Raw genomic sequence first — 57,671 nt, forward strand, 5'->3', positions numbered from 1 at the left:
CGGCCGACGCCCGCCGTCGGGCGCTGTTGGAGGCGCTGCTCGCCGGGCGGGCCCCGGGCCGGCCACCGGCCGCCCCGGGCGCGCCCCGGCGGCCCGCCGGTCCGCTGCCGCTGTCCTACCCGCAGCAGGGGGTGTGGCTGCTCGACCGGATCCGGCCCGGCGGCGCGGAGTACGTCGTGCCGTTCAGCTGGCGGTTGACCGGCCCGCTGGACCTGGCGGCCCTGCGCGACGCCTGGCGGGAGGTGGTCCGGCGGCACGAGGTGCTGCGGACCCGCTACCAGGTCGTCGACGGGCGGCCGAGCCAGGTGGTCGGCCCGGCCGAGCCGGTCGAGCTGCCGGTCGTGGACCTGACCGGGTGCGTCCCGTCGAGGCGGCCCGCGCGGCTGGACGCACTGATCCGGGACGAGGCGGGCACCCCGTTCGACCTGGGTCGGGACGCGCCGCTGCGGGTCCGGCTGGTCCGGCTCGCCGAGGACGAGCACGTCATGGTGCTGGTCGCCCACCACATCGCGTTCGACGGCTGGTCGGTCGGCGTGCTGGCCCGGGAACTCGGCGCGCTCTACCCGGCGCTGGTCGCCGGCGAGCCGTCCCCCCTGCCCCCGCCGCCGATCCAGTACGCGGACTTCGCGGTGCGGCAGCGGGACCGGGCGGCCGGCCTGACCGGGCAGCTCGACCACTGGCGCGACCGGCTGGCCGGCCTCGTGCCGCTGGAGCTGCCGACCGACCGGCCCCGCCCGCCGGTGCAGGACCCCCGGGGCGCGACGCTGCCGTTCACCGTGCCGGCCGACCTCGGTCGCGCCCTCGCCTCGCTCGGGCGGCGGCACCGGGCGACGCCGTACATGGTGCTGCTGGCCGTGTTCCAGGTGCTGCTGGCCCGCTACACCGGGCAGACCGACATCGCGGTGGGCACCCCGGCCGTCGGCCGGGACCGGCTGGAGGTGCACGGCCTGGTCGGACTCTTCCTCAACACGTTGGTGCTGCGGGCCGACCTCGCGGGCGAGCCGTCCTTCGTCGAGCTGCTGGCCCGGGTCCGGGAGACGGTGCTGGACGCCCAGTCCCACCAGGACGTGCCGTTCGAGCGGATCGTCGACGCGTTGGCCCCGCAGCGCGACCTCTCCCGCAACCCGCTGTTCCAGACCATGTTCGTGATGCAGAACGCCACGGCCGCCGACTTCGCCGGGGCGGGGCTGCACGCGCGGCAGGTGCCGACGCTCTGGCACACCGCCAAGTTCGACCTGACCATGCAGGTGACCGAGGAGGCGGACGGGTCCTTCTCCGGGGTGGTCGAGTACGCGACGGCGTTGTTCGACGCCGCGACCGCGCGGCGGCTGGCCGGGCACTACCGGCGGTTGCTGGCCGCCGTCGTCGCCGACCCGGAGACCCCGGTCACCCGGCTGCCCATGCTCACCGACGCCGAGACGGCCCAGCTCGCGGCCTGGAACGACACAGGCGTCGACTACCCCCACGACACCCTGCTGCACCAGCTGATCGAGGCGCGGGCGGACGCCACCCCCGACGCCGTCGCCGTGGTCGACGACCACGTCGAGCTGAGCTACGCCCAACTCGACGCCCGGGCCAACCAGCTGGCCCACCGGCTGATCGCCCTCGGCGCCGGCCCCGAACGGATCGTCGCCGTCAGCGCGCAACGCCGCGTCGCCCTCGCCGTGGCCCTGCTCGCCGTGCTCAAGACCGGCGCCGCCTACCTTCCGCTCGATTCCACCCAACCCGTGGACCGGCTGCGCTGGATGCTCGCCGACGCGGGCGACCCCGTCACCCTGGTCGACGACCCCGACCAGCACGACTGGCACCGCGGCCCCCGGGTGCACCTCGACGACCCGACCCTCGCCGGCGAACCCGCCGGCCGCCCCGACGTCGCCACCGACGACCGCAACCCCGCCTACCTGATCTACACCTCGGGCTCGACCGGCCGCCCCAAGGGCGTCCTGATCGACCACCGCGCCATCGTCAACCGGCTCCGCTGGATGCAGGACGCCTACCGCCTCGACGACACCGACCGGATCCTGCAGAAGACCCCGTACACCTTCGACGTCAGCGTCTGGGAGTTCTTCTGGCCCCTGACCACCGGCGCCACCCTCGTCATGGCCCGCCCCGACGGGCACCGCGACCCCACCTACCTCGCCGAGACCATCGACCGGCGGCGCATCACCACCATCCACTTCGTCCCGTCCATGCTCCGCGCCTTCACCACCTACCTCGCCACCACCCGCACCGCCCTGCCCCACCTGCGACGCGTCGTCTGCTCCGGCGAGGCCCTCCCCGACGACCTGGCCGCCACCGTGCACGCCCAGCTCGACGTCGAGCTGCACAACCTCTACGGCCCCACCGAGGCCGCCGTCGACGTCACCGCCACCCCCGTGCACCCCGACCGGACCGTCACCATCGGCACCCCGATCGCCAACACGGGCGCCCACATCCGCGACCCCTGGGACAACCCCGTCCCCGTCGGGGTTCCCGGAGAACTCCTCCTCACCGGCGTCCAGCTCGCGCGCGGCTACCACCGCCGGCCCGCCCTCACCGCCGAGCGCTTCACCCCCCGCGACGGCGGCGGCCGCGCCTACCACACCGGCGACCAGGCCCGCTGGCGCCCGGACGGCGCCATCGAGTATCTCGGTCGACTCGACCACCAGGTGAAGATCCGCGGCAACCGCATCGAACTCGGCGAGATCGAAGCCACCCTCGCCGGCCACCCCACCGTCCACGCCGCCGTCGTGCACCCCCACGGACCCGGCGACGACCGGCAACTCGCCGCCTACCTCACCGCCGCCGACGGCCACACCGTCGACCCCGCCACCCTGCGCGCCCACCTCCGCGCCCGGCTGCCCGAATACATGGTCCCCACCCACTGGACCACCCTCGCCGAACTCCCCCTCACCCCCAGCGGAAAGGTCGACCGCAACGCCCTCCCCGCACCCGGCACCCGGGCCGACGACACCCACCACACCCCGCCCGGCACGCCCACCCAACACCTCGTCGTGGCCGCCTTCGGCCAGGCCCTCACCAGCCACGACCGGCCGATCGGCATCCACGACCGCTTCTTCGACATCGGCGGCGACAGCATCCGCGCCATCCGGGTCGTCGGAGGCCTCCGCAGCGAGGGGCTCGACATCACCGTCGCGGACCTCTTCCGATACCGGACGGTCGCCGAGCTCGCCGAGGCCGTCGACGCCCGGGGAGGCGGGCTGCCGACCGAGGCCACCCGAACGGTGGAGCGCTTCGCGCTGATCCGCGAGGAGGACCGGGCCCGGCTGCCCGAGGGCGTCGTCGACGCGTACCCGCTGTCGATGGTGCAGGCGGGCATGGCGTACGAGATGCTCGCCGACCCGACCGGGGACCTCTACCTGAACAGCCTCTGCTACCCGATCGAGGGCGACGCGTTCTCGCTGCCCGCCCTGCACGCCGCCGCCCAGCTGCTCGCCGCCCGGCACGAGATCCTGCGGGCCTCGATCGACCTGACCGGGTACCACGAGCCGCTCCAGCTGATCCATCCCACCGCGGAGATCCGGGTCGGCCACACCGACCTGCGGGGGGTGCCGGTCGCCGAGCAGGAGACCACGGTGGCCCGGCTGGTCGCCGAGGAGCGGCGGGACCGCTTCGACCTGGGTACGCCGTCGCTGCTGCGGCTGCACGCCTACCAGCTGGCCGACGACCGGTGGCGGCTGCTGGTCAGCTACAGCCACGCCATCCTCGACGGCTGGAGCCAGAACTCGCTGGTCCCGGAGCTGCTGGCGTACCACCGCCGGATCCGGGACGGGGAGGATCCGCGGCCCGCCCCGCCGCCGGCCGTCCGGTTCGCCGACGCGGTCGCGCTCGAGCGGCGGGCGGTGGCCGCCGGGGTCGACCGGGAGTTCTGGGCGTCGCGGGTACGGACCCACGAGCGGCTCGGCATCCCGGCGGCATGGGCGGGTGAGGGTGCCCGCTACCGGGCGGTACGGGTGCCCTTCGCCGACCTGATGCCGGGCCTGCGGGAGTTGGCCCGCGCGGCGGACGTACCGCTGAAGAGCCTGCTGTTCACCGCGCACCTGACCGTGCTCGGCATCGTGACGGGGCAGCGGCGCTTCCACAGCGGGCTGGTCTGCAACGGGCGACCCGAGCTGACCGACGGCGACCAGGTGCGGGGGATGTTCCTCAACACGGTGCCGTTCGCCGTGGAGCTGACCGGGTCGAGCTGGGCCGAGCAGGCCCGCCTGGTCTTCGCCGGGGAGGTCGCGCTCTGGCCGCACCGGCACTACCCGCTGCCGGCGATGCAGCGCGAGTGGGGCAACCAGCAGCCGCTGGTCGACGTCTTCTTCAACTACACCGACATGCACGTGCTCGACCTGGGTGGCATCGACCGGTCGGCGATCACCGACACCACCCCGAACGAGTTCGGCCTCTCGGTGTCCAGCGAACCGGGTCAGCTGATCGTCGAGGCCGGCACGGACCGGATCTCCGACTGCCACCTGGACCTGATCACCCGCAGCTACCGGCGGGTGCTGGAGGCGATGGTCGCCGACCCGGCGGGCGACCCGCGCCGGTGCCGACTGCCGGAGGGCGACCGGCGCGCCGTGCTCGCGCTCGGCGCCGGCGGTCCGCTGCCGGTCCCGGACGCGACGCTGCCCGGGCTGGTCGCCCGGCAGGTGGCGGCCACCCCCGACGCGGACGCGGTGGTCTTCGGCGACGACGTGCTCAGCTACGCCGAGCTGGACCGCCGGACCAACCGCCTCGCCCACCACCTGCGGGAGCTGGGCGTCGGGCCGGGGGCGCTGGTCGGGGTGCACCTGAACCGGAGCGCCGACCTGGTCGTGGCGTTCCTCGCGGTGCTTGCCGCCGGGGGCGCGTACCTGCCGCTGGACCCCGACTACCCGGCGCAGCGGACCGCCTTCATGCTCGCCGACGCCGGCGCGCAGGTGATGGTGACCGAGACCGAGCTGGCCGGAAGGCTGGACACCGCGGGGATCCGGACGGTGCTGCTGGACGCCGAGCGGGCGGCGATCGCCGCCCGTCCGCGGCAACGGCCGGCCGTCCGTCCGGCCGCCGACGACCTGGCCTACGTCATCTACACCTCGGGTTCGACCGGTACCCCGAAGGGGGTGATGATCAGCCACCGGGGGCTGGGCAACTTCCTCGCCGCGATGCGGCTCCGGCCGGGGCTGCCGGCGGGGGCCACCGTGGTCGCCCTGACCACCGTGTCGTTCGACCCCTCGGTGCTGGAGCTGTACCTGCCGCTGCTGGTGGGCGGCCGGGTGGTGGTGGCCGACGCGGAGCAGACCCGGGACCCCCAGCGGATGGCCGAGCTGATCCGCACCGCCGCGCCGGCGGTGCTCCAGGCCACTCCGGTGACGTACCGGATGCTGCTGGACTCCGGCTGGTCCGCGCCGGCCGGTGCGACCGTCCTCTGCGGCGGCGAGAAACTGCCGGCCGAGCTGGCGGTCCGGCTCGCCTCGACCGGGGCCACGGTGTGGGACATCTACGGGCCGACCGAGACCACGGTCTGGTCCACCACGACCCGGCTGGCCCCGGACGGCCGACCCGTCGACTTCGGCATGGCCCCGAACGCCGGGCTCTACCTCCTGGACGAGCGGCTGGAGCCGGTACCGGTCGGCGTCCCCGGTGAGATCCACATCGGCGGGGACGGGGTGGCCTGGGGCTACCGGGCCCGGCCCGCGCTGAGCGCGGAGAGGTTCGTTCCCGACCCGCACTCCGCGCTGCCGGGTGCCCGGATGTACCGCACCGGTGACCTGGCCCGCTGGCATGCCGACGGGCACCTGGAGATCCTCGGCCGGGTCGACCACCAGGTGAAGATCCGGGGGCACCGGATCGAACCGGCCGAGATCGAGGCGGCGCTGCTGGCCCACGAGCACGTCCGGGCCGCCGTGGTGCACCCGCAGCGCCTCGGCGGGCAGCAGGAACTGGTCGCGTACCTGGTCGGCGGGGAGCGGCACCCGGTACCGACCGGCGGGCAGCTCCGCGAGTTCCTGCTCCGTACGCTGCCGGACTACATGTGCCCGGCCGCCTACGTACCGCTGGACGCCCTCCCGCTCACCCCCACCGGCAAGGTCGACCGGAACGCCCTGCCGGTGCCGCGACCCGGTGCCGGCGGGCAGGAGCCCGCGCGGGTGGCGCCGCGCACCGCCGAGGAGCGGACGGTCGCGCGGGTGTGGGGCGAGGTGCTCGGCACCGGCGAGGTGGGGGTGCACGAGAACTTCTTCCAGGCCGGCGGGCACTCGCTGCTGGCGACCCGGGTCGCGGTCCGGCTGCGTACGCTGCTCCGCGTCGACGTGCCGGTCCGGGCCCTGTTCGACCACCCCACCGTCGCCCGGCTGGTCGGGGCGCTGCCCGGCTACCCGAAGCTGGACGACCGGCCGGCGGTCCCCCGGCTGACCGCCCGGAACCGGCCGGCCGACGTCGCCGCCCGCCGGGGTGCCCGGTGAGCCCGCGCCGGGGCCCCGCCGGCCACCGGATCGGCGGCGACCGGTGAGCCGGGTCGACGACCGGGTGACCGGCGAGCAGATCCCGCCGCTGCACCGCAACCGGGACTTCCTGCTGCTGTGGAGCGGGTCGGCGGTCTCCATGCTCGGCTCGACCGCGTCACTGGTGGCGTACCCGCTGCTGGTGCTGGCGCTGACGGGGTCGCCGGGCGCCGCCGGGCTGGCCGGGTTCGTGGCGCTGGTGCCGACGCTGCTGTTCCAGCTGCCGGCCGGGGCGCTGGTGGACCGGTGGGACCGCAGGCGGGTGATGATCTGGTGCGACGTGCTGCGGGCCCTGGGGGTGGGCAGCATCGTGGCGGCGATCGCCGTCGACGAGCTGCACCTGTGGCACGTGCTGGCCGTCGGCTTCGTCGAGGGGACGCTGTCGGTGGGCTACGAGCTGGCCGCCGGCGCCGCCATCCCGAACCTGGTGCACCCGAGTCAGGTGACCACCGCGCTGTCGCGCAACGAGGCCCGGGAGCGGGCCGCGGTGATGGCCGGCACCCCGCTCGGCGGCGTGCTGTTCGGGCTGGGGCGGATCTGGCCGTTCGTGCTGGACACGGTCTCCTACCTGGTCTCCCTGCTGACGCTGCTGTTCATCCGCCGCGACTTCCAGGCCGCGCCGGACGGCGCGACCGTGGCCGAGCCCGGTGCCGGGAAGCTGGCCGCGGCACTCACCCAGGGGCTGCGCTGGTTGTGGGGGCAGCCGTTCCTGCGGACGGCCACCCTCCTGGTCGCCGGCAGCAACCTGCTGTTCCGCGTCCTGTTCCTGGTCATCATCGTGGCGTTCGAGGCCGCCGGGGCGGCCCCGGCGGCCATCGGCCTGCTGCTCGGTGTGGCCGGCACCAGCGGGGTGCTCGGTTCGCTGGTGGCGACCTGGTGCGCCGGGCGGTTCTCGATGCGCGCCATCGTCATCGCGGCGAACTGGGTGTGGGCGCTGATGACCTGCGTCATCGCGCTCACCGACGACCGCTACCTGACCGGTGCCGCGTACGCCCTGATGTGGTTCGTGGGGCCGATCTGGAACGTGGCGGTCGCCGGGTACCAGATGGCCCTCACCCCCGACCACATCCAGGGCCGGGTGCTCAGCGCGGTCAGCCTGCTGGCCAACGGCGCGGTCGCGCTCGGTTCCCTGGTCGGGGGCTACCTGCTGGAGGCGCTAGGGCCGACACACGCCGCGTGGTCGATGGCCGTCTGGATGGTCCTGCTCGCCGCCGTGGCGACGCTGAGCCGCTCGGTACGTCGAGCGCGCTTTCTGCCGATTGAGCACCCAAGGAGGAGCTGAAGGTGTTGCGCACCATACTCAAATCGAAGATCCACCGCGCGGTGGTCACCCAGGCCGACCTGCACTACGTCGGCTCGTTGACCATCGACGAGGATCTGATGGACGCCGCCGACCTGATCGCCGGCGAGCAGGTGCACGTGGTGGACATCAACAACGGCGCCCGCCTGGAGACGTACGTCATCGCCGGGGAGCGCGGCAGCGGGGTCATCGGGATCAACGGGGCCGCGGCCCGACTGATCCAACCGGGGGACCTGGTCATCATCATCAGCTACGCGGCGGTGGCCGACCCGGACGCGAAGGGCTACTCGCCGCGCGTGGTGATGGTGGACGAGACCAACCGGATGCTCGGTACCACCGACGACCCGGCCGAGGCGATCCCCGGCACCGCAACCGTTTCCGGTCACACCCTGCGGGCCGCTACGGATCGCCGTAGCGGGAGCGAACATGCGGGCCGATGAGACAGACATCGGCGGGGTGCTGGGCACGATCGGCGGCTCCCCACTGGTCCGGTTGGACAAGCTCATGCCGGACGCCCCGTTCACCCTCTGGGCGAAGTTGGAGGCGCACAACCCGGGCGGCAGCATCAAGGACCGCTCGGCGTTGAGCATGCTGATCGACCGGATCCGGGCCGGCGAGCTGCGGCCCGGCCGCTCGGTGGTGGTCGAGTCCAGTTCGGGCAACCTCGGCATCGGCCTGGCCCAGGTGTGCCGCTACTTCGGAATCCGGTTCATCTGCGTGGTGGACCCCCGGACGAACGCGCAGAACATCGCGGTCATGCGCGCGTTCGACGCCGAGGTGGAGGTGGTGACCCGCACCGACCCGACCACGGGCGAGTACCTGCCGCAGCGCATCCGCCGCGTCCAGGAGCTGGTCTCCACCGTCCCGGACGCCTGGTGGCCGGACCAGTACGGCAACCCGTTGAACCCGCGCGCCCACGAGACGACCATGCGGGAGATCGTCGAGGGGGTGCCGGCCCCGCTGGACTTCCTGTTCTGCGCGACCAGTTCCTGCGGCACACTGCGCGGCTGCGCCGACTACGCGCGTCGGCACGACCTGGCGCTGACCATGGTCGCCGTGGACGCCGCGGGCAGCGCGATCTTCGGTGACTACACCCCGCGCAAGCGGCTCATCCCGGGCCACGGCGCGGGGATCCGCCCGAAGCTCTACCGGGACGGGCTGGCCGACAAGGTGGTGCACGTCAGCGACCTGGACTGCGTGAGCGGGTGCCGCCGGCTGGCCCGCCGGGAGGCCATCCTCGCCGGCGGTTCGTCCGGCGCGGTGGTGGCCGCCGTGGAGCAGCTGCGCGACCTGATCCCGGCCGGCGCGACCTGTGCGCTGATCTTCCCCGACCGGGGTGAGCGCTACCTGAGCACGATCTACGACGACGACTGGGTGAGCGGGCACTTCGGCGACGTCAGCCACCTGTGGAGGGAACGGACCATGGACGGGCCGTCATGTTGATCTTGTCCGCCGGCGAGGTCCGGCAGATCCTGGCCGAGCGGGAGGAGGCCGTCCTGGCCGCGGTCCGCCGCGCCTACGTCCTGCACGCGCGGGGACGTACCGTGCTGCCGCACTCGGTCTTCCTGCGGTTCCCGGAGGACGCCCGCAACCGGATCATCGGGCTACCCGCGTACCTGGGCGACGACACCCCCGTCGCCGGCATGAAGTGGATCTCGTCGTTCCCCGGCAACATCGACCGCGGGCTGGCGCGCGCCTCCGCCGCGATCGTCGTGAACTCGATGCGGGACGGCCACCCGGTCGCGCTGATCGAGGGCTCCACGATCTCCGCCCGGCGCACGGCCGCCAGCGCCGCCCTGGCCGCCGGCGCCCTCGCCCCGCCGGCCGACGGCGTCTCCCTGGTCGGCTGCGGCGTGATCAACTTCGAGGTGCTGCGGTTCCTCCGCGCGGCGCTGCCCGCCCTGGCCGAGGTGACCGTCCACGACCTGGACGCCGGGCGGGCCGCCGCCTTCGCCCGGCGCTGCGCGCGGTGGGACCTGAAGGTGAGCGTCGCCGGCGACGTCGAGGAGGCGCTCGGCGCCCACCCGCTGGTCTGCCTGGCCACCACGGCGGGCGTACCGCACCTGGGGCTGGCAGCATGCCGGCCCGGGGCCCTGGTGCTGCACCTGTCGCTACGGGACATCTTCCCGGCGGACATCCTCGCCGCGGTCAACGTGGTCGACGACGCCGACCACGTCTGCCGGGCGGCCACCTCGCTGCACCTCGCGGAGCAGGAGACCGGCAACCGGGACTTCATCGCCGCCGGCATCGGCGACGTCCTGGGCGGGGCCGGCTGGCGGCACGACCCGGAGCGGGTCACCGTCTACTCGCCGTTCGGCCTGGGCGTGCTCGACCTCGCCGTGGCCGAGCTGGTGCGGCGCGACGCGGAACGCGACGGCGTCGGCACCCGGCTGCCGGACTTCCTGACCACCCCACCGGAGGACCCGGATGCCGACTGAGTCGAGCGTCGCGCCGTGGAACGACACGGCCAGGAGCTACCCGGGACAGCCCACCCTGCACGAGCTGGTGCACCGGCGGGCGGCGCGCACCCCGGACGCCGTGGCGGTGGTCACCGAGCGGGAGCGGCTCAGCTACGCCGAACTGGCCGGGCGGGCCAACCAGCTCGCCGACCTGCTGCTCGCGCGGGGCATCGGGCCGGAGTCCCGGGTCGGGGTGTGCCTGCACCGGGGCGGCGACCTGGTGGTGGCACTGCTCGGCGTCCTCACCGCCGGAGCCGCCTACGTGCCGCTGGATCCGGAGTACCCGGCCCGGCGGATCGCCTTCCTGGTCGCCGACGCGGGGCTGGACACCGTGCTGGCCGAGCCGGACCTGCCGGTCCTCGCCGAGTCGGGCCGGCCCCTCGCCACCGTGTCGGTGGGCCGGGAAACCGTCGGTCGGCCGACCCGGACGCCGCGGGTCGCCGTGGACCCTGAACACCCGGCGTACGTCATCTACACCTCCGGCTCCACCGGCCGGCCCAAGGGCGTGGTGATGCCGCACCGGGGCATCGTCAACCGCATCCGCTGGGGGCTGGAGGCGCATCCGCTGGGTCCCGACGACCGGGTGCTCCAGAAGACCCCGTACAGCTTCGACGTCTCGGTGCCGGAGATCTTCGGCACCCTGGCCGCCGGCGCCCGGCTGGTGCTGGCCCGGCCGGGTGGCCACCGCGACCCGGCGTACCTGATCGACACGATCCACCGGCACGGAATCACCGCGATCCACTTCGTACCGTCGATGCTGCGGGCGTTCCTCGCCGAGGTCCGCGTCGCCCGGGCCCGCTTCCCCGCCCTGCGCCGGATCGTCTGCAGCGGCGAGGAGCTGGCCCCGGACCTGGTAGCCGAGGCCGCCGAGCTGATCGGTTGCGAACTGCTCAACCTCTACGGCCCGACCGAGGCGGCGGTGGAGGTGACCGGGTCGCGCTGCCGGGCGGGTGAGCCGGTCAGCATCGGCCACGCGGTGGCGAACACCCGCACCCACATCCTGGACGACCGCGGCCACCCGGCGGAGGTCGGCGAGCTCTGCCTGGCCGGGGTGCAGCTCGCCCGGGGCTACCTCGGCCGGCCCGGGCTGACCGCCGAGAAGTTCGTGCCCGACCCGTTCGGCCCGCCCGGCTCCCGGCTGTACCGCACGGGGGACCTGGCCCGGCGGCTGCCCGACGGGGCCGTGGACTACCTGGGCCGGGTCGACCACCAGGTCAAGATCCGGGGGCACCGGGTCGAGCTGGGCGAGATCGACGCCGCGCTGCGTACCGTGCCGGGGGTGCGGGCCGCCGCCGCCGCGGTACACGCCGGGCAGCTCGTCGGGTACGTGGTGGCCAGCGTCGTCCCCGGCGTCCGGGCGCTCCGGGCCCACCTCGCCGAACGGCTGCCCGGGTACATGGTCCCGTCGGTGTACGTGGCCGTACCGGCGCTGCCGGTGGGCCCGAGCGGCAAGCTGGACCGTTCGGCCCTGCCCGCACCCGACCGGCACCGGCTCGTCGGCGGGGAGCGGGTCGACCCGCGTACCGACGACGAGCGCCGGCTCGCCGACCTCTGGGCCGAGTTGCTCGGCAGCGGGCCGGTCGGGGTGCACGACACCTTCGTCGAGCTGGGCGGCGACTCGCTGGCGGCCACCCGGGTCTGCTCCCGGCTGCGCCGCCGGTGGGGCTGGTCGCCCTCCCCCGCCGACGTGCTCACCGCCACCGTGGCCGAACTCGCCGCGTGGGGCACCCGGGGCGGCCCGGCGACCGGCGAGGGTGCCGGACCCGGCGGGACCTCGCCGCCCGGCGTCGCGCACCACGTCACCGCCGGGCCGGCCGACGGGTCGCTCAACGCCGCCCAGCACCGGATCTGGTTCGCCGACCAGCTCGATCCGGGGTCGACCGCCTACACGCTGACCGAGTCCTACCGGCTGCGCGGGGCGGTCGACGTCGACGCGCTGCGCGCGGCCCTGGCGGACACGGTGCGTCGGCACCCGGCTCTGCGGACCACCTTCCAGGCCCGGCGCGGCGTGCCCCACGCGCAGGTCGGGCCGGACCCCCGGGTGCCGGTCGAGGTGCGCGACGTGGCCGACGCCGCCGAGGCGCGGGCGGCCGTCGCACGGCTCGCCGCCGTGCCGTTCGCGCTCGCCGAGGGGCCGCTGCTGCGGGTCGCGCTGCTGCGGCTGGCCCCGGAGGAGCACGTCCTGGCCGCCACCATCCACCACATCGTCGCGGACGACTGGTCGATGGACGTGCTGTGGCGGGATCTCGGCCAGGCGTACGCGCGGCGCCGCCAGGGCCACGCGGAGGCCGTCGAGCCGCTGCCGCCGGCCCCGCTCCCGCCGACCGACCCGGCCGACCTCGCCTACTGGCGCCGGCACCTCGCCGGTGCGCCGGCCACCCTGGACCTCCCGACCGACCTGCCCCGGCCGGCGCGGCTGCCGCAGAGCGGGGCCACCGTCCGGTTCGGCCTGTCGACGGAGACCACCGCCGCGGTACGGACGCTGGCCCGGGCCACCGGCTCGACCCCGTTCATGGTGCTGCTCGCCGCGTTCACCGTGCTGATCGGGGAACTCACCGGCCGCGACGACCTGGTGATCGGCACGTTCGCCGGCAACCGCGACACGGAGGAGGCCGCGAACGGCATCGGGATGTTCGCCAACACCCTCGCCCTGCGGGTGCCCTGCCCGGCCGGGGCGGCCTTCACCGAGCTGCTGTTCCAGGTGCGTGAGGTGGCGCTGGCCGGGTACCGGCACCAGGGCTTCCCCTTCGACCGGCTGGTGACGGCGCTGCGTCCGAAGCGCGACCTGAGCCGCAACCCGGTCGTCCAGGTCGCCTGCCAGCTCCTCGGCGACCTGACCGACCGGCTCCGGTTGCCCGGGGTCAGCGCCGAGCCGTTCTCGCACGGCCAGGGCGGCTCCCCCTTCGACCTGCTGCTCACCGTGCGGGAGGAGGGGACGCGGCTGGCCGGGTGTCTCCAGTACCACGGCGAACTGTTCACCGCCGACCGGGCGGCTTCGTTGGCCGACGGCTTCACCAGCATCCTGACCGCGGCGGTGCACCGTCCCGAACGGGCGGTCGGGCGGCTGGCCCGGCAGTGGGTGTAGACCGGGGTGGGAAATGCGGGGGCGCCGGTCGGCAATCTGGGTGCGGCGGCCCGATGAGCGAGCGGCGAGCCGTTCCTAGCCTGGGCCGGTGACCCACACGCCCACAAGGCCAGGAGGCGACCATGAGCAACGAGTCGAAGCCCGTACTCACCGCCCAGCAGCTCCGGGTGCTCAGACTCGTCGCCGAGGGGTACGACAACGCGGGCATCGCGCGGGAGCTGCGCTGCTCACCACACAGCGTGAAGAACATGATCTACGACCTCATGGCCCGGTTGCAGGTCTCCAACCGGGTCCACGCGGCCGCGTACGCCATCCGGCGAGGGCTCATCTGACTCAGATCAGCCCCTCGCGCAGGGCACACGCCACGGCGTGCGCCCGGTTGCGCACCTGCCACCGGTGCGTGATCGTGTGCACGATGCCGGTCACGGTACGCACCGAGTAGGCCAGCGAACGGGCGATCTCCTGGGTCTCGTACCCGTCGGCGAGCATCAGCAGCACCGCCCGCTCGCGCTTGGTGAGCTGCCGGGCCGCCGGCCCTTCCGGCGCCCGGTCGGCGACCCGGGTCAGCGGATCCCCCAGCAGGCCCGACGGCACCGTGAAGCTGCCGTCGGCCGTCGCCCGGACCGCCGGACCCAGCCGGTCCGGGCACACCTCGGAACGGCGCAGCAGGCCGCCGGCGCCCGCCTCCACGGCCTCGACCACGTCCGACTCCCGCAACGTCTCGGCCACCAGCAGCACCCGCCGGCCGGCGCGTGACAGCGAGCGCAGCAGGAGCAGCACCGCGTCGCCGACCCCGTCGGTGACCATCAGCACCACGTCGGGGCGGTCGACCACCACGGTCAGCTCCGGGCATGCCCGCGCCATGTCGTCGACACCGACCCGTACCGCCGGGTCGGCGGCGATGACCTGCACACGTGTCCGCTCGTCCATCCACATCACTCCAGGCACTCGTCGCCGACAGACGCCAAGGAGAATGTCACCGCGGCCCGGCGACCGGCACGGGAAACGGCCCCCATATTCCTCATCGGTCGGCAACCCGACCCCGCACACCGGCGCCGGCCAGGAAGGTGTGCGTCCGGCCGGGAGCCGCCCGCGCGGGACGCCGTGGGTCAGGCCGACCGCCCTCGGGATCCCGCCGTCGCCCGCCGGGCGATCCGCTCCCGTTCCGTCGCCTCCCGGTCCGCCGCGTCCCGCTCCGCGGCCGCCCGGGCGTCGTAGGCCTCGCGGGCGGCCGCGATCTCGTTCTGGTGCGTCTCCGTCCAGGTCACCAGGGTGCGGATCGTCTCGTGCAGGGTCGCCCCGAGGGGGGTGAGCGCGTAGTCGACCCGGGGCGGCACCGTCGGGAACACGGTGCGGCTCACCAGGCCGTCGCGTTCGAGGTGGCGCAGCGTACGCGCGAGCATCCGCTGACTGACCCCGTCGATCTGCCGGCGCAGCTCGGTGAAGCGGAGGCTCCGCTGGTCGAGGAGCGCGATCACCAGCAGGGACCACTTGTCGGCCACGCGGTCCAGGATCTGGCGGACCTCGCAGTCCTCCCTGGTGTCCCACTGGAACACGTCGTAGTTGGCGTCGGTATCCCCGCAGTTACCGAGGGACCGCGAAGTTCCGTCTTCCATGGCCACTGATGGTGCCTGACGATGCACCTGGTTACAAGAAGGAACCGGCGTGCACGAGGAGAACCGACGGCAGCCGGCGAGGAAGAGGGGTCGATGGATCATGGCTACGTCGAGCGGGCGTACGGACAGCCGGGCCTGGAGCGTCCTGCTCGTGCTGTGCGGGGCGATCTTCCTGGAGGGGATCGACGTCGCGATGCTGAACGTGGCGCTGCCGGCGATCCGGGCTGACCTCGGGCTGTCGACCGGGACGCTCAGCGGCGTGGTGAGCGCGTACGTCCTCGGCTACGGCGGCTTCATGCTGCTGGGCGGGCGGGCGGCGGACCTGCTCGGCCGCCGCCGGATGTTCCTGCTGGGGCTCGTCGTCTTCCTGGCCTTCTCCGGCCTCGGCGGGCTCGCCACCGAGGGCTGGATGCTGCTGGTGGCGCGCTTCGTCACCGGCGTCGCCGCCGCGTTCATGACGCCCGCCGGGCTGGCCCTGGCCACCAACGCCTTTCCCGAGGGGCCGCAACGCACCAGGGCGCTCGGGGTGTACGCCGGCATCGGCTCGGGCGGCTTCTCGCTGGGCCTGGTCGCCGGCGGCCTGCTGACCTCCGTCGGTTGGCGCTGGGTGTTCTTCGCCCCGGTCCTGCTCGCCACGGTCATCCTCGTGGCCGCCGTCGTCCTGCTCCGGGGCACGGCCGACGAGGTCCGGCCCACCGGCGGGTTCGACATCGCCGGCGCGCTGAGCATCACGGGCGCCATGCTGCTGCTCGCCTACGGCGTGGTACGCCTGGAGAACGCCGGCCAGGGGCCGGGCACCACCCTGGGGGTGTTCGCCGCCGGCCTGCTCCTCCTGGCGGCCTTCGTCGTGATCGAGCGGCGGTCGGCCGACCCGCTGGTGCGGTTGGGCATCCTCCGCTCCGGGCCGCTCGTACGCACCAACGTCGGCGCGCTGCTGTTCCTGGGCTCCTTCGCCGGCTTCCAGTTCATGATCACGATCTACCTCCAGGAGCTGCGGGGCTGGAGCCCGCTCCAGACCGGCCTGGCGATGCTCGTCGTCGCGATGGACATGATCCTGTCCCCCACGCTGACGCCCCGGCTGGTCGACCGGTTCGGCAACGTGCGGGTCCTGCTCGGCGGCGTGCTGGCGGCCGTCCTCGCGTACGCGCTGTTCCTGCCGCTCACGGCCGACTGGACGTACGCGGCGATGCTGCCCGGCATGCTCCTGCTCGGCCTGGCGTTCTCGCTCGCCTACGGGCCCCTCACCATGGCCGCCACCGACGGCGTCGACGAGCGCGAGCACGGCCTCGCCGGGGGCCTGCTGTACACGTCGATGCAGTTCGGCACGGCACTCGGCATCTCGGCGGTGACCGCGGTCAGCGTCGCGGCGGCCGACGGCGCACCGGGGCACGGGCTCGGCCTGTCGGCGATCCGTCACGGGCTCGTCGTCCCGGTGGTGTTCTCGGTCGTCGCCGTGCTCGTCACCGCCCTCGGCCTGCGCCGGGGTGCCGCCGCCACCGCGACACCCGAGCCCGCGACCGCCACCACCGCGGCCTGAGCAGGCGGGGCGGCCATGTGCGTCGGGGTCGTCGGGCCACGCGACGGAGGAGCGGCCCGACGCGCACCCCGGCGACGTGGGCGCACCGCTACAGGGCGATCCAGTAACGGCGCACCGGCGCGTGCGCGGTCCCGTCGATCCCCGCCAGGACGCCGCCGGCGCGTTCGATCATGCGCGCCGACGCGACGTTCTCCGCGAGGCACACGATCAGGACGCGGTCCAGGCCCAGGGCGCGCGCCTCGCCGAGCATCTCGCCCAGGGCCCAGCTCGCCAGCCCCCGGCGGCGCGCGGAGGGGCGTACGCCGTAGCCGAGGTGACCGGTCTCGTCGTCGGACCTGTGCCGCAGGGCGATCGCGCCGAGCACTCGGGCGTCCTCCACGATCCAGCGGGGTGAGCCGTGCTTCTCCTCCGGACAGGGGTCCCCGGCGGGGTGGTCCAGCCGGACCCGCTCGTGCACCCAGCTGGCGAAGCCGGCCGGCGAATCCACGTCGTCGTCGCCCGTCAGGCCGAAGCCGTCCTCGTGGAGGCCGGGGCCCCAGTCGTCGCGGCACTCCAGGAACGCGGCGTGCAGCCGGACGGTCGGCGGGATCAACTCAGGCATGCCGCGACGGTAGCCGGCTACGGGGTGATCAGGGTCCACGCGCTGATCGCGCCCAGCACCATCAGGGCGGGCACCACCAGCAGCAGTTCGGCCGCCGAGCCGGTGCGGAAGCGCAGCGGGGCCCACATGCCCAGCGCCGCCCACCGGCAGCCACGGATCCGGATCGGCCACAGCAGCGGCACCCGGGAGAAGGTCAGCGCGTCGCCCAACGAGTGCACCAGGCAGCCCAGCCCCAACGGCAGGCCCACCCACCACCATCCGGCTACCGGGCCGGGCAGCGCCGCGGCCATCAACCCGACCAGCAGCCCGGCCGCCGCCGCCCCGTACGCCCCACGGGTGCGTCTGCGTAGCGCCCCGCGGGTCGCCAACGCCGCGGCCAGCCCCGCGACCACCGCCGCCGCGACGTCCCCGCCGATCCAGCAGAGCAGCGAGACCACCAGCCCAGTGGTCACCGCGAACACCAGGGTGTGCGTGACCGCCCGGTGGCCGCCCCGGCCCGCGCAGCACGCACAGGACGCCGACCGCAGCGCGGCCGCTCCCGCCGCCGCGCCCCGGGCGACGAGTCGGGTCAGCGGACCCAACGACCGGGCGACCACCGAGCCGGGATGGTCGACGTCCGGCAGCAGCGCCCCTCCGGCGGTGACCGCCGCACCGACCAGCACCGTGCCCACCGCGGGCCGCGCCCCCCACCCCGCCGCCAGCGCACAGCCCCCCAGCCACACCACCACTCCGGACAACGCGTGAGACCGCCCCATCACGCCGCGCCACCACCCTCCACCCGCGACACGAAACGTGAGGAGAGCATCGCAGAGAGCGCCGGCGGCGGCACGACGTGCGCTACCTCGTGAAGTAGGCGGCGCTCTCCGGGTCCGCCGGGTAGTAGGACTCGATCGCGATCTCCTCGACCGCGATGTCCATCGGCGTGCCGAACGTGGTGACGGTCGAGAAGAGCCGTAGCTCCCGTCCGTCGACCCGGAGGATCATCGGGATCACCACGTCGGCGTCGACCCGCTGGCCCACGGCCTCCCCGGGCCCGGGATCCAGCAGCTCTTCGTAGAGTGCGGTGAGCTCCGCGTCGGCAGCGGTGGCGAGCTGGCGCGAGATCCGACTGCGGAACACCGCACGCACGTCGGCCAGGTTGACGACCATGGGAGCGAGTCCGCGCGGATCCAGGCCCAGCCGGACCAGGTTCACCGGTGGCCGCAACAGGTCGGGAGCGACTCGCGCGAAGAACGGGTCGACCGCGCGGTTGGTCATCACGATGTTCCACCGTCGGTCGAAGACCAGCGCCGGATACGGCTCGTGCGCCCGGAGCACCCGGCGGACCGCGTCGAGGGCAGCCGACAGGGCGGGGTCGTCGAGCGGACGCTCCGTGTACCGGGGCGCGAAGCCGGCGGCGAGCAGGAGTCGATTGCGATCACGCAGCGGCACGTGCAACTGGTCGGCAAGCCGGAGGATCATTTCCACGCTCGGCTTGGACCTGCCGGTCTCGACCAGGCTGACGTGACGAGCCGAGACGTCCGCGGCGATCGACAGGTCGAGTTGACTGAGCCCTCGGCGCTGCCGCCACTGCCGCAGGAGTTCCCCGACGGTGTACACGATCATGAGCGTACCCATCGTCGCGCCGAGCGCCATGAAGTGCGAGTTCATCGACATCCCCACCGGGCCGGGGAAACACTTGGGCCATGACAACCGAGAACAGGAGCCTCGTCCTGCGTGCGCTGGCGGGGCTGGTCGAGACGGGCGACGTCGACACGCTCGCCTCGTTCCTCGACGACGACTTCGTCCACCACCGACCGGGTTCGCCAACCTCGACCAAGGCGGAATGGCTCGCCGCCGTCCGCGCCGCGCTCGGCCCGACGGCCGGCATGCAGGTCGAAGTCCTTCACCTGCTGGCCGACGGCGACCACGTCGTGGTGCACTCGCGACGCCGGCTTCCCGACGCGGGGCCCGAGATCGTGGTCGTCGACGTCCTGCGGATCGCCGACGGGCTGATCGCCGAGGTGTGGGAGGTCATCGAACCGACGGCCCACGCCGCCGCCAACACGGCGTGGTGGCAGCCCGCTCGTCGTTGACCGGGGCGGGCAGCCCAGGGACGAGCCCGCGGCGAGTCGGGTTTCCGACTGCCCGCGCTCACAGGTCGAGCAACGAGCCTTCTCATATGGCTGTTGAGCTGCGGAAACTGGTAGACATGCGATAGATGGTTCTCTATGACGTGAAGACTTGTCGCATGTCGCCCGTCGCCACAGCGGTGGGAACCACCGGGTCCTCGCGCGGCCAGCACGGGCTGGTCACCTCCCCCGTTCCATTCCGTGGCTCACCTCGCCTCTCCACGAGAAAGCAGCCCGCCATGTCCTCAGCGCAAGACAACCAGCCGCACTCAGCCGCCGCCACCGGCCCGACCGGTCCCCGTTCGAAGAACGCCGCGATCGCGGGGCTCCCCTCGGCTCCGACCATCCTCGCGGTCACCGCCGACACCGTGACGGCGGTGTTGAGCTGGGCACCCGGCGCGGACGGCGGCTCGCCGATCCTCGGCTACGAGGTCACCCCCTACGTGCAGGGCGTACGTCAGGCCAGTCAGACCTTCGGTCCGGCCAGCACGCAGACCATCGCCGGGCTCACCTCGACCGTCACCTACCAGTTCGCGGTGGCCGCCCGTACGGCCGAGGGGACCGGGCCCGAGTCGAGCCTCTCGCAGGAGGTCACCGCGAACGTGTCGCCGACGCTGCTGTTCAACGCGCCCACCTCGGCCACCGTCGGCATCGCCTACGCCGCCACCCTCAACATCACGCACGGCGCGCCGCCCTTCCTCTGGTCGCTGGATTCCGGTGAGCTTCCGCCGGGGCTGACCCTGAACCCGGTGACCAACGGCATCTCCGGCGTGCCGACCACGGCCGGCGTCTACCCGGTGGTGATCCGGGTGGTCGACGCCGCGGGCCAGTCCGGAACCCGCCTGATCGTCCTGACCGTCAACCAGACGCCGGTCCTGGTCTTCCCCACCCCACCGCTGGGCGAGGTCACCGGCCCCTACGCCGAGCAGCTCACCGTCATCGGTGGTACCGCACCGTTCGTCTGGTCCCTCGCCGCCGGCACGTTGCCACCCGGCCTGGCCCTCACCCCGGCGAGCGGCCTGATCTCCGGCCGCCCCACCGCGGCCGGCGCCTACCTCGCCACCATCAAGGTGACCGACGCCAACGGGCTCAGCGCCACCAAGCCGATCCGGCTGGTTATCCAGCCGGCCAGCGAGGTCACCCTGACCGCCTCCACCGCGGCGACCACCTTCGGCAAGTCGGTGCACTTCGACGTCGCCGTCGGGCCGGGCACCGCCGAGGGGACCGTGTCGCTCATCGACGAGCTGCCGAACGGGGTGGAGACCCCGCTCGGCACCTTCCCGCTGGAGCTCAACGCCGCCTCCTTCGACCTGCAGATGCCCGCGTTCGGGCTCAACCGGTTCCGGGTCCAGTACGACGGCACCAACCCGAACGCCGAGGCGGTGTCGAACACCGTCACCGTCGAGGTGTCCGCCGCACCCGGGCAGCTGCTGATCGAGCAGTTCGCCCAGTCGGGCGTCGACGGCCTCACCGACCAGTACGTCTCCCTCGTCAACACCACCGAGCTCGACCTGCCGGTCGCCGGATTCCGGATCGAGGCCCCCGACGGAATCTCCCTGCTGATCCCCGGCACCGTACGCCCGGTGCCGCCACGTCGCGGCTTCCTGGTGGCCGCTCCCGCCTACTCCTTGTCGAACATCAAACCGGACCTGATCGTGTCGGACCTGGGCCAGGGCGGCCTGCGGCTGCTCGCCCCGGACAGCGCGAACACCGTCACCGACGCCGCCGGCACCACGCCCGACTTCGCCGAGGGCACCCCGCTGCCCGCGTTCAGCAGCCCGCCCTTCGTGCACCACGCGTGGAACCGACTGAAGGTCGGCGGCAAGCCACTGGACACCACGAACAACGCCGCGGACTTCCGGCTGGTCTCCACCGTGCGCGGCCCCATCAACGGGGTGCCCTCCGCGCTCGGCTCACCGTCGCCGCAGAACAGCCTCGGCACCTACCAGCAGAACCCCGCCATGCAGTCGACCCTGCTCGACCCCGACGTGTCCCAGTCGGTCGCACCGAACCGGGTCCGAACGCCCGGCACACTGGTGATCAGGCGGACCATCACCAACCGGTCGGGCGCCCCCATCACCCAGGCCCGGGTCCGCATCACCAGCCTCAGCCAGCTCAACGGCGCACCCCTGCCCGGCGGCACCTCGCCGGCCACGCACTCCCACCTGCGGCTGGTCAACCCGGCCGTGCCGACCAGCTCGATCAAGGTCAACAACGGGCGGACCCTGCTCGTCCGGAACCTGGCGATGGACCTACCGGCCACCACTCCGCCCGGGGGCGGGCTGGCCACCACCCTGACCATCCCACTCGACCTGGGCGGCCTGGCCCCCGGCGCCTCCGTACACATCGCGCTGACCTTCGCCGTCGACACCCCCGGCCCCTTCTGGCTGGCCTACGACATCGACGCCCTCGGCGGCAGCCCGATGCCCGCCGCGAGGTTCGCCGCCACCACACCCAGACAGCGGGCCTCGACCGCCCGGCGACCGGGCGACACGCCCACGGCCAGCGTCGTCAGCGGCACCCTCCGCTGACCCGTACCGGCCCGCGGCGCGGCTGGCGTGCCAGCACGGACCGGGTGGACGCGCTACGGGCGCCCTGCCCGGTTCCGCACCGGCCCGCGCCGGCACCCGGCCTCGGAGCACCGGCAGCGTCCGGCACCGGGCCACGACCGGGAGCGTCCGGCCCGGCTCCGGTCCGCAGCGGGTCCGGTGCGGGCGCCGCCGCCCTGGCGACGGCGACGCCCCGTCCCGGTCTCAGCAGGGGCCGAGGTCGCGCCACTGCGCGGTGAGCCCCGGCTCGGAGCCGAGCGTCCACCAGTTCGCCTGCCAGAGCCGGCCGTTGTGCCGCACCCGCTGGCCGCCGAGGTACACCGTGCCCCGGTCCCAGTTCGGCGCGCCCGCGCAGTTCGCCGGCGGCGGCGACGAGGGAGGCGGGGACGACGGCGGGGGCGAGGACGGCACGCCGGTGGGCGTCGGCGAGGAGGTGCCCGGCGGCGGCGTGGGGCAGGCGCCGCCCGCGCCGACCGTGTCGGTGTGCGTGGTGCCGGCGGAGCGGTGACCCGCCACCCGCGTCGCCACCTCGGCCGGCGTCAGCACCTGCCGGTCGACGAAGTACAGCCAGTCGACCTGCTGGTGGTAGGTGCTGCGCCCGCCGGTGTGAGTGACCAGGTCGATGAACCACAGGTTGAAGTTGATCGACATCGGCGTCTCCGGGTAGTACCGGTCGCCGTGGTCGGCCACCTGCCGGCCGTCCACGTAGTACTTCACCCGGCCCTGCGAGACGGTGAACACGAGGTCGTGCCAGCCGTCGAAGCTGCTGCGCTGCGCGGTGTGGGTGTTGTCGGCCACCCAGGGCTCGTTCTGGTAGGTCTCCCAGGTGGTCTGGTAGAAGATCGGACCCTGTTCGCCCCACCCTCCGTTGGGTAGGTACTCGAAGTCGATCTCGCCGTAGTTCGGGTCCATCGGACGGTCCAGCGGGGTGATCGTGAAGAACGTCTCGACGAGACGGTCGCCGTCGTTGCCGACGACCGGCGCGTCGGCGAAGCGCACCCGGGCCGCGTACGTGCCCTCGAAGAACGCCCGCCGCTGGAACAGTTCGGCATGGCTGGTGCCGGCGGCGGTGCCGTCGGTGGAGGCGGCGAGCTGGAGCACCTTCTGCCCGCCGGAGGTCGGGAACGAGATGTTGGACGCCGGCCACGACGCGCCCGGCACGCCGGGGCCGCCGGCGTTGGTGCGCACCGTCCAGTTGCGGGCCGGCAGCGCGGGGTCGGCCGACGACGCGTACGCGAAGTCGTCGAACAGCACGCCGCAGGTCTCGGCCGCGGCGGCGGCGCTGCCGCCCGGGCCGAACGCGGCGATCGCGGCGACGGTGGCCAGCGCCGCCGACGCTGCGGCGAAGGCCGTACGGGATCTCCGTGACATGGGGGTTCTCCTCACGGTGGGAGGGAAAGGGGTACGCGCGGGACGGGCGACGACGACCGCCCGCGCGGCGGAGCCGAACGGAAGGGCCTACCTGATCGCCCCCGCGGTGAGGCCGGTGCGGATCTGCCGTTGGAAGAGCACGTACGCGGCGAGCACCGGCAGCATCGCGATGGTGAGGCCGGCGAAGAGGCCGCTCCAGTCGCTGCGGTAGCCCTGGCTGACCGACAGCGCGGCCAGGCCCTGCGCGAGCACGTACCGGTCGGGGTCGGGGTTGAGCACCAGCGGGAGCAGGTACTGGTTCCACAGCCCCAGGAAGTTGAAGATCGCGATGCTGATCAGGCCGGGCCTGGCCAGCGGCAGCATCACCCGGACGAGGACGCCCCAGTGCGAACAGCCGTCGAGGAACGCCGCCTCGGCGAGGGCGGTCGGCAGCGAGCGGAAGAACGCGTGCAGGAAGAAGACGGTGAACGGCAACGCGTACGCGGTGTAGACGAGGATCAGGCCCGGGTAGGTGCCGAGCAGGCCGAGCTGCTCGACGACGAAGAAGAGCGGCACCAGGGCCAGGAACACCGGGAAGAGCAGCCCGGAGACGAACGTGTAGTAGACGATCCGGTTACCGCGGAACTGGTAGCGGGCCAGGGCGTAGGCGACGGTCGAGCCCAGCCCCATGGTGAGGACGAGCGCCGCCCCGACCACGATCGCGCTGTTGCCGACGTACCGGCCGATGGAGGCCTGCTCCCAGGCCCGCGACCAGTTGTCGAAGCGCGGCTGCTCCGGCAGCGTCCACGGGCTGGTGAGGATCTCGCGGTCGGTCTTGAGGGAGCTGACGACCGCCCAGAGCAGGGGCAACGTGACGATCGCCGCCCACGCCACGAGGAAGACGTGCGGGCCCCAGGTGCCGCCGCGGCGTCGGCGCCGCGACGGCGGCGCGGGTGGCGCGTCGACGGGGCGTTCGGCGATGGTGGTCACGTGTACTCCACCCGCTCCCGGCGTCCGGCCCGCATCGCCACGACGGCGACGGCGAGCGTGAGGAAGAACAGCGCGACGCCCATCGCCGCGGCGTAGCCGAACCGCCCGTACGTGAAGGCGTTGCGGTACAGCCCGAGACCCATCACCTCGGTCGCTCCGTCCGGCCCGCCCGGGCCGACGGTCATGATCTGCACGACCGCGAAGCCGTCCAGGGCGAGCACGCCGAGGTAGACGAACGCGACCTGGACGTTGTCCCAGAGCAGCGGCACGACGACGCGCCACAGGACGGCGAGGCGCCCGGCGCCGTCGAGCACCGCCGCCTCCAGCACCTCGCGCGGGATCGACTCCATCGCGGCGCCGAAGAGCACCATGTAGAAGCCGACCGACGACCAGACCAGCACCGCCATGACCGCCCAGAGGGCGACGGCCGGGTCACCGAGCCAGCTGCGGGCCAGCGCGTCGAGCCCGACCCCGCGCAGAAAGCCGTTGAGCAGCCCGTCGTTGGGGCCGTAGACGAACTGCCAGAGCACCGCGACGATCGGCAGCGAGAGCACCTGCGGCAGGAAGTACGCCACCTTGTACAGCTCGCCGCCCCGGACGGCGGACGGCCCGGCGGTCCCGCCACGCCCGCCGAACGAGACCAGCCCGGCCAGCAGCAGCCCGAGGACGACGGTGACCGCCGGCACGACGAGGAGCATCAGCCCGTTGTTGCGCAACGCGGCGTGGAACAGCGGATCGTCGGCCAGCCGGCGGAAGTTCTCCAGCCCGACGAAGCCCACCTCCCCGGAGACGCCGGTCCAGTCGGTGAGGGCCAGGTAGAACGCCTGCGCGTACGGCGAGAGCACGAACACCGCGTACAGGGCGAGGGCGGGCAGGATCGCGCCGGCGAGGAACCGGTTCCGGCCGGACCGGACGGTCGTCATCGCTACCGCTCGTACTTCGTGACGGCGCGGTCGGCCGCGACGGCGTCCGCCGCCTTCTGGATCCGGTCGGCCCACTGGGCGGGCGTGACGCGCCGGGTGGCCAGCTCGCCCGTGGCGTCGTCGACCGCCTTGGCCAGCGGCGCGTACCAGGTGCGGAAGCGGTAGGCGAACGTGTGCGAGGCGGCCGCGTCGACGGCGGCCTTCACCGAGCCGAGCCCGCTGGAGAGGGTGAGGCCGTCGGTCGCCCCGGACACCGTGGGCAGGGTGGAGTTCAGCTCGGCGAACCGCCGGGCGGCCGGCTTCGAGAACAGGACGCGCAGGAAGTCCAGACCACCGCGCGGATTCTTCGCCCTGGCCGGCACGACGAACGACTCGCTGCTGGCCGCCTGCAGCCCGCTCACCGGCATCCGATCGCCGCCGCCGAGGGACGGTACCGGGGCCATCACCATGTCGAAGCCGTCGGGGGCCACGCCCTTCTGCTCGGCCTCCAGCCACGATCCACACGGGATGATCGCGGCGCGCCCCCGGCACCAGGCGGCCTGGGCCTCGGTGTGCGACAACGCCTCCGAGCCGGACAGGAGGTAGCCGCGCCCGGCCAGCTCGGCGATGGCGGTGGCCGCGTCGAGCAGCGCCGGCTGCCGCCACGCGTCGGGCTCGAGGTTGTCGACCGCCTTGACGAGATCGGTCCCGCCGGCCTTGGCCGCCATGGCCAGCAGCGGGTCGTTCAGGTACTCCGGGTACTTGCCCTGGTACGTCCACGGCGCGGCGCCGCTCTTCTTGATCTCGGCGCAGAGCGCCAGCATCGCGTCCCAGGTGGTCGGGAAGGTCCAGCCGTTGCGCTCGAAGAGCGGCCGGGAGTACCACAGCCCCCAGACGGTGTAGGTGAAGTTGAGCGTGCGCGGTACGCCGTCGAACGTGCCGTCGTCGACGACCCCCGGCAGCAGCGTGTCGCGTACCTTCTTGCCGCCGCCGTCGAGCGCCGGGGCGTCGAGCAGCTCACTCAGGTCGGTGAGCTTGCCGGCGGCGACGAGCGTGGCCAGGTCGAGCCGTCCGGCGCCGGTGTTGTCGACGACGTCCGGCGGGGTGTCGGCGACGAACCGCGGCTGGAGCGCCTCACCCACCTTCTGGATGCCCTTGTGGTCGACCGTCGCACCCGGGTGCCGCTCCTGGTAGAGCTTCTCGGCGTGGACGGCGTACTCGTCGCCGTAACCGCCCTTGAAGATGACGACCTCGAGCGGTGTCGCGTCGGGCACGCCGAGCGGGTTGTCGGCGCTCTTCGCGCCCTGGGCGGCCGGGGCGCCGTCGCCGCCGCCGCCGGCGGTGACACAGCCGGTCAGGGGCACCGCGGCGGCGGCCGCGGTCGCGCGCAGCACGGCGCGCCGGGTGGTCGGGTGGCGTCGCTGCGGAGAAGAGGGGTTCATGACTGGGCTCGCCTTCTCTAGGCGGCGCGCCGGATGCGCCCGGCGTACCGCGCCTCCAACTCCTGGTTGTGCCGGTCTCCGCCGGGAACGTTCGCCGACAGGTAGACCGGGGGCGTCTCACCGGCGGCGACTAGCCGGGCCACCACCTCGCACACGACCTGCTGGGCCAGCAGGGCGCCGGTGACGGACGAGATCGCGCCGACCGCTCCCCCGCCGTCGATCGGCAGGGCGGCGTCGCCGAACGGGGCGCCGTTGTCGAGCACCACGTCGGCGAGGTCGGCCAGCCGCCGGCCGCTCGGGTGCCGGGGCGGGACGGCGTTCGTGTGGGCGAGGGAGGTGATCGCCACCAGGCCGTGGCCGTGTTCGCGTACCAGGCGCGCCAGCTCCACCACCACGCCGTTGACGCCCGAGTTCGAGGCGATCACGAAGACGTCGTCGGGCTTGACGGGGGCCAGCTCGTAGAGACGGTGGGCGACCGTCGGGTCGCGCTCGAGGAGCGGGTCGTCGAGCGACGCCCGCTCGGCCCCGCCGTACAGGACGATGTCGCGCAGCGCGATGCGGTTGGTCGGCACGAGGCCGCCGGCCCTTCCGGCGATCTCCATGGCCAGGGCCTCGGAGTGGCCGCTGCCGAACGCCTGCACCACGCCGCCGGCGCGCAACCCGGCCGTCAGCAGGTCGGCGGCGCGACGCACGGCGTCCTGCTGGGTGGCGGCCACGTGCGCGATCGCGGCGTTGACCGCGGTGAGGTACTCCTGGGCGCCGATCATCGTTCCTCCGGTCGGTGGCGCCGCCGTGGCCGGCGGCTCTCGTCGGGCAGGCGGTGGGCGGCGACCGCACGGGCGGTCACCTCGAAGGCCGCGGTGGTACGGCGGTACGTGCGCTGCGCCACCGCGACGTAGATCAGGTCGAGCACGAGCAACTGGGAGTGCAGCGCCGACAGCGCGGCGAGCCTGAACGTCGTCTCCTGCACGGCGGTCGTCATCACGACGTCGGCCACCTCGGCCAGCGGCGAGCGGGGGAACGAGGTGACGGCGACGGTCAGCGCGCCGTGGTCGGCCGCCTCGGAGAGCACCTCGATGACCTCGCGGGTGCGGCCGCTGTGCGACAGCCCGATCGCCACGTCGCCCGGCTCCAGCAGCGCGGCGTTGGTGAGCGCGGTGTGCGGGTCGGGGCGGTGCCAGCACGGCACCCGGATCCGTTCGAGGCGGAACGCCATCTCACGGGCCGCGTTGCCGGAGCTGCCCAGGCCGAACAGCTCGACCCGGCGCGCCTCGGCCACGGCAGCCGCCACCCGGTCGACGGCGGCGAGGTCGACCTGGCCGGCCGTGTCCTGGATCGCCCGCCCGTCGGCCGAGGCGACGACGTCCAGCAGATGGCCGAGCGGGTCGTCGGGGCCGATCTCGCGGTCGATGTCGGTGTCCCAGCGGGCCTGCGCCGCCCGGCCGGTCTCGGTGGCGACGGCCACCCGCAGCTCGGCGTAGCCCCGGTAGCCGAAGGTGCGGCAGAAGCGGGTGACCGTGGCCGTCGAGGTGCCGGCCCGCTCGGCCAGGTCGACGATCGTGGACCGGGCCGTCTCCTCGGGGTCTCCGAGCAGCCGCTCGCCGACCCGTTGGAGAGCCTCGGGCAGGGTCGGCAGCTCGGTGCGGACGCGGCCCAGCAACCCGGTCCCGACCATCGGCATTCCTTTCACAGAACTCTTGTGGTGAGCAAAATTATGATTGAACGTTGACTGATGTCAATACTTTGCACATCGACAGCCCTCGTTCTCGGTGCCGACTGCGGCGGCTCGGCGACCCGGGTGGTCGTGGCGACGCCCGACGGGCGGGTCGTCGGCCGCGGCCGGGCCGGCGCCGGCAACCCGGCCACCCAGCCGCCGGCCGAGGCCGCTTGCACCCTGGTCGCGGCGGCACGGGAGGCCCTCGCCGGGCATGATCCGGCGCGGGTCGCGGGGGCGGCGGTGGGGCTGGCCGGACGGGCGGCCCTGGACCGCCCGGCGGTGGCGGCGATCTACCTGGACGCCTGGCGGGCGACCGGGCTGACGTGCCCGCTGCGGACGGTGGGCGACGCGGTGGTGGCCTTCGCGGCCGGCACGCCGGCGCCGTCGGGCACGGTGTTGATCGCCGGGACCGGGGCCGTCGCGGTGCGGATCGTCGAGCGGTCGGTGGGCCGTACCGCCGACGGACTGGGCTGGCTGCTGGGCGACGAGGGCGGTGGCTTCTGGCTCGGCCTCGAAGCGGCCCGGCTGACCGCCCGGACGCTGGCCGCCGGCGGCCGCGGGGGCGGGCCCCTGGTCGACGCCGTGTCCACCGCCGTGCTCGACGCCGCCGTCCCACCCGCCCACACCGGTCCCCCATCCGTCCCCCGCGCCACCGGGCAGGCCGCCGAGGCGCCCGCGGAACCGACCGGCGCGGCCGGCGACGGCTTCGTCACCGCGTTCTACGCGCTGCCCCGCGACCGGGTGGCGGGGCTGGCCCCGCTCGTGCTCGACGCCGCCCGCGTCGGCGACCGGGACGCGCACCGCCTGATCGGGGCGGCCGCCGGCCGGCTCGCCGCCACCGTGCGTGCCGTCGCGCCCGGCCGCGGGCCCCTCGTCCTGGCCGGTGGCCTGCTCACCGGCCCGCCGGAGGTCCGCGCCGCGCTCCTGGCCCGCCTCGGACGCCGCCCGGTGACGGTCGCCGGCGACCCGGCCGGCGCGGCGGCCTGGCTCGCCGCCCGCGACCTCGCGCCCGCCGCCGCCGAACACCGCGCGTTCGTCACGCCGTCGCCGCGACGGCTGGGCCCGGCGCCCGGAACGCCGGCGCGGCGGGCGCCCTGAGGCGACATGGCGCTCCCGGTCGGGGCGCCGCCGCCACGGCGGCCGGCACCGGACGGCTCACGAAGCCCTGGGCATCCGGCGCGCGCCCGTACGGTGCTGCGGGAGCGGCCGGTCGGACGGCCCGTTGTCGCAGCGGACCGTCGGTTCCTGGTCGGTACTGTCGGCCTCGAACTCCTCGGGCCGCACCACCGGGTCGTGGTGCCGGAAACCTTACTGTCGGGCTTCGAGGCTGGCGCCGTACCGGCACGATGGCATCGTGACCGATCCTCAGCGCATCGCCGTCAATCTGGTCGTGGACGCCGCCCACGCGGCGGTCCGTCGAATCGCCCCCGAGGAGCTTCCGGTCTTCGACGAGGTGGCCGCCGGCTGGCGACGGCAGCTGTCGACGGGAGGCGTGAGCTGGTCCGTCCCGCAGGGCGGGGTCGGCTTCGGCATCGACGTCACCCTGGTCACCGAACTCGTGCTCCAGGTGGTGGCCGCCGCCGTGGGCGAGGTGTTGGTCCTCGGCGCCACCACCGTCCGGGCCGGCCTGCTGCGTCGCCGCCGCGAACTGCCCGCCCCGCCCGACACCCGGGCGGGGCTGGATCCCGAACAGGCGCGCCGGCTGCGTGAGGCGTGCCACCGGCACGCGCTGGCGCTGGGCCTGGACGCCGGCCGGGCGGAACTGCTCGCCGACGCGGCCGTCGGCGCGATGGTCGAGCCACCCGACGCATGACCGGGCCCGGCGCCGGCGAGGCCCACCGCGACGGCGGTACGGCCGCGGACGGCACGACCGGCGGCGATCGTGGCGGCGACGACGGCGGCCCCGGTGCGGGCCCACGCCCCGCTCCGGACCGGCTCGGCTGGCTCTACGCACTCGTGCTGGCGTCCCTGGTCAGCGTCGGGATCAGCGCGGGTGGCCTCTACTTCCTCGCCGACCGCTCGCTCTCCCGGCCCTGGGCGACCGCCGTCGACGTCTGCACCCGGGCCCACCCGGTGGAGGCGGCGCAGCGGTCGCCCGCCCGCGACCGCTGCCTGGCCGGGCAGTTCGGCCGGCGTGGAGTGGCCATGCTCGCCGGAGCGGGGATCGCGCTGGGCGCGACGGCGGCGCTCGTCCTGGTCCTGCCGCTGGCCGACCGGCGACGGCTCCGCCGCCGGCTCACCGTGCCGGGCGCGCAGGAACGCTTCGTCGAGCTCTGCGACCGCACCGGGTTGGCCGGGCGACGTCGACCGAGGTTGGTCGTCGCCGCCCCGCCCGTACGGCAGGCGTACACCACCGGTGGTGTGCTCGGCCGGCCGACGGTGGTGCTCCCGGCGGCCGTCGCGGTGGCCCACGCCGACCCGGCGCGGTTCGACCCCGTGGTGGCGCACGAACTCGCGCACGTCCTCGCCCGGGACGTGGCCTGGGCGTCGGCCGTCCGTGCCCTGATCTGGCTGCCGGTGCCGGCGGTGCTCGCCGCCGGCCTGCTCGAGGTGGCCTTCTTCGGGCCGAACGCCACCTACCTGACGGCGCTCGGCCGGGCGACGGTCGTCACGGTGCTGACCGCCCTGCTGGCGGCCGGGCTGCTGCGGCGGCGCGAGCGGGAAGCCGACCGGTACGCCGCCGGCCACGGCCACGGCGAGCACCTGGCCGCGCTGCTCCGCGCCGGGACCGCTCGTCGCCCGCGGCGTCGGCCGCTCGCCCGGCATCCGGATCCGGCGGCCCGGGCGGCGGCGCTCGGCCGGCCGGTCGACCCGCCGGGCGGCGTGACCCACGGGCTGGCGGTCGGCGCGGTCGCGATGCTGGCGATGGGCGCCGCCGACGCCCTCGTACGGGACCTCTTCCTCACCGCGCAGGCGGCCGTCGGCCCGCCCGTCGCGGTCTGCGTCGGCGCCGTCCTGCTGAGCCTCGGACTGCTGCCCGCGCTGCTCCGCCGGGCCGCCGCCGGCGTGGGCGGCTGGTGGCGACCCGTTCTCGGCGCGGCCATCGGCTTCGCGGTGACGGCGTTCGTCGCCACCGCACTACCGGTTCCGGGAAGCTCGGGCGTCTCTGCCCGGCCGGACGTCTCCGTCGCGCTGTTCGTCGCCGCGCTCGCGGGGCCACTCGCCGCGTCGGTGGCCGGCCTCTGCGTGCTGCTGGCCCGACTGGTGGTCGCCCGCCGGACCGCTTCGGTCGGCTGGCGTTCGGCCACGTACCTGGTGGCGGCGTCCGCCGGTGTCGCGGTCCTCTGGCCGTTGCCGGCGGTGGCGTCCGTGCCGACCGACGGCCACGCGGCCCGCGACTGGCTGGTCTTCGCGCTGCCCCGCAGCGGTTGGCCGCTGCTCGCGCTGCTGGTACCGGTGCTGGTCGGCCTGCTGCTGCGCGGGGCCGCAGAGGGGCACCGACGCCCATTGCGCCGGTGGGACCGGGGGGTCGTGGCGGCGGTCCTGACCGCCGTGCTGGTCGGTGCGGGAGCCGCCGTGTGGCGGACCGAGCTGTTCCCGCCGGGCACCCTGGCCGAGGCGGGCCGGCAGGCCCAACAGCGCTGGCTGCTCTGCGCGCTCACCGGCTGGGCGGTCCTGGTGGTACTCGCGCTCGGCCGTCGTGCAGGTGTCGGCCGGGCGCTGACCGCGGGCTGGGCGGCCGGCACGGCGGCGGCGCTGTTGCAGTACGCGCACGCCCTGGTGACGGGACGGGCGGACGGGTGGGACACCGTCGGGGCGCACCTGCTGGCCCCGCTGGCCTGGCTCGGCCACCTCGTCGCGTTCACCCTGCCGTTCCTGGTGTCCCGGCCGACCGCGCCCGCGGCGACCCCGTCGTCCCCGGCAAGCACCCGGGCACCCGTGGCGGCGGTCGCGGTGCTGGCGGCACTGCTCGCGGGGGTGGTGCTGGGGCCGGGGATCCCCGGGGCGTACGCCCCGCTTCCGGTGGCCGGTCCCACCGCAGCGGCGGCGCCCTCCGTGGCTCCGGTGGAGTCGCCGACGCCCGGCGCCACCCCGGCGCCCTCGCGCCCCGTCGCGGGGCGGCCCGACCCCGGTCGGCTGCTCAGCCGCGCGGAGGCCCGCCGGGCGGCCGGCGCGGTGCGGGCGGTGCTGCCGCCGGGCTGGCGGGTTCCGCCGGACCGGAGTGCCGGCGGCGACTCCCGGATCGACCCGTCGGCCTGCCGGCCACTGGCCGAGGACTCCTACCTGGACCGGCTCGGCGGAGTCGAACGGGTCCGGGAGCGGGCCCGCTACGCCACGGTGCCCGGCCTCACCGCCACCGCGTCGGCCGAACTGGTGATCGAGGTCAGGTCCCACGCCGAACCGGTGCCCGCGTCGGTGCTCGCCGAGGCGGAGTCGGCGCGGCGGGCCTGTCCCCGCTTCACCGCGCGGGGCACGGACGGCTCGGCGGTACGGTTCGCGGTCGACGCCCAGCCGCCACCCGGGCTCGGTGAGCAGGCCTGGCGGGTGGACTACCGGCTCGCTCTGGGCAGCGGGCAGACCCGGATCACCGGACGGTCGGCCTTCGTGATCGTCCGGGTGGGACACAACCTCGTGACCGTCCACGCCACCGCCGTGACGGAGCCACTGGACGAGCGGCTGCTCGGCGCGGCGGTCGAAGCCGCGGTGGTGGGACTGACCGGCTGACCGGCGCGGGTCCCGGCCGGCCGACCCGCACGGCATCGGTCGGGTGCGGGACGGGGACGGTGATCCCGCCCGATCGCGGCGCGGCGATACCGGGCCGGGCGCGGGCGCCCAGCGGACCAGCCCGCGCCGCCCGCACCCCCAGGCGGCCCAGACCGCGCCGCCGACGGTCGTCGCTCCGGCAGGGCCCCCGGACGGACGCGGATCCCGCGGCCGCGTACCGCCTCGGGACCGGGCGACCCTCGCGAACCGGACCGTTGACGAACGGGTCACCCATCTGAAACATTGACGGGCATCTCCCGAAAGAAGTAGGCATGGGAGCGCAAGAAGGCGATCACCGCCCCGGAATTTCCCGACTTCCTCGCCCGCATCCCGACCGTCGCGGTCCGCGCCGCGTGCTCCACCGTCGATCTCACAGAACAGGGACGCCATGAAACGAAGGAAACTCGGCCGACGGCTGCTCAGCGGTCTCCTCGCGGCCGGCCTGATCGGCCTGACGGCCATCTCGCCCACCCCGGCGCTCGCGGCCGGGGGGCCCAACCTGTCGGTCGGCAAGGCGGCCTCGGCCAGCGGATCCAACGGCGGTTACGTCGCGGCCAACGTCAACGACGGCAACCAGCAGACGTACTGGGAGAGCCCGTCGAACGCGTTCCCGCAGTGGGTCCAGATCGATCTCGGCAGCAGCGTCACCATCGACCAGGTGAAGCTGAAGCTGCCCGCCTCGACCGCCTGGGCCACCCGCACCCAGACCATCGCCGTGCAGGGCAGCACCGACGGGAGCAGCTTCAGCACGCTCTCCGGGTCGGCCGGACGGGTGTTCGACCCGGCGTCGGCCAACACCGTCACCATCGGCTTCGCCGCCGCGGCCGTCCGCCACGTACGGCTGAGCGTCACCGGCAACACCGGCTGGCCCGCCGCCCAGATCGCCGAGTTCGAGATCTACGGCGTGGACGGCCCGGGCGGCGGCGACCCCGGCGTCCCCGGCGGCACGAACCTGGCCGCCGGCAGGCCGATCGAGGCGTCCTCGTCGATCTTCACCTTCGTCGCCGCCAACGCCAACGACAGCAGCCCCACCTCCTACTGGGAGTCCGCCGGATTCCCGGCGACCCTTACGGTGAAGCTCGGCGCCGACGCCGACGTCACGGCGGTCGTGGTCAAGCTCAACCCGGACCCGGTCTGGGGCGCCCGCACGCAGAACCTCCAGATCCTGGGCCGCGCGCAGACGGCCACCGGCTTCACCGCGCTGAACGCCCCGGCCAACTACTCCTTCGACCCGGCGAGCAACCAGAACACCGTGACGATTCCGGTCACGGGCCGGGTGGCGGACGTACAGCTGAGGTTCCTCAGCAACACCGGCGCGCCCGGCGGTCAGGTCGCCGACCTCCAGGTACGGGGGGCCTGGGCCCCGAACCCCGACCTCGTCGTGACGACGACGACCTGGAGCCCCGCGACGCCGAGCGAGGCCACCCCCGTCACCCTGTCGGCCACGGTCAGGAACACGGGTAACGCGGCCGCCGGCGCGACCAAGGTGGACTTCCGGCTCGGCGGCACCGTGGTGGGCAGCGCCTCCGTCGCCGCGCTCGCCGCCGGCGCCTCGACCACCGTCTCGGCGAACATCGGCACGCAGGCGATGGGCAGCCACACCGTTACCGCGGTGGTTGACCCCGCCAACACCGTCGCCGAACGGAACAACGACAACAACAGCTTCACCTCGGCCACCCAACTGGTCGTCACCCAGGCTCCCGGCCCCGACCTCCAGGTCGTCGGCGTCACCTCCAACCCGTCCAACCCGGCCGTCGGAGCGGCCGTCACGTTCGCCGTCGCGGTCAGGAACCGCGGCATCACCGGCGCCCCCGCCAACTCCGTGACCCGACTGACGGTGGGCGGCACCACGCTGAGCGCCGACACGGCCGCGGTGGCCGCCGGCGCGACGGTCAACGTGGCCGTCGGGGGGAGCTGGACCGCCACCGCCGGCGGAGCCACCATCACCGCCACCGCCGACGCCACCAACGTCGTCGCCGAGACCAACGAGTCCAACAACTCGTTCTCGCAGGCCGTCGTGGTCGGGCGCGGAGCGGCCACGCCGTGGGTCGAGTACGAGGCCGAGGCCGCCCGCTACCAGGGCACCCTGCTCGAAGCCGACCCCCTGCGCACGTTCGGGCACACGAACTTCGCCACCGAGTCCTCCGGGCGCAGGTCGGTGCGGTTGAACAGCACCGGGCAGTTCGTCGAGTTCACCTCGACCAACCCGTCGAACTCCATCGTCGTGCGCAACTCCATCCCCGACGCCCCGGGCGGCGGCGGCATCAACGCCAGCATCAGCCTCTACATCAACGACGTCTTCGCCCAGAAGCTGACACTCTCGTCGCGGAACAGCTGGCTGTACGGCACCACCGACGACACCGAGTCGCTGTCAAACACGCCGCAGGCCGATGCCCGACGGCTCTTCGACGAGTCACACGCCCTGCTGTCGCGGTCCTGGCCGGCAGGGACCAGGTTCAAGTTGCAGCGGGACGCGACCGACACCGCGTCGTTCTACATCATCGACCTCATCGACCTGGAGCAGGTGGCACCGCCGGCCACCAAGCCGGCCGAGTGCACCTCGATCACGGCCTACGGCGCGGTCCCCGACGACGGGATCGACGACACCGCCGCCATCCAGCGGGCGGTGACCGACGATCAGAACGGCGTGATCAGCTGCGTCTGGATCCCCGCCGGGAAGTGGCGGCAGGAGCAGAAGATCCTCTCGCCGGACCCGAACCGCGGGCAGTACAACCAGCGGGGGATCCGGAACGTCACGGTCCGCGGAGCGGGCATGTGGCACTCACAGCTCTACACCCAGACCGAGCCGCAGAACGTGGTGGGCAACATCAACCACCCGCACGAGGGCAACGTCGGTTTCGACATCGACGACAACACCAGGATCTCCGACCTCGCCATCTTCGGCATGACGACCAACCGCGCGAACCGGGGACACGGGCTGAACGGGCGGTTCGGCAGGAACACGAAGATCAGCAACGTGTGGATCGAGCACGTCAACGTCGGCGCCTGGGTCGGGCGGGACTACTCCGACACCCCCGCCTACTGGAACCCCGGCGACGGGCTCGAGTTCACCGGCATGCGGATTCGCGACACGTACGCCGACGGCATCAACTTCTCCAACGGCACGCGCAACTCGCGGGTGTTCAACTCGTCGTTCCGCACCACCGGGGACGACGCCCTGGCCGTCTGGGCGAACCCCCGGGTGAAGGACGCCAGCGTGGACGTCGCGCACGACAACCGCTTCCTGAACAACACCATCCAGCTGCCCTGGCGGGCCAACGGCATCGCGATCTACGGCGGCTACGGCAACACGATCGAGAACAACCTGATCTACGACACGATGAACTACCCCGGCATCATGCTGGCGACCGACCACAGTCCGCTGCCCTTCTCCGGCACCACCCTGATCGCCAACAACGCCCTGCACCGCTGCGGCGGCGTCTTCTGGAACGAGGACCAGGAGTTCGGCGCGATCACGTTGTTCCCGGCGACGACGGACATCACCGGCGTCACGATCCGTGACACGGAGATCCACGACTCGACCTACGACGGCATCCAGTTCAAGAACGGCGGAGGCAACATGCCGAACGTCGCGATCACCAATGTGAGGATCGACAGGTCGAACAACGGCGCGGGCATCCTCGCCATGAGCGGCGCTCGCGGCAACGCCGTCCTGACCAACGTCACCATCACCAACTCGGCCGACGGCAACATCGTGAAGGAACCCGGCTCCACCTTCTCGATCACCGGCGGCTGACCCCGTCCGGCAACCCCCGCGCGAGGTGTCCCCGGCCGCGGCCGGGGACACCTCGCGCCGCGCTGGCGGGGCCGATCCAGCACCCGCGCTGGCCGGTCCGCCCGCCGCCGGCGCGCCGATCTCACGGAATGCGCGTACGGTGAGGGTGCCGCCCGGGAGTCCGGCGGCTACCAGGCCGTCGCCGCCCTCGATCTCCCCTTAGCGGATCATGATTCGCCCCCGAGCCGGCGGCGCCGCTCTCCGAACCGTCCGTGGACGCGCTCGACGCTCCGCGGAACATGTGCCATGAGCAACACGAAGGAATGTGAGCGCGATGGTCGACATCGCCAACGGTCGCGAGACCCCTGCCCCGGTCACTGCCCTGGCCACCGCCGAACGGCCGGTGCCGGGCACCGGGCATCGACCCGGCACCGGCGAGCGCGGCGCCGCCGGCACCACCGCGCGGGCGGACGCCACGTTCACGCTCACCGGGCGCACGGCCGCCGCGGCGCGGTACCTGCTCGCCGGCATCCGCCTCGCCCTCGGCTGGGTGTTCCTGTGGGCGTTCCTCGACAAGCTGTACGGCCTGGGCCACGGCACCGCCTCCGGCGGCGCCTGGGTGAACGGCGGCAGCCCCACCGCCGGCTTCCTCGGCAAGGCCACCGCCGGCCCGTTCACCGGCTTCTACCAGTCGATCGCCGGCAGCGTCGTCGCCGACGTGCTGTTCATGGCGGCCCTGCTCGGCATCGGCGCCGCGCTGCTCCTCGGCATCGGCATGCGGGTCGCCGCCGCCGCCGGCGCGCTGCTCACCGTGCTGATGTGGACCGCGGTCCTGCCGCCGGCCAGCAATCCGTTCATGGACGACCACCTCATCTACGCCGCCGTCCTGATCGTCCTGGCCCTGCTGGGCGCGGGGAACACCTGGGGACTCGGCCACACGTGGGCGGCGACACCGCTGGTGCGCCGCAACCCCTGGCTGACCTAGGAACAGCGGCGGGCGCGATCTGCCGCTGGCCGGCAGGTCGCGCCCCCGGTCAACCGCTCGGCACCGATCGGCGGCCGCGGCCGTGCCCGTCCCAGGTGCCGGCCCGATCGCCGGCGCGGACAGCTCAGCGCCGGGCGCCGCCCGGTCGGCCCCGACCGGCCCCGGAGGCCCGGTGCCCGATGCGCGGAGCCCGTAGCACCGCGGCGTTGCCCCCACCGGGGCGGAAGTCACGTGCCGCGCCGGCAACCATCTCGTCGGGGTCGCGGCCGAGCGCCTGCCGGATGTGCGGCGGGACCAGCTCTGACGTCGCCATCGCCAACCGCACCTGCACGGAGCGGTCGTCGACGAGTCGGCGCAGATCCGCCTCGTCCAGCTCGACCGAGACCACCAGCGCGGCGCGCACGTCCACCACGGGATCCTGGGCGAGCGCGCTGCGCTGGGCCGGGGTGGTGCGCGGGTTGCGGGCGAGCCCCTTGCGTACGCGCGCGGTGCGATCGGCCAGCAGTGCGGTGATCACGCCAGGGTCGTGGGTGTGGGTGGCGAGCCGTTCCCGTACCTCGGGTGAGACGTCGTCGACCAGCCGCGCGGCCAGCTCGGGCTCCAGCTCGCGGGTCTCCGCGAGGAGGCCGCGGAGCTCCTTGTCGGGAGCCTGCGCCATCACCCGGCGGACCGACTCGGTGCAGGCCGGATTGCCGGCGACCGCCCAGCGGACCCACCGGTCGGCGTCCTTGACGAGTAGCAGGAGATTGGCGGCCGAGGTCGAGGGGTTCCGCGCCACCGCCTCCCGGACGGAACGATCGCGGTCCCGGGTCAGCGGGCGCAGTGCCTGCGCGGGCGCGTCGGTGCGGGACGCGACCGCCCTACGGACCACGGCCGACGGATCGGACGCCAGGTCGATGAGGGTCATCTGTGACGTCGTGGGGTCCTGCGCGACGGCGAGCCGCGCGTCGACGCTGCCGCCCGTCGCATCGTCCGCGGCGGCACCTGACCCGTTGTGACGGTCGGGCCCGTCGACGTCCTGCTGTTTCCCCATGGCGCCATCATGTCACGGGCCCGAGCGGGGCACGGCGAGCCCTGACCAGCGCCCCGACGGTGACCCGGCGTCACTCCCGCTCGACCGGGCCGGGTCGGCGGCCCAGGGGTGATCGACAACCACCTGGGCCGCCGGGGCTTCCCGTGCCGCGGCGACGGCCACCTGCCCGTCGCCACCTGGACGGCGGTGCCGTGGCAACCGCTACCGCGGCCGGGCGCCTCAGTTCCTGGTGCGGCTGGCCCGGCCCACGCCGCTCCGCCGCCCGGCGCCGGTCAGTTCTTGACCTTCGCGTGGTCGTAGAGGTCGGCGACGTCCTCGTCGAAGTACGGGCCGTACATGTTGCCGGAGAACTTGTACGAGGCCACCGAGTGCACGTGCCCGTAGCCCAGCGAGTTGTTCCAGGCCCGCAGGAAGGGCCCGCCGCTGGTGCCCTCGTTGAGCGGGCAGTCGACGAGCTTGACCCGCTGGCTCCCGGCGGCCTTCGTCGTGCTCTGGCAGTAGTGCTGCCACCTGCCGTCGAAGGGCGCGGCGCCGGGGTAGCCGAGCAGGGTGGTGGCGACGGCGCGGGGGTAGTTGAAGCTGATGCCCTCCCCGCCGGTGACGTCCACCAGCCGCTTGCCGTTGCGCGGCCAGATGGTGACGAAGCCGTAGTCCCACCACAGGATGTCGTGGTTCACCCAGCCCTTGGTGGAGGTCATGCTCCGGGCGTTCCACAGCCCCCAGGACGACGGGCCGTCGGCGTAGTTCGGGGCGAAGACCCAGTTGGTGTACCAGTTGCCGGAGCCGTCGCCGGGGTGCAGGCAGTGCCCGGCCGTGGAGACCAGGTTCGCCTTGGCCGTGTTGATCGCACTGGCGGAGCAGAAGTGGTCGTCACCGTCGACGTCGGTGAAGAAGACCCGCCCGACAGCGGGTGAGGCGTTGACGGACCGGATCCCCGCCCCGGCGGAGAGGTTCCGGGCCGAGAGCGAAGAACCGGCGACCGCCGTGCCCGTGCCACGCGGACCGATCGGCTCCGCGCCCGAGCGCGGCTCACCGACCCGACCCGGCCGGTCCGCGGCCTCCCCGGCCAACTCCTCCTCCCCCACCGGCGGTTCGAGCGGCGTCGCGGCTCGCATCCGCTCCGGCGTCCAGTACGCGTCGGTGAGGAGCTGCGCGGTTGCCGCGTCCCGCACCGGCCGGCCGTGGAACGTCGCCTCCGCCTCGGCAGGGGTTCCGTTCGGCGTGGTCACGCTGGCCTGTGCCGGCGTGCCGACCAGGGCGAGCCCGCAGAACATGGCGGTGACCGCCGGGATGATGCCGTGACGCCTTCGCACCCGATCCTCCTTCTGAGCCGGCCCGGGTGGCCATCCGCCACGGGCCCGGCACAGGTGACGCTAGGGGCTGTCACGTCGGCGAGCACCGCTCTGTCGGCATTGGTGCACAGACCCGAATCTGCTTGCGCCTTCTCGCCCTCGCCTGCCTCGCCGCCGCTGCCGCCGCGCTGGCCGTCGACGCGGCCCACGCCGGCACCGCCGACGGGACGGACCCGGCACGCGGACCGCCACGTCCGGCCACCGGGCAGCGGGCAGCCACCGGGGCGTCAGGTGTTGACCGGACGGCGGGCGACCAGGCGTACGTGGGTGACCGGCCAGTCCAACGGCTCGCCCGCCGGGGTACTGAGGGCGGCCACCGGGGCGAGCCGGTTGGTGACGATCCAGTCGTTGCGGGACGTTCCGCTCGCGGCGTCGATCTCGAAGCCGACGTCGGTCAGCAGCGACTTCCAGTCTGCGTACTCCAGGCCACAGAACTGCTCCTGCGTCTCCGACAGCCAGTTGTCGGTGTAGTCCTTGCGGGTGAGGAAGTCCATCGCCGCGCCGAGGGTCAGCTCGACCACGCCGTCCGCCCCGTCCACCGGGCGGTACGCGAACGGGAACCGGTAGTCGACCGCGAACTGGTCCAGCCGGGCCCGGGTCGACAGGGCGCCGACGTACGCCGCCGCCTCGCCGGGCGGCACGGCCGCCAGGTCGGTACGCGGCCGGGGCGGGTTGACGCCGTCCGTCGTGGCCAGCCGCAGGTGCACCGTCCGGTCCTGGCCGTCCGGCCCGCACACGTCACTGTTGATCCACACCCCGCCGGGCACGGTGTGCTCGTAGAGGGCCCGCACGAACCGGCGCAGCGAGGCCATCCGCTCGCCGTACGACCAGATCTCGTGGGTCAGCGCGAAGGTCATCGTGGTGTCCACGGAGCGCGGCGCGAACACCGCCCCGCCGAGGACGTTGCGCCGGTAGAAGAAGACGTTCGGGTTGGTGAAGACGCCCTGCGCCTTCTTGTGTACGCACTCCTCGAACAGGTGCCGGGCCACCTCCACGCCGATCAGGTCGCTCTCCCGCAGGGCCGGCTCCCGGTCGGCCAGCTCCAGGACGGCGCCCGCGCCGCAGCCGACGTCGACGATCCGCCCCGGCCGCACGTGCTCGCGCACCGCGTCCCACTTGCGCTGCGCGGCGTCGCTGAACGCCTCCGCGTACGTCCGGTAGTCGCGGGTGGCGGTCAGCCCGCCCTCGTCGCCGACCACCGGGTCGTTCACCACCGAGCGGACCAGGTCGTCGAGCCGGTAACGGCGGTACACGTCGACGGTCGCCGGGTGGGTGAGGTCACGCCACGACGGGTCGTCGTCGGCCAGCCGCAGCAGGACGTCCCACGGCCGCACCGGTGCCGGCCGCACGTCGGCCTCCACCCCGGCGATCCGGAAGCCGAGCCGCTCGTACATCGCGGCGACCTCCGGCGTGGAGCAGGCGACCACCGTGTCCGCCGGGGTCAGCTCCAACCCGGTGGACGCCGCGACGGTCTTGAGGGTCACCTCGGCGAACCTGTCGGTCGGCGCGGTGTCGAAGACCGGCACCACCACCGACCGGAGCCCGGCGAGCACGCTGAACCGTTCGATCGCCGCCTCCCGCCGGTGGTACGGGACCGGGTTGCGCCGGGTGTTCTCGTGGTTGGCCGAGGTGACCGCCCAGACCACGGTCACCCCGCCGGCGTCCTCGCCTCCGGTCGCGTCGTCGCGGTCGGTGCCGTCTCCGTCGCCCTGCGCGGCGAGCTGGCGCAGGTACCCGGCCTGGAACCGGGTCAGCAGGTGATGGCGGCCGGGAAAGAGCAGGTAGCGGGGCATGGCACGTTCCTAGCCGATGCGCGGCGGGCGGTGCGCGGCAGGGGGTGCCCGTCGACCGGCCGAGGGCCAGGAGCCCGGCGGAACGCCCGAACCGCACCCGCACCGGGCATTTACCTTTCTCGAACACGATCTGACTAGGGTCGGTCCACATGACTGAGCGGGAAGCGGTGGCGCATCTGCTGCGCCGGGCGACGTTCGGGCCGACCGCCGACGAGGTGGACGCCGCCGAGCGGGCCGGTACGGCGGCCACTCTCGACCGGCTGCTGGCGCCACCCGGCACCGACCGGGGCGGGACGGCCACCCCGTTGCCGGACCTCGGCCCGGAGCCGGCCGCGGGGCTGACCCGGGACTCCACCCGGGAGCAGCGCCAGCAGGCCAACCAGCAGCGCCGGGAGCAGACCCTGCGGCTGATCCGCTGGTGGCTGGACCGGATGGTCAGCACCGGTGACCAACTCGACGAGAAGCTGCTCTTCTTCTGGCACGGGCACTGGGCCACCAGCGAGCGGAAGGTCAAGTCGGCTCGCCTGATGCTGCGCCACCTGGAGACGCTGCGCCGCCACGGGCGGGGTCCGTTGCCGCCACTGGTCGACGCGATGGTCCGGGATCCGGCGCTGATCCTCTGGCTCGACGGCCAGCGGAACACCCGCAAGGCACCCAACGAGAACCTGTCCCGGGAGCTGATGGAGCTGTTCACCCTCGGCCACGGCAACGGCAACGGCTACACCGAAGCGGACGTGAAGGAGGGCGCGCGGGCGCTCACCGGCTGGGTGGTGGACCGCGGCACCGGGGTGGCGCGGCTCGAACCGCGTCGACACGACTCCGGCCCGAAGACCATCCTCGGTCAGCGCGCCGACTTCGACGCCACGTCGTACGCGGCCCTGCTGGCGCGGCGGCCGGAGACGGCGCGGTTCGTGGCCGCCCGGCTCTGGTTCCGGCTCGCCGGGACAGCGGAGCCACCGGCCGACCTGGCCGGCCCCGACACGGTGACCACGTTACGCCGGATCTTCACCGCACCGGCCTTCACGCTGACCCGGGACACCCTGGTCAAGCAGCCGGTCGAGTGGCTGGTCGGCGCGCTGCGGCAGCTCGGCGTGCGACCCGCGGAGCTGCCCGAGGCGGCCCAGCGGCAGCTGCTCGCGGGCCTGAGCGCGATGGACCAGGTGCCGCTGCGCCCGCCGAGCGTCGGCGGCTGGCCGGCGGGCACCGCCTGGCTGACCACCTCGTCGGTGCAGGCCAGACTGCGCCTGGCCGACGCGGTTGCCGGCGCGGCGGCCCGAGCGGTGCTGGCCCGGTTGACGGCCGCGCCGCCCGCCGGTCGGCCGGACGCGCTGGCCCGGCTGTTGGTGGTCGACGCATGGAGCGACCGCACCCGGGCGGCGCTGACCCCGCTGGCCGACCAGCCGCGCAAGCTCATCGTGGCCGGTCTGGTCAGCCCCGAGTACACGGTCTGCTGACCGGGAGGAGACGAGACCATGGACACCCTGACCCGACGGCGGTTCCTGGTGGCCAGCGGGGTGGTCGGCGCGGGCGCCCTGGCGGCCGGCGCCACCGCGTACGGCCTGAGCGACCTGCTCGCCACCTCGGGCGAGCGTGACCCGCGGGCACGCACCCTGGTGCTGGTCACTCTCTACGGCGGCAACGACGGCCTGAACACCGTCATCCCGTACGCCGACCCCGCCTACCGCGACGCCCGCCCCGAGCTGGCGTACACCGGCGAGGAGGTAAGGCGGCTCGACGACGAGGTCGGGCTCAACCCGGCGCTGGCCGGGCTGCACCGGCTGCACGGCGAGGGACGGCTGGCGGTGGTCCGGGGCGTCGGCTACCCGAAGCCGGACCGCAGTCACTTCCGCTCGATGGACATCTGGCAGACCGCCCAGCCGGAGCGGCCCGGCAACACCGGATGGCTCGGGCGTTGGCTCGACCGGGCCGGAGGCGATCCCCGCCTCGCGGTCTCCTTCGAACCGGCGTTGCCACCGCTGCTGGCCGGGGAGCGCAGTGCGGGAGCGGCGGTGCCGGTGGCCGAACGAAAGGCCTCCCGGGCGCTGTCGGAGGCCACGCTGGCCGGGTTCGCCGCCGCCTCGCCGGAGGACTCGCCGGCCCGCGCCCGCGCGGCGGCGTGCTTCGCCGACCTGCGCAGCGTCGACGAGCTGATCCGCGAGGTACGCGACACCGAGGCGGCAGCCGACCAGGAGCCGGACGGCGAGGCCGCCCCGGCCACCGCGACCGGCGGCGCGCGTACCCCGCTCGACGCCCAACTGGACCTGGTCGCCCAGTGCGTCGAGGCGGAGGTCTCGACCCGGGTCTTCTCGGTCTCCCTGGGCGGCTTCGACACCCACGCCGACGAGAAGCAGTTGCAGGAGGTCCTGCTCGGGCAGGTGGACCGGGCGGTGAGCGGTTTCGTGGACCGGATGGCGCGGAGCGAGGCGGGCCGGAAGGTGGTGCTCATCGTCTACTCGGAGTTCGGCCGCCGGGTGCGGGCGAACGCCTCGGACGGCACCGACCACGGCACCGCCTCGAACGTGCTGCTGCTCGGCTCCGGCGTGCGGGGCGGGCTGTACGGGGAACCGCCGAGCCTCACCGAACTCGACGACGGCGACCTCAGATTCACCACGGACTTCCGGGACGTCTACGCCACGCTGGTCGAGCGGGTGCTCGACACCGACCCGGGCGAGGTGCTCGGCGGCTGGCGCGGCCGGCTCGACGGCGTTCTCTGAGCCTGGGCGACCTCGCCGGCGACGAGCCGTCCACCCCGACGCGCTCCTGTCGCCCGGGCCCCTGCCGGCGCGGGCGTGGCGGGGCTCGCCGCTCGGCCACACGGTGCTGGAGCGCCGCGTCCGTGATCCGTACCATCAGTCCAGCGGGAGCGGGACCACCGACCACCGGCATGCGGGCTCATGCCGGTCGACCGGCGTGCGACCGTCTCCGCGAGAACCTCGCCCAGCGGTCCGCGCGCGCCCATCCGTACCGGAAGGACACCCCATGCGCGCTCCCTGGACGCGCCGTCACCGCCTCCTGCCCGGGCTGTTGGCCCTGGCCTGCCTCGCCACCGTCGCCGTGGCCGCCGCCGCGCCGCTGTCCACCCCGCCCGCCCGCGCCGCCGACCCCGTCCTCGTGCTCGACGCCACCTTCGAGGACGGCACCACCCAGGGCTTCCGCCCCCGGGCCGGGGAGACCGTCGCGGTCAGCACCGCCGTCGCCCACGGCGGCACCCACAGCCTGCTCGCCTCCGGCCGCACCGCGAGTTGGCAGGGCCCCGCCCTCGACCTGCTCGACGAGATGGTCAAGGGAACCCGCTACACGCTGACGGTGTGGGTGCGGCTCGCCGCCGGCCAGTCGCCCGGCCAGGTCCGGCTCAGCGTGCAACGCGACTCCGGCGGCACCTCCGCCTACGACCAGGTGGTGGGTGACACCGCGGTCACCGCCGACGCCTGGGTCCGGCTCAGTGGCACGTACGTGCTCGCGCACGACGTGGACGGGCTGTCGGCGTACGTGGAGACCGTCAGCGGCACCGCCGACCTGCACATCGACGACTTCACCATGGCCTACCAGCCGACCAGGCCGGTGCAGACCGACATCCCCGCCCTGCGTGAGGTGCTGGTCGCCGACTTCCCGATCGGGGCGGCGATCGGCAACCGGCAGATCATCGGCGACCAGGCGGTCCTGCTGCGCCGGCACTTCGACACGGTGACCCCCGGCAACGCACTCAAGTGGGACGCGACCCAGCCGACCGAGGGCACCTTCCGGTGGGCCGACGCCGACACGCAGGTCGGCTTCGCCACCGACAACGGCCTGGCGGTACGCGGACACACCCTCGTCTGGCACCAGCAGACGCCGGCCTGGGTCTTCACCGACACCGACGGCACCCCGCTGACCTCCGACCCGGCCGACAAGGCCCTGCTGCTGTCCCGCCTGGAGGCGCACATCCGCGCGGTCGTCGGCCGGTACGGCGACGCGATCGGAGTGTGGGACGTCGCCAACGAGGTGATCGACGAGAACCAGTCCGACGGGCTGCGGCGCAGCCGCTGGTACGAGATCAGCGGACTGGACTACCTGCGGACCGCGTTCCGGGTGGCCCGGGAGGTCGCGCCGACGGCCGAGCTCTACATCAACGACTACAACACCAACGTGCCGGCCAAGCGCGACAAGCTGCGTGACCTGGTGGGTCGACTGCGCGCCGAAGGGGTGCCGATCGACGGCGTCGGGCACCAGATGCACGTCAACGTCCAATGGCCGTCGGTCGCCGAGACCGAGGCGATGCTCCAGGCGTTCATCCCGCTCGGGGTGGAGCAGCAGGTCACCGAGATGGACGTCAGCATCTACGTCGACAGCGGCGAGTCCTTCCCCACCCCGCCGGCCGACCGGTTGCTGACCCAGGCGTACCGGTACCGGGACCTCTTCGCCCTCTACCGCCGTTACGCCGACGAGCTGACCTCGGTGACCCTGTGGGGGCTGGCGGACGACGACACCTGGCTGGACACCTTCCCGGTGGCCCGCAAGGACGCGCCGCTGCTGTTCGACACGGAACTCCAGGCCAAGTCGGCGTACTGGGGGATCGTCGACCCGAGCCGGATCAACCCGACTCCGACGCCGACCGTCTCCCCGACCGTCTCGCCAACCGTCTCGCCGACGCCCACGCCGACCACGGGGCCGGAGACCTGCCGGGCGACGTACACGGTCACCAACCAGTGGCCGGGCGGCTTCCAGGCGAGTCTCAGGATCACCAACACCGGGCCGCGGGCGCACGACGGCTGGACGGTGCGCTGGCGGTTCGCGGACGGGCAGCTGATCCGCCAGCTCTGGAACGGCACGAGCCGGCAGGACGGCGCGGACGTGACGGTCACCCCCACGTCCTGGAACTCCGCCCTGCCCGCCGGCGGGACGGTCGAGTTCGGTTTCCTCGCCGGCTGGTCCACCAGCAACAACCGCCCGGTCGGCTCCACCCTCGACGGGCTGGCCTGCGCGACCGGTTGATCCACCGCTCCGTCGTACCGTCGACTGGGCCTGCCCGCCGTGTGTCGGTGACCAGCCGCGCGCCCTCGCCGAGGGTGACCGCTTCCGACCGGAAGGGCCGCTTGCCGCACGAGGCCCCAGCGAGGAGACGGTGGGAGGTGGCCGGGCCGGCCCGGCCCGGCCACTTCCGTCTCCGTCTCCGGTTCCCGATGCGATGGCTGTTTGCCGTCGGCGCGAGGTGGAGGTCAGGGGGCGGCGGTCACGACCGGATGGGCCGGCCAGCCGAGCATGCCTTCAGGCGTGGAGGTTGTTTGCCAGCATGGCCGGATCACTGACGAAGGCGTGGGCCACCTCGGTCAGTTTCCGGTTGTGGCGGCGGGCGTAACCGCGGATGACGGCGAACGCCTCGTCCACGTCGACACCTGCGGCCTGCGCGACCGCGCCCTTGGCCTGTTCGATGACGACGCGGCTGTTCAGCGCGCCCTGTAGTTGCTCGGTGAGGAGCTCACCGCGTCGGATTGCGCGCTCCTGCAGCAGCCCGATCGCCGCGACATCCGCCAGAGCCTGCACCACCGGTACGTCGGTGTCCTCGAAGTCGCCACCCTTGGTGCCACCGAAGACATTCAACGCTCCGATCACCTGCGTGCGCAGCCGCATCGGGAACGCGTGCACCGACTGGAACCCGGCGGCGGTGGCACGCGGTGCGAATCGGGGCCACCGGTCATGGGCTTCGCCCAGGTTGACGTTGATGACGGGCACGGCGGTCTGAAAGGCCTCCAGGCACGGGCCCTCGTGATTCTGCAGCTGGAACAGCTCCACCAGTTTGACGTTCTCGTTGGAGCCCGCCATGAACTCGAGCCGGCCGTGTTGATCGGCCAGGACGAGCCCGACGGCAGCCGCACTGACCAGGTCGGCCGCCCGCTCGGTCAGCATGTGCAGGAAATCGATCAGGTCGAAGTCGTCCACCAGGGTGTCGGCGACCTCGACGAAGATCTTCGCCATCCGTTCGGCGGAAACGATGGTCATGCTTGCCTCCCGGCTCGTCCGGCCCTTGTCCACGCAGTCACAGAAACCTGGCGTTACGGCTCGGCGCGGTCAAACCGCAGCCGGCGCGCGACGACATCCCGGGTCACCTCGCTGAGACGGCGGTCCTCGGCGTACGCGTAGGCCCGGATCCGCACCATCGCCTCACCGAGGGTGACCCCGAGCTGCACCATGACCATCCCCTGGGCCTGGAACAACTCCGCACGGTACCCGGCCGCATCGTCGTCGATGTCGGCGACACCACGGCCTCCCGCCTGCTCCTGCCGGTCGAGCAGAGCGGTGACGGTGACGTCGGCGAAGGTGAGGGCGTCGGTGAGTTCCGAGTTGGTCAGCGGGCCGGTACGGTCGCGGAACAGGTCCAGGACGCCCAGGCGGGCAGCGCCGATCTGCAGCGGGAAGGCGAACACCGCGCGGAGGCCGTCCTCGTGGGCGGCGGGGGCGTAGAACGGCCAACGACCGCCCGCGCGGGCCACGAGATCGCCGAGATCGGAGATCAACACCGGGCGGCGGCTCGCGAAGGCGTCGATGCAGGGTCCTTCACCGAACATGAACTGCAGTTCCTCGATACGTTCGCTGACCGGGTCGGTCGCGGCGGCGGCCCCCAGGACCCCGTCCCGGGTCATCACGCTGATGCCCGCGCCGGACGCTGCCAGCTCCTGCGCTGCGGCACCACACACCCGCCGCAGCAGGCCGTCGTTGCCGCCGGATCCGCCGGGGTGCCGCAGGATGAGGTCCTTGATGACCGCGGTGCGGTCATCCATCGCTCGCACCGACGTCACGACTCGCGCCGGCGCACCGGCACGATGGACAGGAAAGCAGGAATTGTGGTCGCGGCACGGCTGGCACCTTCCTGAGGTGCCGCCGAAGGATGGGCAGCAGGGCTCGCGGATCCGGTGGGTCGAGCCTAGCCGCGAAGCCATCGCGTCGCACGGAGAGCACGCGTCGCCGGCTGGCTGAGCAGTCGCGCGACCAGGCGTAACGCGGTAGCATCCTGGACACGGTCCCTTCTGAACCGTTGCCCCAGCCCCCGGCATTCGTCGAACCGTGCCGAGGTGAGGCTATGGCCCAGTTGTCCGGCGAACACTTCGTCCTCACCGTCCTGACTGCCCCAGGCGCCCCCGTCGCCCTGGTCCGCCTCGCCGGGGAGATCGATCTGGAGGCCGGTCCGGCGCTGTCAGACGTGGCTGACCGCCTGTCCGCCATCGCGCCGAGCGAGATCGTCGTTGACGTGGCTGCTGTCACCTTCGCCTGCTCCACCCTGCCCAACTTCCTCGCCCGGGTGCACCTCACCCTCCCGGACGACACCGCGCTGATCGTCTGCCGTCCGACGACCAGCACACGACGGGTGCTGGACATGACGGCCATGGGGCACATCGCGACGCTGCGCGACGACCTGCCGACATCCGGTCCGTGGATCCCGACCCAGGGTGCGGGACAGTTCGAGCCCGCGGCCGCAGCCCCGAAGCTCGACGTGCGCCGGCCTCGTTCCGCCCACACCTAGCCCCGCCCGGCGATCACGGCCGCACGAGGTCCTGCCGCCCGGCGGCTGATCACCGACCTGCGGTGTCCATCCGGAGGTCGAGCGTCCTTTCCGCCGCGGTCGCATCGGCTGGCCCACCTCCCGGTGGCCGCTCCGGGCCCACCGCAGATGTCCGGCTCGATCCGCTGCGTCGCTGCGGCGGTCTCGCGGTCGTCACCATGAGGAGTTTCGATGCCAGTACCACCTTCTGACGCCACGGACCCGGTCACCACCTGGGCTGACACTGCCCGGCGCCGGGCGCGGAACCGCCTCGCCGCAGCCCGGCGGGGGTGGGAGCCGCCGCCATTCACCGCCGGCCCGCAACTGGGGGACACGTCCGCGCCGGTCATGGTCGTGGAGCAGCCACCCACGGTCGACGACGGTCTACCCCGAGGGGTACGCACGGCCGGGGCGTGGGCATGGCGGATCATCCTGTTCATCGCGGCGGCATACCTGCTCGTCCGCCTTGTCGGCCTGCTGCGCGTGGTGGTGATTCCCGTCGCTGTCGCACTGCTACTGGCGGCGTTGTTCGAGCCGATGGCCGCGGCCCTGCGCCGCAGGGGCATGAACCGGACCCTGGCCGCCGTGCTGGTCCTCGTCACCGGCCTGACAGTGGTCTTCGGCGCCCTCACCCTCATCGTGCGGACCTTCATCTCGCAACTCGACGATCTGGGCACGCAGGTCGGCGAGGGCGTCGACCAGATTCAGACCTGGCTGGCGCAGGGCCCGCTGAAGCTGTCCCAGACCCAACTCGACGACGCCGTCGACCGCCTCCAGGCGTCGGTCACCGACAACCAGGCCGCCCTCACCTCCGGCGCGCTGAGCACCGCCGCCACCATCGGCGAGGTCGCCGCCGGGTTCTTCCTCGTCCTGTTCACCCTGTTCTTCTACCTTCGCGACGGCGGCCAGATCTGGGCCTTCCTCTGCCGACTCCTCCCCCGCGCCGCCCGCATCCCTACCGCTCGGGCCGGGCACTACTCCTGGCACACCCTGGTCTCCTACGTGCGGGCCACCGTTCTGGTGGCGCTCGTCGATGCCGTGGGCATCGGCATCGGCCTCGCGGTGCTGGGCATCCCCCTCGCGCTGCCGCTGGCCGCGCTGGTGTTCCTCGGCGGCTTCATCCCGGTGGTCGGCGCCACCGTCACCGGAGTCGTCGCCGTTCTCGTCGCGCTCGTCACCGAGGGACCAGTCAGCGCGCTGATCATCCTCGGTGTCGTCATCGCCGTTCAGCAGGTCGAAGGGCACCTGCTCCAGCCATTGATCATGGGTCGAGCGGTCGCCCTGCACCCACTCGCGGTGATCCTCGCGATCGCCACCGGGGTCCTCGTCGCGGGCGTCGTCGGTGGCCTGGTGGCCGTCCCACTGCTCGCCGTGCTCAACACCGCCATCCGCTACCTGGCCCAACACCCCGAGGGCGAGCCCACAGCGGACCGCACACCGCCGGGCACCCGACCCACTGATCCCTTGCGGGCTGCGACGGAAGAGGCGGCCGAGCAGGCCGAGCAGCGCAGCGATCCCGCCGCGCCACCAGCGGCGGCCACCTCCATCCGCCAGGCCGACGAGGCGCGCGAGCCGGCTCGCGCCGGGCCTGTGGGCGTCGCGGACGTACCGACCGAGGCAACCGCTGGAGATTCCGGGGCGGCGTCGGGCCTCGCCGGGCCGGAGCTGTCCGGTTGCACGCCCACCAATCGACAGATCTAATTGCCTGATGCGCTTACTACCGGCGAAGGACCTTCCGATGACCGTGCGGCTACGACGGACGCTGATCGCCGCGGCGACGGCGGGAATGATGGCGCTGATCCCGGCGGTGCTCGCGCCGACGTCCGCGCACGCGTGGGGTTACGGCGTCAACCGGGTACAGACCGCCGCCGAGGACGGCCATGCCCAGACCGGGATGGGTCCGGGCTGGGTGTTGCTCAGCTACAAGGCCAACGGGCCGATGGTGGGCTACCTGTTCGCCCGCGACTTCGTCTTCGCCGACGGCACGGTCAAGACCAGCTTCGACCACATGGACATCCGGGACACCGGCGACGGCTCCGCCGGCAACTCCGAGGGGATCACCCGGTGGCCGTGGGGACACGCCGCGGGCAGCTTCGACGGCTGCGCGTACGCCTACGGCACGAGCAAGTTCGCCATCGAGCGGACCGGTTTCATGACCAACTCCTGTGCCAACGGCCCGTCCGTCGTGGGCTCCAGCAAGGCCGACGGCTCGCCCGACTCCCTGCGGTGGTGGCACTCGGAGGCGGTCTTCTGCACCGCCTCGGGCACCGACCCGCTGTGCAGCCCGTACGGGGTCTGGAGCGAGAACAAGGGCGGCGGCCTGAAGGTCACCCGCAGCACGACGCCCTGCCCGGTCTACGGCAACATCGGCGCCGCCGCCGCGTACGGCTCCAGCAACGCGACACCGACCCATCTGCTGGGCACGGTGCCGGCGGGGGCACAGGTCGACGTCCGCTACGTCACCAAGAGCCGCCAGTACGTCATGGCGAAGTGGAACGGACAGCGCCTCGCCGGAGGGATCGCCTGGGGGTTCTTCCCCCGCGGATGCCTGAACTGATCGCGGCCCCTGCGCCGGCACGCCCACGCGGTGCCGTGTCCCAGCACCGGCCCGCGCGCGTCGCCGCCGTGTCGGCCGTGGTGGGACAGCAGGACGACCACGTCGAGACCGGCCCGCGTCCGCGCGACCAGCCGCGGTCGGCGGCGGGACGGCGGCCGCCTCGGGTGGTCGGAGCGGACCGCCACCCTGCCCTGCCGAGGACGGGCCGGAGCGGTGCGCGTCAGACGCGCGGCCGCACCGGCGGTGGTGCGACCGCCACGGCCGGCAGGTCCGGGGCGGCACGGAACGGTCGCCGGACGCCGATCGCCGCACACGCCGCGGAGGCCACCCCGGCGACCGCGCAGAGGATCCAGAGGCCGGAGTCGATCCGGTTCCAGGCGAGCACGCCCGCGGCCGGGCCGAGGGCGAGCCCGAGACCGTACATCGTCTGCGCGATGCCGATGTACCGGCCCTTGACCGGTGCCGGCGCGGTGGCGGCGTGGGCGAACATCGTCGGTCCGCTGACCATGACTCCGGCGACGAGGGCGAGGGTGCAGATCAGAACGAGCGCGAGCGACCCACCGGCCAGGCCGTAGCCGGCGATCCCGGCGGCGAAGAGCAGCGTGCCCAGCCCGCCCGCGACGCTCGGACGCCAGCGCCGCACCACGCTGGTGACCTTCAGCTCGCACGTGATCAGGACCACCGAGGCCAGCGTGAGGGCGGCGCTGTAGACGACCGCGGGGTGACCGGCCGCGGAGAGGCTCAGCGGCAGCACGGCGGTGAACTGCGCGTAGATCATCGAGCTGAGCAGCATCGCCGCCAGGTAGACGACGAACCGGGTGTCGCGGGCCATCGCCCGGTATCCGGCCGCCGGCGCGGGCGCGGCACCGGACGACGCCGCCCGACGAGCGGCCCGCCCGTCGCCGGGCAGGAGCGTGATCGCCAGGACGGAGTACGCCAGGGCGGTCATGGCGTCGATCCAGAAGAGCAGGTTCCAGTTGACCATGATCGCTCCGGCGGCGAGTAGCGGACTCACCGCCGCTCCCGCGTTCATCGCGATGCGCATCATCGAGAAGGCCATCACCCGGTGCTGTTCGGGCATCAGGTCGCTGAGCATCGCCGCGGCCGCCGGCCGGTACGCGAGCGTGGCCGCCCCGGCCAGAGCGGTGACCGCCAGCAGCGCCGGGTAGCGCTCGGGCGTGCTCAGCCAGGGCATGGCCCCGATCAGAAGCGCGGAGCCGGCCATCGTCGCGGCGATGGTGGCGCGGGTGCCGACGCGGTGGGTCAGCTCCCCGCCGAGCAGGGTGCCGGCGACCGCACCGAGGCCGAAGGCGCTGAGGCAGACGCCTGCCTGGGCGACGGAGAGGCCGCGGTGCACCAGGTAGAGCACGAGGAAGAGCTGGACGAACGCGCCGAGCTGGTTGACGAGGACGCCCACCAACAGGTGTCTGACCGGCCGGGGGGTGGCCCGGATGGACGCGATCACCCCCGGCGCGTGCGTGGGTGCTGCCGTGCCGGACATGCGGGCCTCCTGTCACCGTGCCTGCGGGATGGGCGGGATGGGCGGGATGGTGGTGCGCCTCAGCGGGCCGCCTCCTCGATGGCGGAGGTACCGGCGCCGGCGCGCGGGGCGAATCGCTCCCACTCCTCGTGCAGCCGGATACGCCCGTCGGCGAGAACCTCCGGCCGGCTGGTGCTCCGGCCGGAGATGACGTCGCCACCACGCAGCACCATGCTGTAGGAGAAGGCGATCGTGCCGTCCTCGGCGCACCGGCCGACGAGCGAACCGCGGCGCACCTCGCCACCGGCGAAGTCCGCCCAGACCAGGTCGCCCTGCTGGTGGTAGGTCGCCGTCGTCGCGAGGTCGTCGGTCACCTCCTCGGGCCTGCGGAAGCGTCGGCCGTCGTAGCTGATGGGTGGGTCCGTGGTCATGCGTTCCTCCTTCGGGTGCCGTGCCGCCGGTCCGGCCCGCGGTCGCGCCGGGCCGGTGTCGGTGTCGGTGTCGGTGTCAGGAACCGATGCCCTGGTCGAACCGGAACAGGCTGTCCGGGTCGTAGCGGCGCTTCACGTCGAGCAGCCGGGCATAGTTGCCGCCGTAGTAGGCCGTACGCCAGTCGTGCAGGTCGGGGTCGGTGAAGTTCTGGTACGCGGCGTGCGGCAGGTGCGCGCCGGTCGCCGAGTACAGCTCCGCCAGCCACTGGTGGTGGGCGGCGACCAGTTCCCGCGGATCCCGCGCGGTCCACGAGGTGTCCATGCAGACGAGGAAGAGCGCGTCCCGGTGGACGAACGCCGTCCCGGTGGCCGGCACGTGGTTGATCGCGCCGCCCCACGAGAAGAGCCCCACCCCGGCGCCGTCCGGGTTGCGGCTGCCGGGCCAGTCGCGCAGCCGGGACAGCAGGATCCCCAGCACCTCCGGCGACAGGGGCTCGGTCGACACCCGGGTGCGTGCGGCGAACCGGTCGGCCGAGGTGTCGTGCCGCAGGTACTCGTTCCCCTCCCAGTAGTCCAGCTCGGCGATGTGGCGTCGTACGGGTGTCGCCACGGCCAGGGCCGGCTCCAGGATCTGCCGCAGCTGGTCGGCCGGTCCCAGGAACAGGCCCACGGCGGAGACCCGGAGGTTGTCCCGGACCTGGCCCCGGTCCAGCCCACCCGTGTCCAGCCCGAGCCGGGCGGAGAAGCCGTCCGGGGCCCGCTGCACGATCTGCTGAAGAACGGTGAGCAACTCGACCGGGTCGGTCGACGACCAGACCAGGCCGAACACCGAGACGTCCGGGACCTCCCGCGCCTGGAAGGTGAAGGAGGTGTTGATCCCGAAGTTGCCGCCGCCGCCGCCCCGGCATGCCCAGAACAGATCGGCGTTCTCCGTCGCGTTACAGGTCAGCACCGCGCCCTCGGCGGTGACGACGGTGGTCTCGACGAGGGCGTCGCAGGTCAGCCCGAAGGCCCGGGAGACCGCGGCCACCCCGCCGCCCAGGGTGAGCCCGCCGATGCCGACCGTCGGGCTGTTGCCGGCCGGGAAGGCCACCTGGTGGCGCCGCAGCGCCGGGTACAGCTCCGCCATGGTCGTGCCGCCACCGACCGTCACCAGGCCGGTGGACTCGTCGACGCGCACCCCGTTCAGCGCGGCCAGGTCGATCACGAGGCCCTCGTTGACCGAGTAGCCCGCGTAGCTGTGGCCGGTGGAGCGCGCGACGACGGGCAGGTCCGTGTCCGCCGCCCAGCGGAGGCAGCGTTGGACGTCCCGCACCGTCCGCACCGACGCCACGCCGGCCGGGCGGACGTCCGGGTAGCGCTTGTTGAACAGTTTTCGCTTGGCGTCGTACGGGGCCTGGTCCGGCAGCCAGAGCCGGCCGGTCAGCTCGTCGGCCAGGCCACGCCAGCTGCTGTCGGCGATCGGGGCGGTCCGGGCGCGAGCGGCCGTCACCGGTCCCGCTCCTCTGCGCCGGCCAGCGCGGCGGCCCGCTCGACCAGGCGGGCGAACTCTCGGGCATGGCTGACGTGCGCCGCGTGACCGGCGCCGGCGATGGTGGTGAACTCGCCGTGCGGGACGAGCGCGGCGAGGCGGTGGGCGACCTCGCGGTGGGCGGGCAGGGATCGCGTGCCGGCGGCGATCACCACCGGGACCGACAGTTCCGCGGGGTCGAAGGCCACCTCGTCCTGGCTCGGGTCGCCCATCTCCACCAGGAGCGCCGGCCCTTCCGCCTGGAGCCTGGCCCGCGACTCGCGGCTCAACCGAACCCATCCCGCCTCGCCGAGGATGTGCCGCAGCACCTTCTCCACGGCGCCGGACGCGTCGTCGTCGCCGGTGCTGTCGGGCTCGGTCTCCGGCCGCCACCAGGGCAGCCAGCGGACCGGCGGTTCGAACGCCACGACGGCGGCCGGCAGATCCGGCCGCTGGGCCGCCGCGCAGAGCGCGACGAGCCCGCCGTAGGAATGACCGGCGACGACGGCACCGGGAGCCCGGGTCAGGATCTCGCAGAGATCCTCGACGTGGTGCCGCAGGGTGGTGTGCTCGTCGCCGAGTTCCCGCGAGGTGGCCCAGCCACGCCGGTCCCAGCCGACGACGCGCCAGTCGGGCAGGTGGCGGGCGACGGTGCGGAAGTTCGCGGCCCTGTCGAGGGTCCCGTGCACCAGCACCGCCGTGCCGGTGGTGTCGGCGTGGGCCGGCTCGTGCAGCGTCACCAGGGATGGCCGCACCGCGACAGGGCTCATGTCAGTGCTCCGTTCTCGTGCCGACTGATCAGCTGGGTGGCGATGCCCTCCGGCGTCGGTTTGATCAAAAGGTCCTCCACGTCGAGCAGCAGTCCCGCCTCGGCCTCCAGCGCCGCCAGCAGTTCGGCGCTGGCCAGCGAGTCGCCGCCGAGGGAGTAGAAGTCCGAGTCGGCCCTGACCCGGTGTTGCGGAACCTGCAGGCTGGTCGCGAAGATCCGGGCGATCCGCCAGGTGAGCAGGGTGACGCGGACGAAGGTGTGACGGTCCGTCGGCGGCGCGCCGGTGGTCGAGGGCGCCAGCGGCGGGACCGCGCCGGTGGTCGAGGGCGCCACCGGCGGGACCGCTGGCGGCACCGGCACGGCCGGCGCGGGCGACGACGTCGGGAGCGCCGACGGGGGCGGTCCGGGCGTAGCGGCCGTGGCGCCCCGGGCACCGGTCGGTTCGCGGCTCGTCTTGCCGGTCAGCGCTCGGGGCAGCTCGTCGACGAACTCGAGTCTCGACGGGACCATCGCGCTGTGCAGTCGGCTGGCGAGGTGGGCGGTGATCTGTTCCTGCCGGCCGTGCGCGGTGTCCGGCCCACCGGCCGGGGCGTCCGGCACGACCAGCGCGTGGAGCTGCCCGTCGCGCTCCACGACGCTGCAATGCAGGACGCCGGGAGCGTCCTGCAGCACCCGCTCGACCTCGTCCAGCTCGACCCGCTGACCCCTGATCTTCGCCTGCCGGTCACGCCGGCCGAGGTACTCCAGCAGCCCGTCGGGACGCCACCGGCAGACGTCACCGGTGTGGTAGACCAGCCGCCCCGGGCGGGTGTCGAAGGGATCCGGACGGAAGCGCTGCTCCATCAGCTCCGGCTGGCCGAGATAGCGGCCCACACCGGTCCCGCCGATGCACAGCTCACCGGGGTGCCCGACCGGCACCGGCCGGGACTGCTCGTCGAGGACGTACACCCGCTTGTTCGGCACCGGCCGGCCGATCGGCGGCTCCTCCTCGGCCGGGTCGCACTCGTGCCAGGTCGCCCACACCGCCGTCTCCGCCGGGCCGTAGAGGTTGAGGAACCGCCGACCCGGCGCGGCCCAGCGGCGCGGGACCGCGGCCGGCAGCCGTTCCCCGGCCGCGGCCGCGATCCGCAGGTCCGGTAGGGAATCCGGGGCCAGCGCCGCCCAGACCGACGGGGTGAGGGTCGCCACGGTCACCCGGTACGTGCGCATCGTGCGCAGCAGTGGCGGCCCGACGGTCAGTTCCGTCAGCGGCACGGTCACCAGGACCGCCCCGCAGAGCGCGGCCAGGGTCAGGTCGAAGACGCAGCCGTCGAAGTTGGGTGACAGGAACTGCAGGACCCGGTCCGACGGGCGGATGCCGAACACCCGCCGCTGAGCCAGGTGCAGGTTGACCACGGCCTCGTGGGAGATCGCGATGGCCTTGGGCTTTCCGGTCGTTCCGCTGGTGAAGACGACGTACGCGGTGTTGCCGGGGGCGACGCCGGTCACCGGGGCGGTCGGGGCCCGCCCGGTGCCCGGCACGACGAGCGGGTCGGCCGGCAGCCGCAACGCCGCCAGCCGGTCCACGGTCGCGGCATCGGTGAGCACGATCCCGACGGCCGCCTCCCGGAGCATGACCCGCAGCCGCTCCGGCGGGCAGGTGCGTTCGGCGAGCAGGAAGGCACCGCCCGCCTTGGCGA

42 protein-coding genes (1 of these 42 running past the window's edge) are annotated in these 57,671 nt (G+C 73.7%); 21 read left to right on the forward strand and 21 right to left on the reverse strand.

Features of this window, described 5'->3' with window-relative positions; all coding sequences use genetic code 11:
* The first annotated feature begins 26 nt into the window (after positions 1–26).
* The 7 genes from V6V16_RS03595 to V6V16_RS03625 all read left to right on the forward strand — a co-directional run bounded on the left by V6V16_RS03595 (position 27) and on the right by V6V16_RS03625 (position 13,646).
* A complete protein-coding gene (locus tag V6V16_RS03595; RefSeq protein ID WP_334559427.1) occupies positions 27–6,431 on the forward strand; it encodes an amino acid adenylation domain-containing protein in 6,405 nt (2,134 codons plus the stop codon).
* A 43-nt stretch (positions 6,432–6,474) separates the two neighbouring features.
* Positions 6,475–7,752: an MFS transporter gene (locus V6V16_RS03600; protein WP_334559428.1), complete on the forward strand. Its 1,278-nt coding sequence runs from the start codon at positions 6,475–6,477 to the stop codon at positions 7,750–7,752.
* A gap of 2 nt (positions 7,753–7,754) precedes the next feature.
* A complete protein-coding gene (gene panD / locus V6V16_RS03605; RefSeq protein WP_334559430.1) occupies positions 7,755–8,210 on the forward strand; it encodes an aspartate 1-decarboxylase in 456 nt (151 codons plus the stop codon).
* On the forward strand, positions 8,197–9,213 hold the full coding sequence (gene sbnA / locus V6V16_RS03610; protein ID WP_334559432.1) for a 2,3-diaminopropionate biosynthesis protein SbnA: 1,017 nt from the start codon (positions 8,197–8,199) through the stop codon (positions 9,211–9,213). Before panD ends, sbnA begins: the two co-directional genes overlap by 14 nt.
* Positions 9,207–10,208 (forward strand): 2,3-diaminopropionate biosynthesis protein SbnB, encoded by a 1,002-nt coding sequence (sbnB, locus tag V6V16_RS03615; protein WP_334559433.1) that lies wholly within the window; start codon positions 9,207–9,209, stop codon positions 10,206–10,208. Before sbnA ends, sbnB begins: the two co-directional genes overlap by 7 nt.
* A complete protein-coding gene (locus V6V16_RS03620) occupies positions 10,198–13,314 on the forward strand; it encodes an amino acid adenylation domain-containing protein (RefSeq protein WP_334559435.1) in 3,117 nt (1,038 codons plus the stop codon). The genes sbnB and V6V16_RS03620 overlap by 11 nt, the downstream gene beginning before the upstream one ends.
* Positions 13,315–13,436: 122 nt before the next feature.
* Positions 13,437–13,646: a response regulator transcription factor gene (locus V6V16_RS03625; protein ID WP_334559436.1), complete on the forward strand. Its 210-nt coding sequence runs from the start codon at positions 13,437–13,439 to the stop codon at positions 13,644–13,646.
* Between the two features lies 1 nt (position 13,647).
* Here the strand turns inward: V6V16_RS03625 and V6V16_RS03630 are convergent, their stop codons facing one another.
* A complete protein-coding gene (locus tag V6V16_RS03630) occupies positions 13,648–14,244 on the reverse strand; it encodes a response regulator transcription factor (RefSeq protein WP_334559438.1) in 597 nt (198 codons plus the stop codon).
* Positions 14,245–14,423: 179 nt separating this feature from the next.
* On the reverse strand, positions 14,424–14,930 hold the full coding sequence (locus tag V6V16_RS03635) for a winged helix-turn-helix transcriptional regulator (RefSeq protein WP_334559440.1): 507 nt from the start codon (positions 14,928–14,930) through the stop codon (positions 14,424–14,426).
* Between the two features lie 100 nt (positions 14,931–15,030).
* Between V6V16_RS03635 and V6V16_RS03640 the strand changes: the two genes are divergently transcribed.
* The gene (locus V6V16_RS03640; RefSeq protein ID WP_334559441.1) at positions 15,031–16,467 is read left to right on the forward strand and encodes an MFS transporter; all 1,437 of its coding nucleotides are present in this window, start codon (positions 15,031–15,033) and stop codon (positions 16,465–16,467) included.
* Positions 16,468–16,555: 88 nt separating this feature from the next.
* Here the strand turns inward: V6V16_RS03640 and V6V16_RS03645 are convergent, their stop codons facing one another.
* From V6V16_RS03645 to V6V16_RS03655, 3 genes are all read right to left on the reverse strand, one after another.
* Entirely contained in the window at positions 16,556–17,068 is a 513-nt protein-coding gene (locus tag V6V16_RS03645; RefSeq protein WP_334559443.1) for a GNAT family N-acetyltransferase, read from the reverse strand.
* A gap of 17 nt (positions 17,069–17,085) precedes the next feature.
* Complete coding sequence (locus tag V6V16_RS03650; RefSeq protein WP_334559644.1) at positions 17,086–17,823, reverse strand: metal-dependent hydrolase; 738 nt, start codon at positions 17,821–17,823, stop codon at positions 17,086–17,088.
* 82 nt (positions 17,824–17,905) lie between these two features.
* Positions 17,906–18,718, reverse strand: coding sequence for a helix-turn-helix domain-containing protein (locus V6V16_RS03655; RefSeq protein WP_334559445.1), 813 nt, complete (start codon positions 18,716–18,718; stop codon positions 17,906–17,908).
* Positions 18,719–18,753: 35 nt separating this feature from the next.
* On the opposite strand from V6V16_RS03655, the gene V6V16_RS03660 reads away from it, so the two are divergent.
* Together V6V16_RS03660 and V6V16_RS03665 are read left to right on the forward strand one after the other, a co-directional pair.
* Complete coding sequence (locus tag V6V16_RS03660) at positions 18,754–19,143, forward strand: nuclear transport factor 2 family protein (protein WP_334559447.1); 390 nt, start codon at positions 18,754–18,756, stop codon at positions 19,141–19,143.
* Positions 19,144–19,418: 275 nt separating this feature from the next.
* Entirely contained in the window at positions 19,419–21,710 is a 2,292-nt protein-coding gene (locus V6V16_RS03665; RefSeq protein WP_334559448.1) for a putative Ig domain-containing protein, read from the forward strand.
* A gap of 222 nt (positions 21,711–21,932) precedes the next feature.
* Here the strand turns inward: V6V16_RS03665 and V6V16_RS03670 are convergent, their stop codons facing one another.
* The 6 genes from V6V16_RS03670 to V6V16_RS03695 all read right to left on the reverse strand — a co-directional run bounded on the left by V6V16_RS03670 (position 21,933) and on the right by V6V16_RS03695 (position 28,087).
* Positions 21,933–23,099, reverse strand: a complete 1,167-nt coding sequence (locus V6V16_RS03670; RefSeq protein WP_334559449.1) for a carbohydrate-binding protein — start codon at positions 23,097–23,099, stop codon at positions 21,933–21,935.
* Between the two features lie 87 nt (positions 23,100–23,186).
* Positions 23,187–24,068 carry a carbohydrate ABC transporter permease gene (locus V6V16_RS03675; protein WP_334559450.1) on the reverse strand — a complete coding sequence of 294 codons (882 nt, stop codon included), beginning with the start codon at positions 24,066–24,068 and terminating at the stop codon, positions 23,187–23,189.
* Positions 24,065–24,991, reverse strand: coding sequence for a carbohydrate ABC transporter permease (locus V6V16_RS03680; protein WP_334559452.1), 927 nt, complete (start codon positions 24,989–24,991; stop codon positions 24,065–24,067). Before V6V16_RS03680 ends, V6V16_RS03675 begins: the two co-directional genes overlap by 4 nt.
* Positions 24,992–24,993: 2 nt before the next feature.
* Positions 24,994–26,412 (reverse strand): N-acetylglucosamine/diacetylchitobiose ABC transporter substrate-binding protein, encoded by a 1,419-nt coding sequence (gene ngcE, locus V6V16_RS03685; RefSeq protein ID WP_334559454.1) that lies wholly within the window; start codon positions 26,410–26,412, stop codon positions 24,994–24,996.
* A gap of 17 nt (positions 26,413–26,429) precedes the next feature.
* Positions 26,430–27,179, reverse strand: a complete 750-nt coding sequence (locus V6V16_RS03690) for an SIS domain-containing protein (protein ID WP_334559456.1) — start codon at positions 27,177–27,179, stop codon at positions 26,430–26,432.
* The gene (locus V6V16_RS03695) at positions 27,176–28,087 is read right to left on the reverse strand and encodes a MurR/RpiR family transcriptional regulator (RefSeq protein WP_334559458.1); all 912 of its coding nucleotides are present in this window, start codon (positions 28,085–28,087) and stop codon (positions 27,176–27,178) included. Before V6V16_RS03695 ends, V6V16_RS03690 begins: the two co-directional genes overlap by 4 nt.
* 57 nt (positions 28,088–28,144) lie before the next feature.
* On the opposite strand from V6V16_RS03695, the gene V6V16_RS03700 reads away from it, so the two are divergent.
* From V6V16_RS03700 to V6V16_RS03720, 5 genes are all read left to right on the forward strand, one after another.
* A complete protein-coding gene (locus tag V6V16_RS03700; RefSeq protein ID WP_334559460.1) occupies positions 28,145–29,227 on the forward strand; it encodes an N-acetylglucosamine kinase in 1,083 nt (360 codons plus the stop codon).
* Between the two features lie 256 nt (positions 29,228–29,483).
* On the forward strand, positions 29,484–29,942 hold the full coding sequence (locus tag V6V16_RS03705; RefSeq protein ID WP_334559462.1) for a hypothetical protein: 459 nt from the start codon (positions 29,484–29,486) through the stop codon (positions 29,940–29,942).
* Complete coding sequence (locus V6V16_RS03710) at positions 29,939–32,794, forward strand: M48 family metalloprotease (RefSeq protein WP_334559464.1); 2,856 nt, start codon at positions 29,939–29,941, stop codon at positions 32,792–32,794. Before V6V16_RS03705 ends, V6V16_RS03710 begins: the two co-directional genes overlap by 4 nt.
* Before the next feature lie 427 nt (positions 32,795–33,221).
* Positions 33,222–36,590 (forward strand): CARDB domain-containing protein, encoded by a 3,369-nt coding sequence (locus V6V16_RS03715; protein WP_334559466.1) that lies wholly within the window; start codon positions 33,222–33,224, stop codon positions 36,588–36,590.
* A gap of 313 nt (positions 36,591–36,903) precedes the next feature.
* Positions 36,904–37,554: a hypothetical protein gene (locus tag V6V16_RS03720; RefSeq protein WP_334559646.1), complete on the forward strand. Its 651-nt coding sequence runs from the start codon at positions 36,904–36,906 to the stop codon at positions 37,552–37,554.
* A gap of 124 nt (positions 37,555–37,678) precedes the next feature.
* Here the strand turns inward: V6V16_RS03720 and V6V16_RS03725 are convergent, their stop codons facing one another.
* The 3 genes from V6V16_RS03725 to V6V16_RS03735 all read right to left on the reverse strand — a co-directional run bounded on the left by V6V16_RS03725 (position 37,679) and on the right by V6V16_RS03735 (position 41,732).
* Entirely contained in the window at positions 37,679–38,587 is a 909-nt protein-coding gene (locus V6V16_RS03725; RefSeq protein WP_334559468.1) for a hypothetical protein, read from the reverse strand.
* Positions 38,588–38,859: 272 nt separating this feature from the next.
* A complete protein-coding gene (locus V6V16_RS03730) occupies positions 38,860–39,900 on the reverse strand; it encodes a trypsin-like serine peptidase (protein ID WP_334559469.1) in 1,041 nt (346 codons plus the stop codon).
* 266 nt (positions 39,901–40,166) lie between these two features.
* A complete protein-coding gene (locus V6V16_RS03735; protein ID WP_334559470.1) occupies positions 40,167–41,732 on the reverse strand; it encodes a class I SAM-dependent methyltransferase in 1,566 nt (521 codons plus the stop codon).
* Between the two features lie 149 nt (positions 41,733–41,881).
* On the opposite strand from V6V16_RS03735, the gene V6V16_RS03740 reads away from it, so the two are divergent.
* The 3 genes from V6V16_RS03740 (at position 41,882) to V6V16_RS03750 (ending at position 46,703) form a co-directional block, all read left to right on the forward strand.
* The gene (locus V6V16_RS03740; protein WP_334559472.1) at positions 41,882–43,186 is read left to right on the forward strand and encodes a DUF1800 domain-containing protein; all 1,305 of its coding nucleotides are present in this window, start codon (positions 41,882–41,884) and stop codon (positions 43,184–43,186) included.
* Positions 43,187–43,204: 18 nt separating this feature from the next.
* A complete protein-coding gene (locus V6V16_RS03745; RefSeq protein ID WP_334559473.1) occupies positions 43,205–44,446 on the forward strand; it encodes a DUF1501 domain-containing protein in 1,242 nt (413 codons plus the stop codon).
* 265 nt (positions 44,447–44,711) lie between these two features.
* Complete coding sequence (locus tag V6V16_RS03750) at positions 44,712–46,703, forward strand: endo-1,4-beta-xylanase (protein ID WP_334559475.1); 1,992 nt, start codon at positions 44,712–44,714, stop codon at positions 46,701–46,703.
* A 273-nt stretch (positions 46,704–46,976) separates the two neighbouring features.
* Here V6V16_RS03750 and V6V16_RS03755 read toward each other — a convergent pair whose 3' ends face one another.
* Both V6V16_RS03755 and V6V16_RS03760 read right to left on the reverse strand, forming a co-directional pair.
* Positions 46,977–47,708 carry a GAF and ANTAR domain-containing protein gene (locus tag V6V16_RS03755; protein ID WP_334559476.1) on the reverse strand — a complete coding sequence of 244 codons (732 nt, stop codon included), beginning with the start codon at positions 47,706–47,708 and terminating at the stop codon, positions 46,977–46,979.
* A gap of 53 nt (positions 47,709–47,761) precedes the next feature.
* Positions 47,762–48,646: a GAF and ANTAR domain-containing protein gene (locus V6V16_RS03760; RefSeq protein ID WP_334559477.1), complete on the reverse strand. Its 885-nt coding sequence runs from the start codon at positions 48,644–48,646 to the stop codon at positions 47,762–47,764.
* A gap of 140 nt (positions 48,647–48,786) precedes the next feature.
* Between V6V16_RS03760 and V6V16_RS03765 the strand changes: the two genes are divergently transcribed.
* The 3 genes from V6V16_RS03765 to V6V16_RS03775 all read left to right on the forward strand — a co-directional run bounded on the left by V6V16_RS03765 (position 48,787) and on the right by V6V16_RS03775 (position 51,802).
* Positions 48,787–49,227: an STAS domain-containing protein gene (locus V6V16_RS03765; RefSeq protein ID WP_334559478.1), complete on the forward strand. Its 441-nt coding sequence runs from the start codon at positions 48,787–48,789 to the stop codon at positions 49,225–49,227.
* 366 nt (positions 49,228–49,593) lie between these two features.
* Positions 49,594–50,946: an AI-2E family transporter gene (locus V6V16_RS03770; protein ID WP_334559479.1), complete on the forward strand. Its 1,353-nt coding sequence runs from the start codon at positions 49,594–49,596 to the stop codon at positions 50,944–50,946.
* Between the two features lie 37 nt (positions 50,947–50,983).
* Positions 50,984–51,802 (forward strand): hypothetical protein, encoded by an 819-nt coding sequence (locus V6V16_RS03775; protein WP_334559481.1) that lies wholly within the window; start codon positions 50,984–50,986, stop codon positions 51,800–51,802.
* A gap of 220 nt (positions 51,803–52,022) precedes the next feature.
* Here V6V16_RS03775 and V6V16_RS03780 read toward each other — a convergent pair whose 3' ends face one another.
* The 5 genes from V6V16_RS03780 to V6V16_RS03800 form a co-directional block, all read right to left on the reverse strand.
* Entirely contained in the window at positions 52,023–53,303 is a 1,281-nt protein-coding gene (locus V6V16_RS03780) for an MFS transporter (RefSeq protein ID WP_334559482.1), read from the reverse strand.
* Between the two features lie 59 nt (positions 53,304–53,362).
* Positions 53,363–53,713, reverse strand: a complete 351-nt coding sequence (locus V6V16_RS03785) for a hypothetical protein (protein ID WP_334559484.1) — start codon at positions 53,711–53,713, stop codon at positions 53,363–53,365.
* 76 nt (positions 53,714–53,789) lie between these two features.
* Positions 53,790–55,205, reverse strand: a complete 1,416-nt coding sequence (locus V6V16_RS03790; protein ID WP_334559486.1) for an FAD-binding oxidoreductase — start codon at positions 55,203–55,205, stop codon at positions 53,790–53,792.
* A complete protein-coding gene (locus tag V6V16_RS03795) occupies positions 55,202–55,993 on the reverse strand; it encodes an alpha/beta fold hydrolase (RefSeq protein WP_334559488.1) in 792 nt (263 codons plus the stop codon). The genes V6V16_RS03790 and V6V16_RS03795 overlap by 4 nt, the downstream gene beginning before the upstream one ends.
* Positions 55,990–57,671 carry the 3' portion of an amino acid adenylation domain-containing protein gene (locus V6V16_RS03800; protein ID WP_334559489.1) on the reverse strand. 1,672 nt of this gene lie beyond the right edge of the window, so only the last 1,682 of its 3,354 coding nucleotides appear in the window; its start codon lies off the right edge, out of view; its stop codon occupies positions 55,990–55,992. The genes V6V16_RS03795 and V6V16_RS03800 overlap by 4 nt, the downstream gene beginning before the upstream one ends.

This window comes from Micromonospora sp. CPCC 205561 (assembly GCF_036906775.1).
In the GTDB taxonomy this organism is placed as follows: Bacteria; Actinomycetota; Actinomycetes; order Mycobacteriales; family Micromonosporaceae; genus Micromonospora.

Bases quoted from the DNA above. Each gene is read 5' to 3' on its own strand.
- V6V16_RS03780 (WP_334559482.1), bottom strand. From the start codon at position 53,303: ATGTCCGGCACGGCAGCACCCACGCACGCGCCGGGGGTGATCGCGTCC.
- V6V16_RS03635 (WP_334559440.1), bottom strand. From the start codon at position 14,930: ATGGAAGACGGAACTTCGCGGTCCCTCGGTAACTGCGGGGATACCGAC.
- V6V16_RS03785 (WP_334559484.1), bottom strand. From the start codon at position 53,713: ATGACCACGGACCCACCCATCAGCTACGACGGCCGACGCTTCCGCAGG.
- V6V16_RS03775 (WP_334559481.1), top strand. From the start codon at position 50,984: ATGACCGTGCGGCTACGACGGACGCTGATCGCCGCGGCGACGGCGGGA.
- V6V16_RS03665 (WP_334559448.1), top strand. From the start codon at position 19,419: ATGTCCTCAGCGCAAGACAACCAGCCGCACTCAGCCGCCGCCACCGGC.
- V6V16_RS03755 (WP_334559476.1), bottom strand. From the start codon at position 47,708: ATGACCATCGTTTCCGCCGAACGGATGGCGAAGATCTTCGTCGAGGTC.
- V6V16_RS03655 (WP_334559445.1), bottom strand. From the start codon at position 18,718: ATGAACTCGCACTTCATGGCGCTCGGCGCGACGATGGGTACGCTCATG.
- V6V16_RS03695 (WP_334559458.1), bottom strand. From the start codon at position 28,087: ATGGTCGGGACCGGGTTGCTGGGCCGCGTCCGCACCGAGCTGCCGACC.
- V6V16_RS03715 (WP_334559466.1), top strand. From the start codon at position 33,222: ATGAAACGAAGGAAACTCGGCCGACGGCTGCTCAGCGGTCTCCTCGCG.
- V6V16_RS03750 (WP_334559475.1), top strand. From the start codon at position 44,712: ATGCGCGCTCCCTGGACGCGCCGTCACCGCCTCCTGCCCGGGCTGTTG.
- V6V16_RS03625 (WP_334559436.1), top strand. From the start codon at position 13,437: ATGAGCAACGAGTCGAAGCCCGTACTCACCGCCCAGCAGCTCCGGGTG.
- sbnB (WP_334559433.1), top strand. From the start codon at position 9,207: ATGTTGATCTTGTCCGCCGGCGAGGTCCGGCAGATCCTGGCCGAGCGG.
- V6V16_RS03710 (WP_334559464.1), top strand. From the start codon at position 29,939: ATGACCGGGCCCGGCGCCGGCGAGGCCCACCGCGACGGCGGTACGGCC.
- sbnA (WP_334559432.1), top strand. From the start codon at position 8,197: ATGCGGGCCGATGAGACAGACATCGGCGGGGTGCTGGGCACGATCGGC.
- V6V16_RS03735 (WP_334559470.1), bottom strand. From the start codon at position 41,732: ATGCCCCGCTACCTGCTCTTTCCCGGCCGCCATCACCTGCTGACCCGG.
- V6V16_RS03700 (WP_334559460.1), top strand. From the start codon at position 28,145: ATGTCAATACTTTGCACATCGACAGCCCTCGTTCTCGGTGCCGACTGC.
- V6V16_RS03720 (WP_334559646.1), top strand. From the start codon at position 36,904: ATGGTCGACATCGCCAACGGTCGCGAGACCCCTGCCCCGGTCACTGCC.
- V6V16_RS03680 (WP_334559452.1), bottom strand. From the start codon at position 24,991: ATGACGACCGTCCGGTCCGGCCGGAACCGGTTCCTCGCCGGCGCGATC.
- V6V16_RS03770 (WP_334559479.1), top strand. From the start codon at position 49,594: ATGGTCGTGGAGCAGCCACCCACGGTCGACGACGGTCTACCCCGAGGG.
- V6V16_RS03765 (WP_334559478.1), top strand. From the start codon at position 48,787: ATGGCCCAGTTGTCCGGCGAACACTTCGTCCTCACCGTCCTGACTGCC.
- V6V16_RS03690 (WP_334559456.1), bottom strand. From the start codon at position 27,179: ATGATCGGCGCCCAGGAGTACCTCACCGCGGTCAACGCCGCGATCGCG.
- V6V16_RS03760 (WP_334559477.1), bottom strand. From the start codon at position 48,646: ATGGCTTCGCGGCTAGGCTCGACCCACCGGATCCGCGAGCCCTGCTGC.
- V6V16_RS03630 (WP_334559438.1), bottom strand. From the start codon at position 14,244: ATGGACGAGCGGACACGTGTGCAGGTCATCGCCGCCGACCCGGCGGTA.
- V6V16_RS03795 (WP_334559488.1), bottom strand. From the start codon at position 55,993: ATGAGCCCTGTCGCGGTGCGGCCATCCCTGGTGACGCTGCACGAGCCG.
- V6V16_RS03650 (WP_334559644.1), bottom strand. From the start codon at position 17,823: ATGGGGCGGTCTCACGCGTTGTCCGGAGTGGTGGTGTGGCTGGGGGGC.
- ngcE (WP_334559454.1), bottom strand. From the start codon at position 26,412: ATGAACCCCTCTTCTCCGCAGCGACGCCACCCGACCACCCGGCGCGCC.
- V6V16_RS03725 (WP_334559468.1), bottom strand. From the start codon at position 38,587: ATGGGGAAACAGCAGGACGTCGACGGGCCCGACCGTCACAACGGGTCA.
- V6V16_RS03670 (WP_334559449.1), bottom strand. From the start codon at position 23,099: ATGTCACGGAGATCCCGTACGGCCTTCGCCGCAGCGTCGGCGGCGCTG.
- V6V16_RS03640 (WP_334559441.1), top strand. From the start codon at position 15,031: ATGGCTACGTCGAGCGGGCGTACGGACAGCCGGGCCTGGAGCGTCCTG.
- V6V16_RS03620 (WP_334559435.1), top strand. From the start codon at position 10,198: ATGCCGACTGAGTCGAGCGTCGCGCCGTGGAACGACACGGCCAGGAGC.
- V6V16_RS03660 (WP_334559447.1), top strand. From the start codon at position 18,754: ATGACAACCGAGAACAGGAGCCTCGTCCTGCGTGCGCTGGCGGGGCTG.
- V6V16_RS03740 (WP_334559472.1), top strand. From the start codon at position 41,882: ATGACTGAGCGGGAAGCGGTGGCGCATCTGCTGCGCCGGGCGACGTTC.
- V6V16_RS03645 (WP_334559443.1), bottom strand. From the start codon at position 17,068: ATGCCTGAGTTGATCCCGCCGACCGTCCGGCTGCACGCCGCGTTCCTG.
- V6V16_RS03745 (WP_334559473.1), top strand. From the start codon at position 43,205: ATGGACACCCTGACCCGACGGCGGTTCCTGGTGGCCAGCGGGGTGGTC.